Genomic DNA, 56596 nt, shown 5'->3' on the forward strand with positions numbered 1-56596 from the left:
GACCACGCCTGAGAACGCCCACCCGAGGATGGCCGGAAACGTCAGCACCGCGGCCCCTGAACCGAACCCTCGGCGCGTCGCGCAGTCCACGGCGTTCACATCCGCCGCCTGGACACGCACGAGCACCTCGTGCGGGGCGGGTTTGGGCCTGGAGCGCCGCTCCAGGTGAAGCACTTCCGGCCCCCCGAACTTACGAATCACCATGGCCTTCATCACTGCCGGTAACGGTCCGCCTCATGCTAAACCGCTCACCTCCTCTCCAATACGGTGCGCTTGAACACTCACTGCTGTCATCGGGCGAAAGGTTGAATGGTCGGTTCGTCGGGTCATACCAATGGGTGAACCAACTGCGGTACACGCGTTACTCGGTGGACGGTTTTCTATCAGGGCTCCGGGGGGATGTAACCAAGGCTGCGAGCCTTGGCCACCGTTTGCGTTCGGTTCTTGGAATGGAGCTTGGACGACAGGTTGTGCACATGACTTTTCACGGTGTGGAGGCTCAGGTCAAGGTGACGGGCGATGTCGTCGTTCGACAGTCCGCGCGCCAACAAGGCGAGGACGTCCATTTCACGGGCAGTCAGGGGGAGGGGATGATGCGCCCCGACGTGCATCTCCGGGCTTGCCGGGGCTGGAGTCGGTGTCGTCGGCTGGAAGGCTCCCAGCAGTGCCGTGAGGTACGCCGCTGGGACGTCCCGGGCGCGCTCCCGCTGCAGGAGCGCGAGCAGTTCGGCCATGCCCGATCCTTCGTTCAGGAATCGGCGGACGTATCCCTGAGGCTCGCCTTGTCGGACGGCCAGCGTCACTGCATCAAGTGCATCTGGGAGGGCGCCGCGCTGGTGGTGTGCCCCGGCTTGAAGCATGCGCGCCTCCAGCACATGCTCTCCTCGGCCCTGCTGAACGGCGTGAGTCACGACCGGTTCGAGCAGGTCCAGCACACGTTCAGGCTGGTGGAGAGCCAGCAGGACCCGCGCCCGAGTGAGATCAAGGCGTTCGCGGACCATCACGGATGTGGGATGCGGGGCCCGTTCCTGGCTGTCCGCCCATATTCGCGCGGTGGACAACTGGCCGGTCAGGAGCCACAGGCGAACTTGCAGGGGGGTCAGCCACAACGTGTGCTGAAACGTGCTAACCCGGTGGCCCGCGATCTGCGAGATGCGCTCGATAACGAGGCTCGCGGAGTCATACTCGCCGCGCGCGACCTGCACATGCGCAAGCACGACCAAGCCGAATTCCGCGACGCTGGTGTAGCAGCGGTGCTCGGCCAGGTGAATCCCCTGCTCCACTGCCTCGAGCGCAGCGTCCAGCTCGTTTCGTTCCAACAGCAGCAGGCCCCGGAGCACACTGGAGTACCCAACGGAAGCGACGTTGAGAGGTGGCATGCCCGGGCGCGCCAAATCCTCCAGGAAACGCCACGCATCTCGCGGTTGACCGCTCATGTACCGGTAGAGCGCCGCAGTCAGGTTGAACAGCAGCCCAACTCCGATCTGCCCGTTCTGCTCCGCCATGAGCGCTGCACGAGTGGACAGGCCGTGCGCGAGCAGCAACTGGCCGTTGATCAGGGCTGCCAGGCTGTGGGCGTACACGGCCAGGGTGCGGTTCGGAAAGCCCTCCTCGGGCAGCAGGCGTGAAGCTTCGTCCGCCAACGCCCGGGTCCGTGGTTCATCCCCGGCAAGGCCGGCCAGGATCGCTTGGTATGCGGCGATGAACCCCAGGGTCAGGCCCCGGTCCTCGGCAGTCATCATGGGGAGGCCGGAATGCTGTTGCAGAGACTTTACGCGGTCTTCCAGCGTGCGCAGCCAGGTCCGCACGGCATGATGCTGGCCGCTGTAAATCAGGGCGTTCACGTACGGACACCACAGTGCGTTGTGGCTGAAGATCAGGTCCGTTGGGATCTGCTCAAACCACCGGAGCAGCTTGGGCATCAACGAGGACTCCATAAGTTGTGGTGCAGGTACGGTCGCGAGCAAGGCCACGGCGCGCTCGAAACGCCCCGCCTGCAGGGCATGAGCCACGGCCGAGAACGTGTCGCCGTGTTCGGCAAACCAGAGGCTGGCCCGGTCGTGCAGCGCCTGGTGGAGCACTGCCGGTTGTTGGTTCAACCGGCTCAGCAACGCCTCCCGGAACAAGGTGTGGTAGCGAAACCAGGCGCGCTGCCCATCCAAGGCGAGCAGGAACAGCTGGTTGCGTTCCAGTTCGTTCAGCATGCGCTCGCTGTCGTGGCGTTCCAGCACGGCGTCGCACAGTGGAGCGCTGAGGCATTCGAGCAACGCGGAGTGCAGCAGGAAATGTTGTACCTCCCCGGGTTGTTGCCGGAGCACCTCATCCATCAGGTAAGTGAACACATTGTGGTGCGAACCGCGGAGGTCCTTGAGCACCTCGGCAACTTCACGCCGACCTTGCAATGAAATCGCCAGCAGTTGAAGACCCACCGGCCAGCCCTCAGTCCGCAAGTGAAGCTCATGAGCGGTGGCTGGGTCAATTGGCTGGCCAGAAACGCACTCGAGCAGCGCCTGCGTTTCCTGCGGCGTGCAGCGCAAGTCCTCGAGTCCGAGCTCGTTGACGTGTCGGTTCGCTCTGAGCCGTGCGAGCGAGAAGGACGGTTCCGCGCGAGTAAGCAGCGCGAGATGCAATGACAGGGGCAAATGCTCGAGCAAGAACGCCAGCGACCGGGTGGTGACCGGGTCCGTGACGTGGTGGTAATCGTCGAGCATCAGCACCACCCGTTGATTCTCATGGATGACTGCGTTGATCAGCAGCGTCAGGATGTCCTCAAGGGGTGGGTACGCGGACCGGGTGAGTACTTCCAGGGCTCGAGCGGCTCTTCCCGGCAGACAACGGTCGATGGCCGTCAGTGCGTACCGCCAGAACTGCACGGGATTGTTGTCGTACTCGTCGAGAGACACCCACACGACGCGGGTTGGGCGGGCGTCCAGACGGTCGTGCAATGCTTCCGCCCAGGCGGAAGCAGCGGTGGTTTTCCCAAAGCCAGGCGGTGCCTTGATCAACGTCAACTTCCGGTCTAGCCCCTCGCACAACTGCTCGATGAGTCGCAGGCGCGGCACGGTCGGTGACGCCACCCTCGGCGCGCGGAGCTTCACGTCCAGTAGAGGTTCTAACTTGAACATACTGGCCTTACGGGTTGCCCCACGTGCCCTCCCGGTGGTGTGCTGGCCGTACCCGAGGGCATGTGCATATCAACCTACGGTCGAATAGGCTCAGAGTCGTCGAACTGGGCGACGGCCCCGGCCATGCGGATGAAGACCTGGCGCATGCTCTGCCCGTACGGATAGAAGTCCGCCTTCTCCCCCCGCTCCCACTTCGCCCGCATCTCCGGCGTGTCGATCTGGTAGTCCGGCCGGATGCGCTGGGTGATGCTCCGCAAATCCTGGTGCAACTCCGCCGTCGAGGGCCGGCCCCAGTACCAGTACCCGTTGTAGATCTTGTAGATCCTCAGCCCCGGTTCCAGCACGAAAGTGTGCGGGATCATCGGGTTGTTGTGCGGGTCGGTGTACTCCTGGATGCCCAGGTCCTGCTGCAAGATGCGCTCCGGGTCGTGCAGGAAGGGCCAGTGGGCGCCCACCCCCAGCCGCAGGTCGTTGCTGAGGATCAGGCTCTCGGCCGTGATGGTCACGATGCGGGTGAAGCCCACATCACACTGGGCGGAGAAGCGGACGAGTTCCATGAGCTGCTGGCGGTCCTTGGGGCAGTACACGCCCCGGCCCAGCATCAGGATCATGGGGTCACGGCCCTGCAGGAAGGAGAGCTTGCGCTTCACCCCGGTCTGGTCGGGCAGCTCGTAGTCGGGAAAGATTGCTCCTGGCTGGATGTCCTCGCGCATATTCCCTCCTGGTCTTCCTGAACGCGGGTCCCTTCCGGAGCAACGACTCAGTGCTATGCCTTTTCAAGGGAGGGCCAGTAAAGCGAAGAGGAGCTGTCATGATGGGCTATCTGTAACAGCAGGCTAACGACAAGCGGTCGGGTCCGGATGAGTCATGCTGTTTCCGTCTATCTTCCACAAAATCATGTATTAGACGTGCGCCTCTCTTCATCTTTACGGTGACGTTGAGCCTCGTGTAGCGGGGCCGACCGCGCCACTGACGAGAGGAGCTGAGCATGACGTCCAGCATCCAGACTGAAGCCCGCTCTAACGCGCAACTCAGGCCCTTGGAGAGCACCACACAGCAGTTCATTGATGCACTCGCTTATGCACGCCAACTTGCAGCAGCGGGCGTACGCACCACGATGGTTCGGTACCTCGGCACCATTCACGACTTCATGAGGCTGAACGCCTTGAGGGAAACGCCTGCCCAGCGGGAAGCCGTCCGGCAGGCTGGCGCAGCCATGAAACGAGCGCTTCAGTGACCCCAGCCACTCCCCACATTCAGTCCTGGTCAAGAGGTCGGGTGGGCACGGCCATAATGTCCCTTGTCTTCCCAGGAAAACCTTGGTGCCGTTCCCCCCCGCTGTCGGCCTCGGCTGTGCGCTCAGTGAGGGCGGGGCGGTCAAAGGGACCTCTCCCTGGCTCCCAGGGGCTCTTCCACGCCGCACTCCGCAATCATGAGCTCCGGGTTCCGGTACAGGAGCCATCGCTTGGGTTGGCCCGGATAAGTCCAATACAGCTCAACACGGAAGGAGAGGTTCGACAAGCCCTTTCCTGTGGCTCTTCGACGATGCGCGCCCACCTTACCCCTGTGGAGCGGAGGGGACGCGTTGCGAGACCTTACCGGAGGGCACGAGCGCTTGCCGGTGCCCCTAGGCCTGGTTCGATTCTGGACCACCTTGCTTCACAGCAACAAAGACTGCGCCGGACAGTCCTTCGGCTCCATCAGCCATGGTCACTACACGGAGGGTATCGTCATGACACCACCTGACAAAGGGCTTTCACGCCGTCAGATGCTGCAAACCTCGGCCATGTCGCTCGCCGCGCTGTACCTGAGCAGAGCCTCAGGTCTCGTCAACGCACACTCCGCGAACACTACCGCACGGAGGAACGCCATGACCCAGAACACCGCAACCGACAAGCCCACCGTCGTCCTCGTCCACGGCGCGTTCGCCGAATCGGCCAGTTGGAATGACGTCGTGAGTACGCTGCTGGGCGCCGGTTACCCGGCCGTGGCCCTTGCCAACCCCCTGCGGGGTGTCAAGTACGACTCGGACTACCTCGCTGGCTTCCTGAAAACCGTCCAGGGTTCCGTCGTGCTGGTGGGCCACTCCTACGGCGGTGCGGTGATCACCGCCGCGGTCTCGGACGCGTCCAAGGTGAAGGCCCTCGTCTACGTCGATGCCTTCGCGCCCGAACAGGGTGAGACCCCAGGCGACTTGACCGCGCGCTTCCCGGGCAGCACCCTCGTGCCGACGCTCGCCCCGCCGATCCCCCTGGGCGACGGGACCAACGACCTGTACATCAAGCAGACCGATTACCGCGCGCAGTTCTGCGCGGACGTGCCGGAAGCCCAGGCGGCGCAGATGGCCGTCACCCAGCGGCCCATCGTGGACCGGGCGTTCACTGAGAAGGCGGGCCCCAATCCGGCGTGGAAGGCCATTCCGTCGTGGTTCATCTTCGGGGAACTCGACAAGAACATTCCGCCCGCAGCCCACCGCTTCATGGCCGGGCGGGCCAAGGCCAGGGAAACGGTCGAGGTCAAGGGCGCTTCCCACGTGGCCGGGGTTTCGCACCCCGGTACGGTGGCGGCCATGATCCTGCGGGCGGCGCAGACCGTGACAGCCCCAACCATGGCGGCCCAAACTACAGGCTAGACGTCACGCTCTTCATTCCAAGTTCGCATTCGTGTCCGTCCGGTCCACCGGCCTCCAGTTGCTCGCGACAGGTCAAACGCTGATCTGCCTCGCTACCCTCAACAAAGACCAGGGTGGTGTTGCCGAATCCGGGTGGAGCCGCCCCAATGAGGGTCAATTTTCGCTTCAGACCACTTTGCAGCACCTCATTAAGTCCTGGGTGCTCCACCAACGCCTGAGTAATGTGCAGAACGTGGAACTTCAGGGTCAGCAAATGTTCCCTCTCTTGCATAGTTCCCCTCACAAACTGTTGCGCCAGGGTACCTCGTGAGGCGCAAGGCTACGGCAGAACTTGAACACCCACTGTAGGTCCGGGATGTTGGGGAGGTCACCCTCTTTTCAATGATGTTCCGCGCCTTGATGAGGAGCGAACCGAATGACAGACCAAGAGGTACTGGGGCAGATTAGTGAGCTGATCAACGAGGAGCATCAACTGTGGACAGCGGGTGCTGGGCGTCAATTGAATGCCCGAGAGCAAACTCGGCTGGAGGCGCTTCATACCCGACTGGACATCTTATGGGACCTGCTCCGCCAACGTCGGGCCCGCAGGCGCGCTGGCCAGAACCCGGATGACGCCGAGGAACGTTCAGCAGAGGTGGTCGAGCACTACACGAAGACGTTCGGGCAGGAGTAGGGGGCCCTTCAAGCCATGTCCGAGAATATCCCGACCGGAACTTGAGATATCCACCTTCCCGGAGGGTGCACTCAAGCCGAACGTTCAATGACCCGGCGCAACGGTAAACGCAATCTGTAGCTTCGCCTGCCCTCGTACGCCTTCCCCGAACCGATTCTCCAGGTAAATTATCCGCACAACCAGATCACCTCTGGGCGAGGAGGCGCACATGAATGACCAGAGCGTTCCTCCAGCAGGCCAATCGCAGGAAGCTGAACATCCACAGGTCGACCGGATGCTGGAGGACCTTAGAAACTTCGGGCATAGCAATGCAGCCGAGGGTGACGGCCAAGGAGCCGTCCCAGACTCAGAGCCATCCGGCGAATTACCTAAGGCACCGGAGGACATCATGCAGCGTGGGGAGGACACTCTTGATGAGGCGGAGGAAGAATCGTTCCCCGCGAGTGATCCACCTGCGGTACATCCGCACTCACACCGAGACTAAGTCCTGCCCCTGCCCTCCCAGTGGTCTGATTCAGGGATACTTTGGTAGTCTTGCTGGGAGTATCTATTTTGGTCTTACGTGGCCAGCGTAGTATTCGTTCTCATGATCGAGATCTTTCTACCAAAGCTTCCTCTGTATCAGACCACTAAGTACAACTACGGAAGTTGTGCGGGATGGGAACCGATGATGGACCGAACGCCGCCGGGTAGCTGGTTGTAGCGCTCAAAGAAGGCCCGGAAGGCGGTCAGCAACGCCTCGATGTTCTCGAACAACTCGCAGTGGGTGACTTCCCGGCGGAAGTGCCGCCATAACATCTCGATGGGGCCCTGCCAGGGGCTGTAGGTGGGCAAGTACAGCAAGACCAAGCGACCAGCCGCGCCTCTGACGACAGCCTCGATTTCCTCGTCCTGACGGGTACTGGCGTTGTCCCAGGCAACATAAATCCGTTCGTGGGGATGCTTCTCCAGCAGTTGCTGGAGAAGCTCGGCAATCTCCTGGCGCCGTTTTCGTGTCCGGGTCAACACGACCGTCTCCCCCGTGTGATAGTCCACGGCCCCAATCCCATACCGGCGTACCGGCTGCGCCGGTGTCGGGACCATCACCTGCTGACCCATGCGGCTCCACACCGCCCATAAGGTCGGCAACCAACTGATGTTGAACTCGTCGGCGTAGTAGAAGACCTCCCCGGGCTTCAATTGGTCGCGGGTCTCCCCAACCGCTTTTTTTTGACGGTGTATTCGGGATCTGGGCTGGTGATGGTGTGTTGAGGTCGGTTGAAGTGGATTCCCCCTGATGCAGCAAGCGGTAGACGCTCACGGCACTCAGACGGATTCCGATCAGTTCCGCCAGAGAGTCGGCCAAGCGCCATCCCGTCCACAGCGAGAACGGCAGATCCAGCGCGCGTGGCCGCTGGCGAACCACGCTCAACGGCTTCTCACGGTATTCGGCTGTCACTGTGGGCGGAGCACCGGACCGGGGAGCATCCGCCAAGCCCTGAATTCCCTCGGCGACGTAACGGGGCAACCAGCGGCGAACCGTTTCCTCGTCGTACCGCACCAGTACGGCAATCTCGGCCACCTTCCGCTGCTGCTCTGCCGACAGCAGGACGATCAGGGCTCGAATGCGGAGATGGCCCTCCCCCGTACGGGACAGGTGATCAAGTTCCTCAAGCTGTTCGGCAGATGGGGGCGGCAACCGAAGGGGTGCATCTCAACCTCCTCGGTACGGCGAGAACCCCACCGTACACCCCGCACAACTTCCGGAGGTGTACTTGGAGACCACACTCTCCAGCTCAACCTTTGACTGGGGATGGTGATCCCAACGCCAACCCCACGGCTTGTCCCAACAAGCAGCCTTTTCGATTGCCCCTTGTCCCCCCGCAGCTGCATGACACTGGAGCTATGGTCAGGAAGAACCTTCGAAGAGGTTCCAGCCCTGTGTTGGCAAACCCCTCGGGCACCATCCCCTGCCGCTGTCAGCCCTCCAGCTTCCTGAAGACGGCACTCCGCGCCTCCACAGTCGTTGAGGTGGACGGGCGGGCGTTGGAGGCAGGCAACAATGCAGAGGGTCTCTCCCTCCCATGGGAGGCTTGGCTGACATCTCGCAGTTCGAGGCCAGGTGGCGAAAACACTCTCTGACAGGCACTGCAACCCCACTGGGGCAGGCGCCTGCGTGCCGTATCAGAACAGGTGTGGCACCTTCTCAACGGGAGGGCCGTCCTCCAGTCGATCCCCGGACAGCCCTTGACCTTCCTGTGGCTGGAACGCTTAGCGTGTCCTCACATGCGAGGCCGCCTGATCATCTCCCGGTTTGCCGTCCTCACCGGCCTATCCCCGAAGACGTTGCGGTACTACGACGAGATCGACCTGCTCCGTCCTGATCATATCGACGAGCCTACCGGATACCGGTACTACAGCGTCGGCCAGGTTCACCTGGCCGTCCAGGTACGGCGCCTACGTCAACTGGGTCTGCCGCTGGAGGAGATCCGGCAGATGATCGACCGTCCCGATCATGCGAAGGAGGTGTTGCTTCGTCACAAGCAACGGCTGAGAACTGAGATCGAGTCCCGCCAGCAGTCGCTCACACACCTGCACCGCTTGCTTCAGGAGGACCCCATGGAATACCGCATCGAACAGCTTCCCGCCCTTCAGACCCTGACCATCCGCACACGTCTTCAACCCCCTCATTACGAGGTAATTCCCGAAGCATTGCAAGAACTGATGCGCTACAAGAAGGCCCGAGGCTACACGATTGAGGCTCCGAGCTTCTTCGTGCATCACAACGACGACCATGAGGAAGGAAGCCTGCTGGAGGTCTGCCTGCCGGTTGCCGGTCACGTGGAGTCCGAGGGGCGAATCGAGGTGAGGACCTTCGAGGGTGGCAGGGCCTTCATCGGGCGGTTTGTGGGACCTTACGACAAGACGGGAGCAGCCTACTCGGTGGTGGTGGAAGAAGCACTGCGGCGCGGCCTGAGCATCACGGGGGTAACGGCTGAATTCTACGTGAAGAGCGTCCCGGACACGCCGAACCCTGAGGCGTACGAGACAGATATCGCCTTCTTCCTCAACTAACCTCTCGCCGCCCTGGTACGACGGGCAGGAGATGTACGCGGAAGGCGTCCAGCGTATCAAGCTCCAGTTAGAGTGCGCGACGACGGACCTCCGGGACGAACGAGAACCGTACGGTTCTCGCCAGCCCGCCCCAATCCAGCCACGTTCCCGGCACCCTCGGCATGAGGTCGAGGTTCTGGAAATGACAGAGGAGAAAAGCCGGGCTGGAGAGGCACCACCAGTGCATCACCCCAGGCGTGCCGTGCTGGGCGAAGCGTTCCGGGCCGCATCTCCCCTTAACCGTTTTCAAGAAGGTCTCGATTCGCCAACGGCGCTTCCCTACACGGGCGAGGTACTTGCCCCCAGGGCGAGATTGGACATTACGAATCACTGCTCCGGCTCTTTGTTGTGGGAGAGCCAGACCCAGGAGACGCACATGGCCTGGTCAAGTCCGGTGGGCTTGACCAGGCTCCCCCGCACCATTAGGTCACGTATCTGCTGCCCACCCTCCAGTTTCTGGGTGCAGCGTACGCCGACCACGATGTCCAGCCCCCGGCTCAGCATGCCCCAAACAAACTCGGCACTCTCGAAGCCCCCGTCCGCATGCAGACGGGGCCGACGGTTCCCCTTCAGCAGCGTGGCCGGGACGGTGCGGAGCAACGGCAAGGCGAGCTGGGCGGGGGAGGTCGTGCCCTTCCCCCGCGAGACCTGAAAAGCCCAGGGCAGTCGGAGTTCTCCACAGCACAGGTACAGCATGACCAGGTGGACCCCCGGACCCTGTGGTAAGTGGGACCCAGTCAACCAGTTCAGTGAACTTGCCGGTCTTTTCCAGGCTGGTCACGTCCACCAGCAGTTCCAGCCGACGGCGCTGGTGGGGCTGCTGTCGCCAGAAAGCCTGCAACGTCTCCCAAGCGTGCTGACGACACCCGACATATTCGCCAAGTGTTCCAGGCCGCGTGGTTGAGAAAGCGGCTGAGGGCCGAGGGGGACTTGACGGGAGCGCGTTCCGGGAGCGGTCTATCGGAACCATCCAACATCAGATCGAGGAAGACCTCGAAGGATTCCCGATGCTGCTTGCGGGCGAAGCAGGGCAGGAGGTCAGAATACAGCCGTCTAGAAAGCAGCTCTTTTGGGCGTACACCCCACTATGGGGCCAAAAGCGCGTTCTGGACTGCCTTTTCCAAAACTGCAAGATGTCAGTTTACCCAATCACTCCTGTACGTGCCCAGCACTTGGCGGAGCTCACTGTGGGGCGGGGCTACGCGTACGCCCGGGGACCCTGCCTCTGTGCCGCGCGGACAGCGCAGACGGTTTACGCCTGGCTCTCGCCTCATCTGGTCTTTCAAGATGTGAGGTGTGAGGCTTACAAAAAAAGACCGTGCAGAACGACTAATTCGGTCTCACTCCTCTGCCACCGCTCGACCTCACAGCTTATCCAGCTCCAACCACGGGCACATGGAGACGGATAAGCCACAATCTGCCGAAAAGCATTCCAGACCGCCTGTCCTTTCAGTGAGGGCGGTCAAAGAATCACCGTCGCGTCAACCCCGTGAGGTTCCCCGTCCCGCGATCATGTCTCATTTCATGGTTTCACAGCCCGAGTGGCGAGTTGGGTCGGTATGTAACTCGACAGCAGATCCCCATTCACGCCGTGGTCGTCCTCGTAAAGCCCAGCGATCAGGAAGCCCGCGTCGATCTGACCCGCGATCTGCTCCGTGAGGGTGTGGCTGAAATGCAGGGGCCTGGCTTCCCGCCGGTACGCCTCCAACTGCTCGGGGGACAGGTGCGCCTCTTCCACATACGGCAGGCTGTAGCGCACGCGCAGTTCCCCCGTCTCGTCAAGGTGGTCCAGATCGAAGATGAACATGGACGGGTTGAGAAAGCCCGCCAGCAGACTTCCCCCGGAGCGCAGCACGCGGTACGCCTCGCGCCACACCGGGCGCACGTCGGGCACGAACAGGTTGGACACCGGGTGGATGATCACGTCGAAGCTCGCGTCCCCGAAGGCGGAGAGGTCGGTCATGCCGCCCTGCACCAGCCGCAGGGTGAGCCCCTCGCGTTCGGCAACCTCCCGGTCGAGAGCCAGCTGTGCCTCGGACAGGTCGAAGACGGTGACGTTCGCCCCGGCGGCGGCGAGGACCGGACCCTGCTGCCCACCCCCCGAGGCGAGGCAGAGAAGATCAAGACCCCGCACGTCGGGCAGCCAGGCCCGGGGAAGCGGCCTGGTGTCCGTGAGCATCACCGTCCACTCGCCCCGCCGGGCGGCCGCGACCGTCTCCGGCGTGACCGGGCGGGCGTAAGGACTCTCCCCCCGCGCGGCAATGGCGTTCCAGGCGTCGCGGTTATGCTGTTCGGTCATGAGCGCTCCCGTCCCCGTGGCATTTTGAAAGGATGACACGCCCGTCCCAGATTCAGGGAGCGACCTGTCGATGAGGATGAGGGCTCGAGGAGCGAGCCCCTGGAGCCCCCTGAACGCATACGAAATAGGCTGGCAGGCGTGTGAGGCAAGACTCCCCCGGTGTGAGGTGTGAGATGGGCTCTCCCAACCGTCCTGGTCGGGCTTTCCACCTCACACCTCGCCGGACCTCACTCCTCACACCTCGCCCGGCGCCTCCTCGAACACCGCCCGGGGAATGACCAGCACCCGCCCGGTGGACCCCCTGACGGCGCAGTAGACCGCCTGAGTGCTGGAGCCCTGCTGGGAATCGGGAACTACCCACCCCCGTTCTACCCACCGCCGCCCGTGCAGTTGCACCGCCTGGCGGCCCAGCCGTTGCCGGAAGGCCCGGGACGCGGTGAGCAGGTACCAATCCGCCCCCGTGCGCCACCCAATGAACTCCGAGCCGAGGTACAGGTCCACCCGCTTCGCGGTCGGGCGCTGGTTCCCCTGCAGCATCAGCGTGCGGATCTCCTCGAACATCTCCTCGGCGGGGTTGGACTCGCGGCGGTGGGCGTGGAGCATCACCGCCAGGCGGCGGGGCAACTCGGCAGCGTCCTCCGGTTGCGGAAGCACGAGGACCTGCTCGAACAGCACCTCCAGCGTCGCCAGCACCGCAGCCAGGGCGTGTCCCCAGTCCCGCAACGCCAGTACCTCCGGCCGTTGCCGCTGCGTCTCGACTCGGGTTCTGAACCTCCCCCAGTCTGCGAGGATTACCTCGGCCACGCGTGGCCCCAGGTGCCCCGCGCCCTGCTCCCAGATGCTCTCCAGCAGCCAGGCCCGCTCCAGGCCAAGCGCCGTTTCCTTTCCCGCCCCGGCGCCCAGCGGGGGATGCAGGTCGGCGTTCACTAGCAGCAGGCGGTTGTGGCTCCCCGCATGCCGGAACTCCGGCCGCGCCTCCCCGATCAGAATGACCACCCCACCCAGCGCTGTCCCCCCGGTGACGCCGCCACCTGCCCTGCCTCGAGCGTAGGACTGCCCGTTGGCGAAGGTATACACGAGGTTTTCCAGGTCCCTGGGCTTCTCGCTGGTATGCACCTCGTCGATCAGGAACGGCAGGCCGCCCAGACCTTCGAGGATGCGGTTGAACGCCGCCTGAGTGGTGCGATTGGCCTGCGCCATAAACGGTTCCTCGCCCGGGGCCGCCCACGACCCATGGAGAAGTGACAGGCGGTCGTCTTGCCCGCGTTCGAGTCACCCGCAAGGTCCACGACCGGGTACCGCCGGAGCTTGAGTCGCGGCAGGAAGGGGGAGGCGAGCGCCAGCCCCAGCAGCAACCACAGGACGTAGGCCCCTTTCCAGGTGGTGATCTCCCGCAGCGAGCGGTCATAGGCTGAGGCGTCCCGCCCCGGCTTGAACCGGTCGTGGCCCTCCCCGATGTACGCGACGTGCCCACCGATGCTGGTCGTGGGCGTGACGAGCACGCCGCCCGGCATCATCCCGAGGCGGTCGCTGACCAGGCGCTCGGGGAGGGCCGCCGCATTCGTCGCCTCGAAGGCGCTCAGGAATTCCACCAGCTTCCCCGCATTGCTGGTGGTGACGTACGCGCCACTGGGGCGAGGTGATCGATCAACCCTCCAGGTGTGGCGAGGTCACGGCGGGGGGCCGTCACTGTATGCTGGCCGCCGCGTCGGTCAAATTGCACCTCCAGGTACTGTTCGCCACTCGCCAGATTCTGCCCGATAGACCGCAAGAAGATTCGTCCACGGTAGATGGTCTCCTGGCCCCCGCTGGCCCTCTGGAGAATCAGCCGCCCGTCTTCTTCCAGGTAGGTCTCGGGGAGGGAGAGAGGCTCGCCCGTCTCCGGGTGGAACAGATACGGTCGCGGCTTCAGACTCAGAGAGACCACGGAGGGCTCCACGACCGGATCTTTCTCTGCGGCTGGGGCTTTCCCTGCAGCCGACTTTGACCTGGGGCTGGAGGACGGCCCCTCAGGGACGACGTCCGGGGACAGCGGGACGAGGGCGTCCCGGGCAGACTGACTGGTCATACGACTCCTTACGTACTGAGGATGGTGTGAGGAATGAAGTTCCGCAGATCAACAAGCGCACGCTCGCTGAAGTGGAATTGAAGAGCCATAAAGGAGTCGGGATTTTTCGCCTTGCCCCCGTAACTTCGAACGACCGAATCGAAATAATTGGGGGAGAAAAACGGCAATGCTCTCCCCTGCCCCAGCATCGACTTTGCCCCGTCACCTGTTGGGGAAGGGCCAGGAAGCAGCGCTGGGGCACGTTCTGGACTTTCCGGGATGCTGTCTTCCCTGCTGTCAGCTTTGATGGTACGAATTCAGGGATCGAACAATGTGACGCACCCCGGCGGTACACCTCACACCACCTTTTTCTCGTCCATTACAGGGAAACCGACACACCCCCTCTCGGGGGTGGGGGACATTCTTGACAATTTTGCCGATCTGTATATAATCCGCAGCCGCCGTCTGAGAATTACCGTACGACAGCCTGTACTTTTAAGGATATAACCGAAAAAATGCATTTGAGAGAGGTGGAATTTGCATCTTGACTACATAGTCTTTGTTTCAGTCTTGGCAGTGACGTCCTCATTGATTTAAGAGTGCGCAGTCGTTGAGCTGTTCCATATAGCCAGCAGCAGGGCAATTAAGTGGCAGAAGGAGGCATGAAACAACACCTCCTTTTTAAATGAGGTCTACATCTCTATTCCTGGCCGCGCTCTTCTATGACGAGGTCGATGAAGGCACGAACATCCGGAGCAATCAGGTACAAGGCCAGCAAATCAATGTGCAGGTAGGCCAGGGTCCGCTCCCCCGCAGGAAGGCTCCGCCGCAGCACGTTGTTCGCCAAGGTCGTCGTCCGGTAACTCAACTGCACCACCTCGTTCCGCAGGGTCGGTGCCCCCCGCGCCGGGAGGCGACACCGGGTGAGCAGGGCCGCCACCCGCTGGGCTTCCTCGGAGATCACGCCCGTGCCCTGTCTGGCATAGCGCACGTCCTGCAGGCGGCGCACCCGCCGCTGGAACTCCGGCAGACTCAGGTAGGCCAGCGCGAGCGTTGCCTGCAGGGCGTTCCGGGAGCCGCCCCGCGGGACCTGCACCTTCCAGGCCTCCTCCAGCGCCTGCTCGAAGGGCTGCGTCACCCGGTAGCTCACCTGGGTCTTCGCGTGACTGATGGCCCGGCGGGTGAACCAGGGCAAACCCAGCCGCTGGGCCTGCTGCCGCATCTTCTCCAGCCGCGGGGCGTTGTCCGCTCCGGCCTCCTCCTGCGACTCCAGCCGGGATGGAACCACATTCGGGCCGCCTGCGGCCTGCTGCCGCAGATGTTGTGCTTCCAGGTGGTCCAATGGGCCTTCCTGTCCCCGTAGCAGCCGGGCGTGGGACTGGAGGTGGGCGGTGAGGTCCGCCTCCGGGGGCCGGGTGTGCTGGTACAACGACCACAACCCGGCCTTGAGGGTCAGGCTTTGCAGTTCCTGCCCGGTGAAGGGAGCGAGGTGGGGAAGCAGGCGCGTGAGGTAAGAGCGTGCGGCGTGCAGGTTCAGCTGGTCTTCGCGGTGCGTCATGTGGCCTCCTGCCCCACCTGCGTTCTGGCGGGGCAGCACACACTGCGGCACCCCCTCTCACACAGTCAACCCCGTTCAGCACAGCTTTTTCACGTACTGCCGTTCCTGTCTCGCACAGTTCGGCTGCCTCGCGTCCAGTGGCCAAAATCCAGGTCGGAGAGGGCAACTCGGGGCCCCGACATTCCACGGAGGACGCGACGCCAACGATGCCCGGTCCGGCTCGAACTTCGCGTTCCAGGAGACGAACCCGCGTCCAGCCCACCAGCCCCGCTTCCATCGTCGTTCACGCTCTGGCCCGCATCCGGGAAGGTACCCTCGCTCAACCCCACGTACGCGCGCTCCTTCACTCCTCGCGCGTCTACACTTCCGTGACTTGCGCCATACCTCCACGAGCCTGGTGTTGTCGCAGGGGCGCCGATGGACGCCATCAGCGAGAAGCTTGGGCCCAGCCGACCCAATACGGCGGCCGGTACTGATCGGCATGTCTTTACGCCGTTCAGGGCCGGGCGAGGTTGTGGCGAGCACGGCCACGACAGGGCGCAGACGGAGTGAGGCGAGCGTTTTGGTTTGAACCGACCGAATCTGTGCTTCGACGAGTTGGGAGAAGACGGTTTCAATGCGCTTGCGGGGTTTAGGGTGGCGGGACTCCCGCCACCCGCTGTCATACCGGGTGTTCTGCCTGGGTGGAAACATAAACCCCAGGCAGGCATACCCTTCGTCGCCGATGACCTTCGGACCAGGCCCTGGGCGAAGAGATTACTGAAGTTGATGCACCAACTGCGGATGGACTCGTGTGTGACGGCGCCCCGTTCCAACAGCAGTTCTTCGACATCCCGAAAGCTGCGCGTGAAGCGGTGACGGAGCAGGGGCGGCGTAGCCGATCACAGCGAGGGGAAACCGGGAGCCAGGAAGCTTGTCACTGCTGAGCACGTCGTCACCCGGTCGCCTCCGGGAAGAAATCCATCAGCATCTGTACACTGAATCATGTCCACCTCACCACCAAGAGGTGTCCAGCGAACGTCACTACCCGAGCTCATCACGCCGCTCGTCGGGCGCGACAAGCTCCTCCACGACGTGCTCCAACTGCTTTCGCGCCCGGACGTGCGGCTCCTCACCCTACGCGGCGAGGGCGGCATCGGCAAGACGGCCCTCGCCGTCGAACTCGCCCACCGTCGGGCAGCAACCTCGGATCTCGTTACGTGGGTGGACCTCACCCAGGTCTGTACGCCCGACGACGTTCTGCCTCACCTTGCGCGTGCCCTCGGCTGCCCCGCCAGCGACTCCGAGGACCCCTCGGCCTACCTCGGCGACTCGCACGCGTTGATCGTCCTCGACAACTTCGAGCACGTTCACACGGCCGCTGAGGAGCTTGCGCACGCCCTCGCCGTGCTTCCGAACACGAAACTGCTCGTCACGAGCCGCGTGCCTCTGAACCTGACCGTCGAGCACCTGATCACCGTCGGTCCGCTCGCCGTCACGCCTGCTGACCACGCAGGAGTCAGTGACGCGGCGAGGTTGTTCGAGCGCCTCGCCCGCCAGATCGAACCGCACTTCACCCTCGACGATGGGCATCTCGCGCTGGTCGAGGAGGTCTGCCGCCGACTTGACGGTGTGCCGCTTGCCGTGGAACTCGCGGCGGCGCGCCTCCGCGCCGTGAGCCTTGCCACGCTGGTGACGTGGCTCGACCGCCCGCTGGATCTGCTCCGCGACGGTCCGCGCGATCGTCCCGCCCGGTCACGCGCCTACCTCGACGCCGTCGAGTGGAGTTGCGCGCTGCTCACCGACGACGAACGGGAAGTGTTCCGGGCGTGCGGCGCCTTCGTGGGTGGCTTCACCCTCGACGCCCTCCAGGCGGCGCTGCCCCACGCGGACCTGCCGCATCTCCTGACGCGGCTCGCCGAGCACAGCCTCGTTCGACCCGATGAGCGGCGCGCCGGACGCTTCTTCATGCTCGAGCCTGTCCGGGCCGTCGCGCACACACGGCTGCTCGACTCACCCACCGTGGAAAGCGTGCTCGACCTGTGCGCCCGTCACTTCCTCCAACTCGCCCGTGACGCTGCCGAACGGCAGACGGACGACCCAGCAGGCGCGTGGTCCGCTCTCGACGCGGACGACGCGAACTTCCAGGCGTCCCTCGTGTGGTTCACCCTCCGAGGCCGCGCGGAGGAGGCGCTGAGGTTGTGCGAGGCGCTCTCCGGGTACTGGCAGAGCCGGGCGCAGTACACCCTTGCTCTTCGATTCTGCCGACAGGCTGCTGAGTTGCCAGGCGCTGAGCAGCACCCCGCGCTGCGAGTTCGCGCGGAACTCACCGCGGCAATGGCGGCGACGAGGCTGGGACAATTCCGCCTGGCCCGGGAGCTCGGCACCCACGGCCTCGACGCCTTCCGTACCCTTGGGGATGTTGACGGGCAAGTTGACGCGTTGATGACGCTCGGCGTGCTGCACCACGTGACCGGCGATCTCGACGCGAGCGTGCGGTGCGACGAGGAGGCCCTGGCGCTGTTGCCTGTGGACGCCGACCCTTCGATCCGGGCGGTGCTCTCGCACAACATCGGCACCCTGCACGCCCAGAACGGCCACCACGACGAGGCGCTCTCCTCATTGGGGCACGCGCAGACGCTGTTCGAACGCGACGCCAACTCGTACGGGCTGGCGCACTGCCACATGCACCGCGCCTGGGTGTTTCTCCGCACTGCCAGGCTGCGGGCGGCGCGCCCGGAGCTGACCCAGGGCCTGCAGCTCGCACGGCAGATCGGGGACGTGCCGCTCCTGATCGCGCTGCACGACCTCATCGCGACGTATGCCCTGCGCGCCGGGCAATCCCACCTCGCGGTGCGGGTGCTCGCCGCCGCTGACGCTTACCAGCGACGCACGGGGGAGCGGTGGAACGTGCAGTTCCAGGGTGATGTCGACGACGTGCGGCAGTCCCTGCGCACCGCCCTTCCCGACGCCGTGTTCGAAGCGGAGTGGTTGGAGGGTGAGGCGGCTTCCTTCGGGACGCTTGCGAAGGCCACAAATGCCCTGCTCGCAACGGAACCTCATGAGGAGGATATCCCCCACCTGACGTCTCGCGAGCGGGAGGTGCTGCGTCACATCGCCGTCGGCCAGAGCGACAAGCAGATCGCGCGGACGTTGGGCATCAGCGTCAAAACCGCCAATAGGCACGTCGCGAACCTGTTCGGAAAGACGGATGCGCGCAACCGGGTGGAGCTGACACGCTGGGCCATCGCGCACGATCTGCTCCGGGACTCCTGAGGCGCCACGACGAGATGCCCTCGACGTCCCATCACGTCTCGGTCATCCTCCCGATGCGGGTTGACGGCGAGTGTGCGTACCGTACGCCCGCTCTGAAAGGCGGGACACCTGCACACCACCATGGCCGTCCGGTTCGCCCTGACCTTCGCCCTCCTCCCAACAGGTCGCTGATGGGGGAGGGGCATGGTGGGACGGGCAGGGCTGTCCTCACGGCTCCCGTCACGCGCGACGGCCAACTGCAGCCTCCCTGGGAGCAAGACGGCGCCCAGCCCCATCTCCGGAGAGGCCCAGCGGGGCTCAACAGAAAACTTCAGGGCCAGAACAGTTGACTCCGCGGGGCTTCACCGCGCCAATGCCCTCCATGTCCTGCCGCTTCAGTCTGGTCGCGGTCCGGCGATCCGGGTTCGATCACCGGAGTTGCTCTCCTCACGGGGCAGCCTCATGCGTCCCCGGAAAGGATCGCGGGCGGGCCGTTGAACTCCAGGTCGGCGGCGCGTTCCCGCCACAATTCAATCTCGAACATTCGCTTCAGGTCGGCGGGATAGGGCACGCTGTCCGTCAACGCCCGCAGGATCGGGCGGAGCTCCCTGCTGCACCCGGGACAGAAGCTGATCCTGCCGGAAGGCACCTGCAGGTCGCTGCAGCACTGAGCGCACAGCTGGTGGATGCGGATACTAAGCTCTTCGACTGCCCACTCTTCCCCGGTCTGCTCTTTGACGTAATGGTAGTGACGGCGCCGGGCCCGTATTTCCTCCGCCTTCCGCCGACCTGCCGTCTGGTCCTGAACCGCCTGCTCGTGCAGCCGCTCGGGCCATCGGTACTGTTTCGAGTACCGTTCCAGCGTCGTCCTGCTCACCTTCTCGCCCTCCCGACGCAACTCGACCATCAGGTTGTGGAGGGTGCGTTCCCCGGGCCCCATCAGACAATACGTCTGGAAATAACGTTCGGCCTTGAGACGGCTATAGCGAGTCTTGTGATGTTCCTTTTCCATCGGTGGCCTCCCTCCGGCAGGTACCCTTCACGCTTCGAGGGTTCTCGGCCTATCCAGAACTATTTGAGGGTAAGTGAACATCAGGGATGGGGGCTCTTTCCTGTATAGGCTGTTATCTGGGATGTATAGGAAGGTGTATGGAAGAGCGCCTCTATCGAGAAACCTCGTCCTGAACGAGGAACTTCCGCCTCGCCCCCGTCACACCCCTGTATAAACCGCCGATATCCTATCAAGATGTAAAAACGTGGAAAAAGCTGGAAGTGGGTCTAACTGAACTCAATCCGTCACCGACCGGTCCCCACACGACCCGGCACAAGCTGGGCCCCTCCCCGTGCCCTTCAACGACCCCGGACACCTGAACTGGTGGAGGACTCCGGCCGTTCTTGAACCACCAGGACAGGGCCAGGATATTTTCAGGCGCCCTCGGCAAACTGACCGACACCAGGGCCCAGGTGCGCTCCCAGGTGATCCTCCGGAGGCAGGGTCAACGCGCAGCCGTGTCAGCAATGGCAGCAGGCGGCTGAGGAGTGGCGCACCTCCCTATCAATGCCTTCACTTGGAGCAGGTCACCGGCGCCTCAGCAGCCGGTACGCGGCCAGCGCTGCCGGGAGCATGAACAGCGGCCAGAGCGGCTGGGTGTCCGGAAGAGAGGCGCGGCCCTCCAGCAGGGCAGCCAGCGCCTCCTCGTGCCGGGTGCGGGCGGGAACAGGCACGCGGCTGGGGGGCAGGGTCAGGTCGGCGTGCAGCACGCCCGTCCGGTAGCCGTTCTCGTGGGGGTGACCGCTGCGGGCAGCCAGGTGACGGCCCACTTCCCGCAGGTGCTCCGGCCCGCCCTCCTCCACCCAGGGGAGCAGCGCGAGGAAGCCGGGGCGCGGGTCGGTCAGCACGTAGGAGTGGGGCTCGGGGGCCTCCTCGGCCCGCCCAGTGATCGCGCTCTGCCCGTCGAAGGTGAGGTCGAGGAGATTGCCGACCACCATGGGATTGACGGCGTAGCGGATGGCCTGCCCCCCCGTCGTGGCCTGCCAGCTCGACTCCAGCCAGGCGACGGGCTGGTCGCGGACGTTGGCCGGGTCGGGGGGCAGCCCTTCCAGGGAAGTCCAGGGCGCCCCGTTCGCGTCGGGTTGCAGGAGGACGGTGCAGCCCTGTTCTTCCAGACGCCCGATCACATCGGCCCGGAAGGCGTCGAGGCTGATGGCGACGCCAAGGTCCCCGACCGGGGTGGGAAAGACGCGCAATTCCTCCAGCGGGCCGGGAGTCAGATCCACGCCCTCTCCCTCCTCGTCCGGGGTGAGGTGGACCTTGTCGGCTACGCCGATCAGCTCCCCCCCCGGCCCCAGGATCACCGCCTCGTTATGCAGCACGCCGGGCTCGCGAACGAGGCGCCTCCCCTCCAGCCGGTAACGGGGCATGGGTGCGGACCCGCAGCACAGGTACACGCCGTACTCGCGGGCGAGGTCGCGGCAGGTCTCCAGGTACAGGCGGGTGTTCCCGGCGCTCAGGGCGAGCTGCAGCGCCCGGACGGGCGAGACGCGCTCACGCAGCAGCACCGGCAGGACCTGCGGCAGCCAGCGCAGGAACAGGAGGAGCGCGGCCCGCTCGAAGGTCCCGGCCCGGGCGGCGAGCGGCGTGCCCCGCAACACCAGCGGCAACCCGTTCAGCTCGGTCAGCACGACCAAATTGGGCCGGTCCGGCGCGAGGTGGGGACGGGCCATCTCCAGCTGACCGCGCATCCAGGCGCGAAAGGCGGCGGCGCTCGTGAAGTCGGCGGCGCTCCACTGCGGCTGCACGGCGACGGCGCGGAAGGAACGGTCGGGCGCGGCGGACATGCCGCCCAGCGTACCGAGTGGCGGGCGAGAGCACGTGGAATGATGCGGCCATGACTCGGGCCACCATCGAGCGGCTGGGTGACGCGGCACTGGTCGTGCGCTCACCCCTCGCGCGGGCGCTCCTGACGGACCTCACCACGCGGCCCTTGCCCGGCGTGCGGGAGGCCGTGCCCGCCCTGGAGGTGCTGACCGTGCTGTACGACCCCTTGGAGGTGGGCGCCGACACCCTGACGGCGAGCCTGCGGGAGCGGCTGGGCGGGCTCGTGCCCGGTGAGGAGGAGAAGACCCGCACCCACGTCCTGCCCGTCACCTTCGACGGGCCAGACCTCGGGTGGTGCGCCGATCACGCGGAACTGGGCTTGGAGGACTTCGTAGGAACCCTCTGCGCCACCCCCCTCACCGTCGCCTTCCTGGGCTTCACCCCCGGCTTCGCGTTCCTGACGGGACTCCCCGAGCGGCTGAGGATGCCCCGGCTGAGTGCTCCGCGGGAGAGGGTGCCCGCGGGCAGTGTCGCCCTGGGGGGACCGTGGGCGGGCGTGTACCCCCGGGAGACACCCGGGGGCTGGCGGCTGGTCGGCCGCACGGACGCCGTGCTGTTCGACCCGTGGCGCCCCGAGCCGGTCCTGTGGCGGGCCGGGGACCGGGTCAGGTTCGAGGTCCGGCCGTGATGGAGGTTCGGCGCCCCGGCCTGCAGACGACGGTGCAGGACGCGGGGCGGCGGGTGCGGGCGCTGGGCGTGCCGGGCGGAGGAGCGGCCGACCCCCTCGCCCTGCGGCTGGCGAACGCCCTGGTGAGCAACCCGCCCGGAGCGGCAGCCCTGGAGGTCACGCTGGCGGGACCCGCCCTGCACTTTCACGCGGACGCGCTCGTCGCGCTGTGCGGCGCTTCGTTCGCGGCCACCCTGGACGAGGCTCCCTTCCCCCTGTGGCGGGCCGTCCCCGTCCGCGCGGGGCAGACGCTGGAGATCGGGGGCACGGCGCGGGGGGCGCGGGCGATCCTCGCCGTGCGGGGCGGACTGGAGGGGCAGGAGGCGTTCGGCAGCCGATCCACCGACCTCAGAACGGGCTTCGGCGGGCTGGAGGGCCGGGCGCTGCGGGCAGGGGACCGGCTGACCTGGGCCTCCCTGCCGCCCGTCACGGCGCCGCGCGCCTTCCTCTCGCCGGAGTTGCGGACGCCGACCGGGCCGCACCACGTCCTGCGCGTCCTCCTGACCCCGGAGGCCACTCCCGACCTCCTCGCCACGCTGACGGGACGTTCCTTCACCGTGAGTGGGCAGACGGACCGGATGGGCGCGCGGCTGAGTGAGGTCGTCCCCGCGCCCCACGACCCGAACCGGGTCAGCTTGCCCAACGTGCCGGGGGCGGTGCAGCTTCCGCCGGACGGTCGGCCCATCCTGCTGCTCCCCGACGCGGGCACGCACGGAGGTTACGCCACCCCGCTCGTCGTGGCGAGTGTGGACCTGCCCCGGCTGGGGCAACTGCGCCCTGGAGACCGGGTGTGGCTGCGGGGGGTAAGCCTGGAGGAGGCCCGCGGGGCACTGCGCCAGCAGGAGCAGGAGGTCCGGGAGGCGGAGCTCGCCCTGCGCTGGTGGTACAAGGAGGCATGACGCACCCCACCATCGACCTCAACGCCGACCTCGGGGAGGGCAGCCCGCACGAGGCGCTTGTCATGCCCCACGTCACGAGCGCGAATATTGCCTGCGGGGGCCACGCGGGCGATAAGGAGACGATGCGGGACAGCCTGCGTCTCGCCGCGAATTATGGCGTGGTGGCTGGTGCCCACCCCGGTTTTCCCGACCGCGAGGGCTTCGGTCGGCGCGAGATGCACTTCCCCCCGGAGGAGGTCACGGCCTTTGTGCGCGAGCAGATCGAGGCGCTGAAGGCCGTGGCGGCGCGGGAGGGGGTCCGCCTCGCCCACGTCAAGCCCCACGGGATGCTCTACAACCAGGCGGTGAAGGACCGGACGTTGGCGCGCGCTATCGCCCAGGCCGCCCGGGATTCAGGTCTTCCCCTCTACTTCGGCCTGGCGGGCGAGGCGTCGGTGATGCTGCGGGAGGCAGAGGCGCTGGGACTCGGGGCGGTCGGCGAGGGCTTCGCCGACCGGGGCTATTCACCCGACGGGGCGTTATGGCCGCGTGGGCAGGCGGGCGCCCTGCTCCCCCACGATGAGGCCGTCGCCCAGGGCGTCCGCATCGCGCGGGAGGGAGTGACGGTCGCCGTCACGGGCGAGCGGGTGGCCGTCCCCGCCCGGACCCTCTGCCTGCATGGGGACGGGGCGGAGGCGGCCCAGCTCGCGCGGGACCTGCGGGCGGCGCTGGAGGGGGCGGGCGTGCGGGTGGCGGCGCCGGGGCCGTAGGCCCTCACAGCCGCCGGGCGAGATAATCGGCCAGCAGGCGGTAGCTGCGGGTCCTCCCGGCGATGTCGCCCGCCCCGTGGCCCTCGTCGCCGAATTCCACGTACTCGAAGTCGCGGCCCTCCTCCCGCCCGTGACTCAGCAGGGCGTCCCGGAAGCCCCGGGCCTGGTTCACCGGGCAGCGGGGGTCGTTGACGCCGTGCATCATGAACATGTGGGCCTTCAGGTTCGCCGCGTGGGTGACCGGGCTGCGGTCGCGCCACAGCTCGGCCTGCTCGACCGGGTCCCCCATCAGGGTGCGGAAGTAGTAACCGAGCTGCGGCATCACGCGGCTGTTGTCCTCGTGGAGCTGGTGCAGATCGGTGATCCCGACGATGGGCACGCTGACCTTAAACAGGTCGGGCTTTTTCACCGCCGCGAGATACGAGAGGTACCCGCCGTAGCTGCCGCCGAAGACGCCGACGCGCCCGGGGTCCACGAAGTCCAGCGTCCCCAGGTACTCGGCCCCGGCGGCCACGTCCTCCAGGTCGCGCCCGCCCCAGTCCATCAGGTTGGCGTCGCGCCACTCCACGCCGTACCCCGTCGAGCCGCGCACGTTGGGGCATAACACCACGTACCCCCGGTCGGCGAGAAACTGGATCTGCGCGTTGAAGGCGCGGAAGAACTGCGCGGCGGGGCCGCCGTGCACGCAGACCAGCGCCGGGAAGCGTTCTCCCGGCTGGGCCGACCCGGGCCGGTACAGGATGGCGGGAACGTGCAGGCCACCTTCGGTGGGGTAACGCACGTACTCGCCGGGCACGAAGTCGGCGGGGTCCACCTCGCCGTACTCGGCGGGGAGCAGGACCCCGAACGTGTCCGTCCGCAGGTCGTACAGCAGCACCTCCGGGCGGGTGGTGGTCGTCGTGTACTGGAAGAGCAGCCGCGTGCCGCCCAGCGCGAACTCCGTGCCGTAGGCGAGGCCGGGCGGCAGCCTCAGCTCGCGGGCCTGTCCCGTCTGCGTGTCGTACAGGACTGGGGTCAGGGTGCTCTCCTCATTGCGGATCACGCTCAGCCAGCGGCCGTCCGGGGAGAAGCGCCCGGGCTCCTCCTCGGTGACCCCATCCGCGGGCGTGAGCCAGGTGACCTCGCCGCTCTCCAACGTGAGGAGGCCGACCCGGCTGTGGCCGTCGGCGTCGCTGGCGACCGCCACCCGCCGCCCGTCGGGGTGCCAGCGGCCCACCTCGTCCCGGCTGCCCTCGCGCACCCGTAGCACCCGGCGCAGCCCGCTCCCGTCAGCATTGAGCACGTAGCCGTCCACATTGCGCAAGTCGGCGCTCTCGTTGGTGTTCAGCGTCAGTTGCGTGCCGTCGGGGCTCCAGGCGACCGCCTGGGTTGTATTGGGCAGCCGGGTGAGGGCCGTCCAGGCGTCCTCGCCCTCCCGGGTCAGGTCGTAAACATGCACGTTCATCTGCCCGCCCCGCGTGCTGTTCACGAGCACGCGCTGGCCGCCCGGATGAGCGTCTACCGCATAATCCATGCTCTCCGGGGAGTGGTGGAGGGCACGCACCTCGCCCGACGCCAGCGTCACCTCGAAGAGGGCCTGCCGCTCGTCGCCGTCGTGGTCCCGGCTGAAGAGGATGCGCCGATCGTCGTGGGACCAGACGAAGCCCGCTCGGATCCCTTTCGGCGCCTCCCCGTTCGTCACCTGGCGCCGCTCGCGGGTGCGGAGATTCAGGACATACAGCTCGAAGCGGCCGGTCCAGTCAGCGTAGAAGGCCACCTCCTCGCCGCTGTGCGAGACGCTCAGGGCCACGACGGTGGGGAGGGCGGTCAGGGCCTCCAGCGGAATGCGTTCGGGCATACGGCAGTTTAGGAGGCTGGGGGGATGGGGAGCTGGCCCCTCCCTACCTCGGCCACCCCGGCGGCCCTGGTGGCGGCACGAGCGCCGCGTGCGTCTCACTCGCGTAGCGGTCCGTCATTCCCGCGATAAAATCGCATGCCGCGCGGGGCAGGCCGTCCACCCCGGCGCGGGCGCGCACCCCCGGCGGCAGCAGGGAGGGCCGCGCCAGAAAGGCCGTGAAGAGGGTTGTCAGCAGGCGGGTCCCCTGCTCGACCTGCATCTCCACCCGCCAGTGCCGGTAGAGGTTGTCGCGCAGGAAGGCGCCCGTCTCCCGCAACAGCCCGCGCATGGAGTCGCTGTAGGTCATCAGGCGGCCCGGCTGAGCCCGCACCTCCGCCGCGGCGGTGATGCCGCTCGCCCGAATCGCCTCATGGCTGGCCCGCGTCAGGTCGCCGATCAGCCACCCCAGCAGTTCGCGGTGCAGGGTGCGGCGGTCGCGCTCGGTGAGGTGGGGGGAGGAGGTGGGCACGCGCGCCAGGAGTTCGCGCCACAGCGGCAATTCCTCAAGCTGACCCGGCGTGAGCAGCCCGCTCCGCAACCCGTCGTCGAGGTCGTGGGCGGTGTAGGCGAGGGCGTCGGCGGCGTCCACGAGTTGCGCCTCCAGGCTGGGCGGTCCTGACCCGGCGCGGGCGTGTTTGTTCAGGCCGTCGAGCGTGTCGAGCGTGAGGTTCAGCCCGGGGAAGTCGGGGTAGCGGTCCTCCAGCCGGGTCACGATGCGCCGCGCCTGGGTGTTGTGGTCAAAACCCCCGTGCTCCTCCATCAGCGCGTGGAGCACCCGCTCGCCCGCGTGCCCGAAGGGGGGATGGCCCAGGTCGTGTGCGAGGGCGATGGTCTCCGCGAGCGTCTCGTTCAGGCCAAGCGTCAGGGCGACGGAGCGGGCGACCTGCTGGACCTCCAGCGTGTGGGTCAGACGGGTGCGGTAGTGGTCGCCCTGGGTATTGAGGAAGACCTGCGTCTTGTACTCCAGGCGGCGAAAGGCGGTCGTGTGCAGCACCCGGTCGCGGTCCTTCTGGAAGGCGGTGCGCGTCTTGCTCTCGGCCTCGGGGTACTCCCGGCCACGTGACTCCCGGCTGAGGGTGGCATAAGGCGCGAGCGTGGCGGCCTCGCGCGCCTCCAGGTCGGCGCGGGTGAACATGGGGGCAGTTTGGCAGAGCGGCGGGCAGGAGGCCGAGAGCAAAGGCTTAACCTGCCCGCCGCCGGGCGCCCGCTGCTCTAGATTGCCCCCATGAGCGACGCCGCCACGGGCAACGAAACACAGGTGATCTACGACGGGCATATCGTGCGGCTGGAACTGCTGGAGGGCAAGTGGGAGATCGTGCGGCACGCCGACGCCGTGGCGATCCTGGCGCTGAACGATTCGGGCGAGATGCTGCTGGTGCGTCAGCGGCGCCGGGCCATCGGGACGAGCACGGTGGAGGCCCCGGCGGGCCTGATCGACGCGGGCGAGACCCCCGAGCAGGCCGCCCGGCGCGAGCTTCAGGAGGAGGTGGGCCTGGACGGCGACATGACGCTGCTCACCCGCTTCTACTCCAGCCCCGGCTTCTGCGACGAGGAGCTGTACATCTTCGAGGCCCGCAACCTGCGCGAGAGCAGATTGCCCCAGGACGAGGACGAGGAGATCGAGGTCGTGTGGATGCCGCCCCAGGCGGTCCTCGACGGGTTGCGCGACGGCTCACTGGTGGGCAGCGCGACCACGGTGGCGGCGGCCCTGTACGGCCTCGGGCGGGTCGCCACGCGGTGAAAACCTACGTCTCCCCCACACAGCGCCCGGACACCGAGACGGTGGTCGCCATCGGGTCCTTCGACGGGGTGCATCTGGGGCACCAGGCCCTGCTCGCGCAGCTCAAGGCGAGGGGGCGGGAACACCGGGTGCCGACGGTCGTCTACACCTTCGATCCGCCCACCCGGGTGCTGACGCAGGGGGTCGAGTTCCTGTCCACCCTGCCCGAGAAACTGGACCTGCTCGCCCGTTACGGGATCGACGAGACGGTCGCGGTGCCCTTCACCGCCGAGTTCGCCGCCCGGCCCAAGGAGGCGTTTCTGGACGACCTGCGGACCCTGCGTCCCCGCGCCCTCGTGGTCGGCGAGGACTTCCACTTCGGGCGGGGGCGGGCGGGGGGACTGGCGGACCTGCGCGGGGTGACGCGCGAGGTGGTGGCGCTCCCCATGCACCAGCTCGGCGGCGAGGACATCAAGAGCACCCGCATCCGCGAGTACCTCAAGGTGGGCGACGTGGACGGCGCCGCCCGGCTACTGGGCCGCCACTACGACGCGCAGGGGGTGGTCGTGCCCGGGGACCGCCTGGGCCGCACCATCGGCTGGCCGACCGCCAATATCCGCGTGCCCGAGGGCAAGGCGCTTCCGCTGGGCGTGTTCGCGGTCGTCGCCATCACGGAGCGGGGACCGGGCAACCCGCAGCGCCACCACGGCATGGCGAACGTGGGCTTTCGCCCCACGGTGGACGGCAAGGAGCGCCGCTTCGAGGTCCACCTCTTCGACTTTGAGGGTGACCTGTACGGCGAGGAGGTGCAGGTCAAGTTCTTCAAGCACCTGCGCGGGGAGCAGAGGTTTGCCGGGCTGGACGAGCTGAAGGCGCAGATCGCGCGGGACGCCCAGGCGGCGAGGGAGGCGCTGCGGGAGGTGCGGTGAGTCGGGTATGATCCCCCTGGGTATTCCCTGCAGAAATTTGGTTCGTACGTGCCCCGGTTGAAACCCGGGACCGAAGGGCCGCTCCTCTCCCTTTCCCGCAAAGGACGGACGTGGATGGAACCTTCCTTCTCGCCAGCCGCCTCAGGACCCCGCGCCGCGACTCCTCCCCGGCCCGCCCCCTGGTCCCTCCTGGGCATCGGGGCCGCGCCGCTCGTCATGGCCCTGCTCGGCCTGATGCACCCGGGCGGGTTAACCCCGGCCACGGCCCACCACTGGACTCTCCTGCACCTGGGCCTCATTCCGCTGTTCCCTCTGATCGGGGTGAATCTCTGGTGGCTGCTCTCCGGCGTGCCCGGACCATGGGCGTGGCTGGCGCGGGCAGGCGCCTTCCTGTACGCCGCCTACTACCCGGCGGTCGACCTGCTGGCGGGAGTCGCCGCCGGGCGTCTGGTGGACCTGGGCGTGGACCGCGACTCCACCGCCGTCCGGGAGCTGTTCCGGCAGGCCAACACCCTGGGGGATGTCGGGGACTATGCGCTGCTGGCCGCCTGCGTGCTGGCCCTCGTCGCCCTGTGGCCCGCCCTGGGTGCCCGGATACTGCCCGGGGGTGCCGCCCTGCTTGTAGGCGCGTGGCTGTTTACCGAACATCACATCTACCCGCCGCTGGGCGTGACGGGAATGCTCCTGCTCGCCGTGGCCTTCGTGTGGCTGCTGGCACTGTGGCAACGGGCGCGTCGCTCCTTCCCGGCGTGAGCTGACACCCGGGGGACGGTTGCCCACACGTGCCCGGCGTACCCTGCCCCCATGACCTCTGCCATCTCTCCCCTCGACCTGGGCTACTCCTTCTGCCCGAACGACACCTTCATCTTCTACGCGCTCCACGCCGGGCGGGTCGCCTCGCCGCTCCCCGTGCGCGAGGTGCTGGAGGACGTGCAGACGCTGAACGAGTGGGCGAGGGTGGGTAGGCTACCCGTGACCAAGATCAGCTACCGGGCCTACTTCGATGTGATGGAGCAGTATGTGGCGCTGCGGGCGGGCGGGGCGCTGGGACGCGGCGTGGGGCCGCTCGTCGTCGCGCGGGAGGAGCTGGGCGACTTGAACGGGCGGCTGGTGGCTTCTCCCGGGGCGCAGACCACTGCCGAACTGCTGCTGCGCCTCGCCTACCCGGACGTGCGCCTGACTCACCTGCGTTACGACGAGGTGATGCCCGCCGTCGCCCGCGGCGAGGTGGACGCCGGGCTGATCATCCACGAGTCGCGCTTCACGTACGCGGAGCATGGCCTCGTGAAATTGCTCGACCTGGGCGCGTGGTGGGAGGGCGAGACGGGCCTTCCGCTCCCCCTGGGCGCGATCCTCGTCCGGCGCGATCTCCCGCTCGACATTCAGCGCGGCCTGAATGCGGCGGTGCGGGCCAGCCTGGAATACGCCTACAAGCACCCCGCCGAACCGATGGACTACATCCGCCAGCACGCCCTGGAGATGAGCGACGACGTGATGCGCGCCCACATCGATCTGTACGTAAACGCCTTCAGCCTGGACGTGGGCGGGGAGGGCGAGCGGGCCGTGCGCGAATTGCACCGACGGGCGGTGGGGATGGGGGCGGTGCCGCCTTCGGACCTTCCGCTGTTCGTGGAGCGGGCTTGAGAGAAACCTGAGCTACGCTTTAGAACGTGAGCAAGGCTGAGTTCGGGGTTTTGAGGAGCGTGTGATGCTCCGGGGTGGAGGACAACCCCCATGCGCAAACTGCTGCTCGCCGCCCTGACAGTGGCCCTGGCCGGTGCCGGGCTCACCCTGGCGCAGACCTCGGTGCCGCTGACCGGGCCGTTCCCGGGGCCGAACACCCCGCCGACGCCCCGCCCGCTGCCCGCCCCCGAGCCGCCCGCCACGGTGACCGCGACGCGCAACGAACCGATGGCGCTGGGCTTCACGCCCGACAAGCTCGCCCGGGTGAAGGTCCCGGCAGGGTTCACGGTCACCGTCATGGCCTCCGAGCTCGGCAACGCCCGGATGCTGTACGTCATGCCCGACGGCGGCGTCTACCTCTCGCGGCGCCAGCAGAACGACATCTGGTACATGAAGGATGTCAACAAGGACGGCCGCTTCGACGCCGGGGAGCGGCGACAGGTCGCCTCCAACCTCCCCCTCGTCCACGGGATGGACGTGAAGGGCGGCAAGCTCTACGCAGTCGGCGAGAAGATGATCTGGGTGATGGACCTGGCGAGGGACGGCACGCTGGGCACGCCGCGCGTGTTCGCCGAGGGCTTCCCCGACGCCGGGCAGCATCCCGCCCGCAACCTGAAGTGGGGGCCGGACGGCTACCTGTACGCGAGTTTCGGCGCGACCAACAACGACACGCCCACCCAGAACCCCGAGGAGGCGACCATCCTGCGGATTCGCCCCGACGGCCAGTGGCGCGAGGTGTACGCGCGGGGCCTGCGCCACACGGTCGGCTTCGGCTGGCATCCGGTGACGGGAGTGATGTACGGGGCCGATCAGGGCGCCGACTGGCACGGCGACAACATCCCGCCCGAGGAGCTCAACGTGATCGTGCGTGGGCGGGCCTACGGCTGGCCCTTCTGCTACGGCGACAAGAATCCCGACCCGTACACGAACACCAGCCAGATTCCCAATCTGACCACCAAGCAGGACTACTGCGCCCGCACCCAGGGCAGCGTGCTGACGTACACGGCGCACGCGGCGGCCATCGGCATGGCCTTTTACACCGGGAACAGCTTTCCTGCCGAGTACCGCAACGACGCCTTCATCGCGTACCGCGGCTCCTGGAACCGCTCCGAGCCCAGCGGCTACGAGATCGCCCGCGTGAACTTCGACGCGAACAACAAGCCGACGGAGATCACCCCCTTCGTGACCGGCTTCGTCTTCGAGGAAAACGGGCAGTGGAAGCAGTTCGGGCGCGTGGCGGGCGTAGCCGTGTACACCGACGGCAGCCTGCTCTTCACCGACGACCAGAGCGGCGTGATCTACCGCGTGCGCTACACGGGGGGCCAGTGATGAAAAAGACGTTACTGCTCGGCACCCTCGCCCTGGCCGGGGCCGTGGGTGGAAGCGTGCTCGCCGGAGGGATGGAGGCCATGACCGCCCCCGCCAGCACACCCCTGACAGCCACCGCCGCCCTGCGCGACGAGGCAGGCCAGGTCCTCGGCACCGCGACCTTCCGGCAGATGGGGATGGGCGTACAGGTGACGGTGGAGACGCGCGGCCTGACGCCCGGCCAGCACGGGATGCACGTCCACGAGTACGGGCGGTGCGCCCTGGGTGTGGACCCGGCGACGAATACAGTCGTGCCCTTCGGCGCGGCGGGCGGGCACTTCGACCCCGGCATGAGCAAGAACCACGACGACCCGCAGGCGCCCAACAAGTACGGGCACGGCGGGGACGCGCTCATGCTGACCGTGGGGGCCGACGGGGTGGGCCGCGCGACCTTCATGTCTCAGAAGTTCAGCCTGACGGGCATGAACGGGGTGCTGAACCGCTCGCTCGTCATCCACGCCAACCCGGACGACTACAAGAGCGACCCGGCGGGCAAGTCGGGCACCCGCGTGCGCTGCGGCGTCATCACCCGCGCGAACTTCAGCGTGCGCGACTACACGCTGCCCGACCACCTGGCTTACCCCGAGGGCGTGGCGTATGACGCGCGGAGGGGCATCCTCTACACCGGCAGCGCCACGAACGGCACGGTCTACGCGATCAACGCGGCGACGGGCGCCGTCAGCAAGTTCAGCGAGGGCGGGGCGCTGGGCCGCCGGGTCGCGCTGGGGATGAAGGTGGACGGGCAGGGCCGCCTGTGGATCGCGGACGGGCAGCAGGGCACCGTCTCCATCCTGACCCCGAATGGCATGATCCTCAAGGTGCTGGAAACACCCATGAGCCCCATGCCGTACCTCAACGACCTCACGCCCGCCCCGGACGGCAACGTCTACGTGACCGACAGCCGCCGCCCAGTGATCTTCCGGGTCGACCGCAACCTGAACCTGACGGCGTGGCTGGATCTGGGCCAGACGCCGATCAAGTACGGCCCCGGCGTGAACCTCAACGGCATCGTGCCGACGCCCGACGGCCGGTATCTGCTGGTGATGCAGACGAACACGGGCGACCTGTGGCGCATCGACCTGCGGACGAAAGCGGTGAAGCGGGTCATGGGCGGCCTGATGAACGGCGACGGCCTGCTGCTCGATGGCCGCACCCTCTACGTCGCCCGCAACAAGGATCAGGTCGTGAGCAAGGTGAGCCTCTCCGCCGACTCCGGCACGGGCACCCTGACCGCCGAGGAGCCGCTGAACGGCCTGCGTTTCCCGGCGACCCTCGTCATGATCGGCGGCGACCTCGTGGTGACCCAGCCCCAGCTCGACCGCTTGCAGGGAGGGATGGCGCCCGAGGTGCCCTTCCGGCTGACGCGCTTCAGGAAGTTCTAGAGCCCTGGAGAAGAGTGGTCCCGCTCAGCGGGCACAGCGGTGGTCGTCAGAGGAGAGGAGGGCAGGCCGCCTTTCTCTCCCCTCTTCTGTAAGAACGCCGTGAAGGGGGCTCGTTCAGGCTGGGCGGGTGACCACGCCCGCTCCTCCCCCGGCGCCCGCCCTGACGGTGCGCGGCCTGTACAAGAAGTACGGGTCGCAGGCCGTGCTGCACGACGTGAACCTCAGCGTGGAGCCGGGGGAAATCTACGCCCTGACCGGCCCCAACGGCGCAGGCAAGACCACCCTGATCCGCACCGTCACCGGCCTCGCCTTTCCGACCGAGGGCGAGGTGCGGCTGCTGGATCACGATATCCACGAGGACGGCTCGCGGGCCCGGGCGCACCTCGGCGCGGTCGTGGAGGCCCCCGCCAAGTTCTACCCGCAGTTCACCGCTACGCAGAACCTCCAGATCCACGCGAACCTCGCCGCGATGGTGCCGGGGGGGCGCAGGGTGACGCGTGACCGCATCCGCGAGGTGCTCGCGCTGCTGGAACTCACTCGGATGGCGGATCGCCGGGTGGGCACCTTCTCGCTGGGACAGCGGCAACGGCTGGGGGTGGCGAGCGCGATCCTGGCCAATCCCCGGGTGCTCATCCTCGACGAGCCGACGAGCGGGCTGGACGCGCTGGGCATCGGCCTGATCCACCGCATCGTGACCGACCTGGCCGCCCAGGGGTGCGCCGCGCTGCTCAGCACCCACCACCTGCGCGAGATCGCCACCTATGCGCACCGGGTCGGCATCCTGACCGGTGGGCGGCTGGTGGACACGGTGGACCTGCGCGCCCGTCAGACCGCCTTCCGCTTCCGGGTGGACGACCCACACACGGCGGCCCGGACCCTGGAGGGGCGGCCCTTCGTGCGGCAGGTCAGCACCCGCGCCCCCCATGTCATCGTCCACCTCACGGGGGAGGACGACGTGCCCGCCGCCCTGACGGCCCTGACGACGCGCGGCGTGCGCGTGTTCGAGGCGGGACCCGACCACTTCGACCTGTACGAGTACTACCGCGAGCGCGTGGAGCAAGTCTGATGGATACGTTTCCTCTTCGTCTTTCCGCCGGGGTGGCCCCGTGCTGACCCTGGTGGGACTGGAATTTCGCAAGCTGCTGGGCATGCGCAGCGCCCGCCTCGCGCTGCTGGTGTGCCTGCTTCTGCCCTTCGTGTGGCCCTTCGCCCCCCGCCTGACCGCCCTCCTTCAGATCACGCTGACAAGCGGCTGGCAGCTTCCCGCCGTCAGCCTGGGCGTGCTCGTGCAGTTCCTGCTGCCGCTCTTCATCGCCGTGACCTGCGCCGAGATGATCGGCGCGGAGGTCAGCCAGGGCACGCTGGCCCCCCTGCTGCTGCGCCCGGTGGGCCGCACCCGGGTCATCACGGGCAAGCTGATCGTGGCCCTGCTGTACCCCGCCCTGTTGATCGCCGCGCTCGTGATCGGGTCGCTGCTCGCCGGGCTGGTGCTGGGGCTGGGCAGCTTTACAGGCGGCACCGGGCTGGGACCGGGCTACTTCGCGGGCGTGGGGCCGCTGAGTGGCGGCCAGGCCTTGCTTCAGGTGCTGCGCGGGAGCGTGCTGGCCGCCGTCATGCTGATGCCGGTCGCGGCCCTCGCGCTGCTGTTCGGCGTGCTGTACCTCAACACGGCCGCGGCCGCCCTCGCCACACTCGCGGTCCTGAACATCCTGCGGCTCCTCGTCGTGTTCCCGGAGGGCGTTCAGCGTCTGCTGCTGACCAGCCACCTCGACCTGTATGCCCGCCAGGGGGACGTGCTCCAGGGGCTGATCCTGCTGCTGATCTACACGGCGGGCTTCGGGCTGATGGCGGTGTATGCCTTTGACCGGCGGGATGTTTAAGGGGAAGGTGTAAGAAGTCAGCGGAGGCCGGAGCCTCCGCTTTTTGCTTCCGCCACACTGGTGTGAGTGGCCGCCGTTCTCAGCCGACGCTTTTCACCGTGTAGCGGGCGTGGCGGGACCCCAGGTCGACCTCAAAGGTGTCTCCTACCGCGCGTCCCAGGAGCGCCTGACCCACCGGACTGTCCTCGCTGACCTGGGTGGCGCCCTCCGCCAGCGCGTCCACCTCGACGGCGCTGACCAGGCGGACCTGAAGGTCGCGGTCATGCTCCTCGTCGTGCAGGGTCACCACGGACCCCAGGGCCACCTTTCCGGCCTCCTCGGGCGCCGCCTCCACGATCACCGCGCGGGCGAGCACGTCCTCCAGTTCCAGGATGCGGGCCTCCATGCTCGGCAGGTCGATCTGGGCGGTCTCCAGGTTGCGGTCCTCCAGGTCCAGCGCCTCGTCGCGGGTGGCGGCCATTTGGGCGATGGCGTCCTCGCGCCGCTGCCGTTCCTTGTCCAGCGTCTCCTGAAGGCGCTGGTAACCCTCCGCCGTCATCTGCACTTCTTCTGCCATGTGATCCTCCTGAGTGCGGGAGATTCTGCCCCCGTCAGGCCCCCCACTGTAGGCAGCCCAACCCTCTTCCCGGTGACAGGCACCTTAAGGGCAGATGCGCCAACGTCCATTTCCTAATTCCTCACCGTGGGGGATGGACCCTACGCTGTAATTCGGGGCAAACGGCCCATGCTCAGCAGCAAAGGGGCAGGCCCAGGAGGAGCACCATGACGGACCCCACAGGCAAAGACCGCACCACGGACATCGACCCCGAGCTGAACTCGCCCCTGGAGGAGGACGTGACCGTGACCGGGGAGGACGTGACCCGGGACGACCGGGAACTGAGCGACGCCGAACTCCACCCCGTCGGCGGAGAGGGCGTGACGGGTGCGGGAACGATGGACTACTCACTGCCCGGCGACGGCAACCCGGCGAACCAGGATGCCCAGTCGAACGCCGACCTGATCCGCGACGTGGCCGAGACGGAGGCTGACTTCCCGGTCTCCGGGGACGTGACGGGCGGGCGGCAGGCCAGCGGCGGGAGCGACGCTTTAGCGGGCGCGGGCGTGACCTTCGACGACGGCATCGACCCCTCCATTCGCAGCGAGATGCTCGACAACGCGATGGCCTACGGCGACGACTTCGTGCCGAACAACGTGAACGACGAGCCCAGCTTCGACGACGGCACGCCGGGCAGCTTCTCCGACTTCAGCGTGATTACTCCCGATAACCCGGAGGGCACCACCCGCCTGGCCGACCCCGGCATCGACGTGGGCGGCGACATCAAAGGTCCCCGCGTGGGCGGCCTGGGGAGCATCGACGGCGGCCCGCCCCGCACCCACCCGTTGCCCGGCACGGAGGAGGAGTCGGGCTCATAACGCTGGCAAAAACAGGAAGGCCCCGGTGCGAATCTCCGGGGCCTCTGCTTTTCCTGTTACTTGTTCTGCGCCAGGCGGTCCAGCACCAGGCGGCTCACGCTCTTGAGCGTCTCGAACACGCCGCCGCCGTTGTGGGCGGTCGCCTCGAACAGGGTGAGTTCCCGCCTGGGGTCGATCACGGCGCGGATCATCTCGGTGGGCAGGGCTCCGTCGACGTCGCGCTTGTTCACCTGAAGGACGATGGGCACGTCGCGCACGTCGATCCCGTGTTCGGCGAGGTTCTCGCGCAGGTTCCGCATGCTCTCGGCGTTGGCGCGCAGCCGGTTGGGGGCCGAGTCGGCCACGAAGACGATGCCGTCCACCCCGCGCAGGATCAGCTTGCGGGAGGCGTTGTAGAAGACCTGGCCGGGCACGGTGTACAGGTGAAAGCGGGTCTTGAAGCCCTGCACGGAGCCCAGGTCGAGCGGCAGGAAGTCGAAGAAGAGGGTGCGCTCGTCCTCGGTGGCGAGCGAGACCATCTCCCCGCGCAGGTGGGTGGGCACCTTGGAGAAGACGTGCTTGAGGTTGGTGGTCTTGCCGGACATGCCGGGGCCGTAGTACACGATCTTGCAGTTGATCTCGCGTGCGGCGAAGTTGATGGTGCTCATGTGCGTTCCTCCGTCGGTCGGCCTCAGCCGAGCAGGTCGTCGAGCAGGGCGGTCGCGCCCTTGGAGAAGTCCTCGCTGAACTGCACGGGCGGCGCGTCCTTGAGCCCTTCCAGGATGGCCGCGACCTGCGCGATGGACTTCTTGGTGTGGACCTTCACGCGGCCCAGCGGCACGCTGCCGTCGAAGATCAGCGTGAGGAGGGCCGAGTCGCCCACCGACTCCACGTACAGGGTGCCGTTCTCGCCCTGGTGGATCTGCTCGCTGAAGGTGCGCTCGCCCAGCATGTTCGCCAGGGCGGCAGTCGCGGCGGCGTTGGAGGCGACAAGGGTGGCGACGCTGTCGAGCGCCGGGGGGCGCGGGGCCCAGAGGGCTTCCTTGTGGGAGAGCACGAAGCCCTTGCGGTCCACCAGCAGGCAGTACCGGACCCCGGTGGCCGTCAGCAGCTCCTCCAGGTGCTGGTCCACCCGGTCGAAGGCGTCACCGTAGAGGGCGAGGGAGGGTTCAATCATGTCCCGGCGAGTATAGGAGTGAGTTTCATACGACAATCTGACAGGCGGGGAAGCCGGGCGGGCCCTCACCCGCCGCGTGCCGGGCACAGGGTAAACTCCCGCCCGTGACGTTCAGAAGGCTGATGTGGACGGCGGCGCTGGCGCTTTTGGCCGCAGCGGGCGCGCGTCCGGTGGCAATCGGCGGGGTCGTGCAGGCGGCGGCGGTGGAGTCGCGGATGCTGGGCGGCAGCGAGATGCTGGCGGTGTGGACGCTCCCCCGGGTGGGGATTACCGTCCGCAACGATCCACAGGACGTGCGCCTGCTGTACGGTCCGCGCGAACTGCGCTTCTCGCCCGAGCGCGGCTGGCGCGCGGTGGGCTTTACGCTCCCGACCGGGCTGAAGCTGACGGTGCCGCAACTCGTGGGCGGCAGCCTGTACGTTCCCCTGGCGGCGGTGCGAGCCCTGGGCGTGACGGTGATCGCGGACGCGCCCGATCTCCTCGATTTCGCCGCCCCCAGGGTCGTGCCCGCCGCCACGCTGCCCCCCTCACCCGACGCGGGGGCCACCGCGACGGTCCCGGCTCCCCCACCTCCCACGCCTGCCCCGGCCCGGCCGACGACACCTCCCCCTCCTCCCGCACCGATCACGCCTCCCGCCACACCCCCGGCGACCTCGGCCCACCTCGACACCGTACGCGTCAGCCGCACGCTGCACCGCACGGTGGAGGTGCAGCGCGTGGTGCTCGAACTCAGCGCGGCGGCCCCGCATCAGGTCGTGCGTGAGGCGGCGGGCCTGAGCATCGTGCTTCCCGGCGTGAGTGCGAGCGCTTCTGCCCAGACCCTGCCGAGCGGGGATAGCCTCAGCATTGAGCCGGGCACGGCCCAGCCCTCGCCCCAGACCACCGTGCGCCTGAAAACCGGGGGCGGCACGAGCGAAATTTTCACCCTGGACGACCCCTACCGGGTGGTGATCGATACCACCACGCACCTGGACACCCACATTCCGCCGCCCATCGACCCCGAGGGGCTGCCCGAGGGGGTGACCTACCGGGTACGCGGCACTCTACACCTGCTGAGCTTCGACCCGGCCCGCTTCCAGCCGCGGGTGGTGACCGCACCGCTGGGTGCCGCGCGGGACGTCGCCAGCCTGGTCAGGAGTGCGGGGGGCGTCGCGGGCGTGAACGGCGGGTACTTCGACACCGCGAGCAGTCTGCCGGTGGACCTCGTGGCGGTCGGTGGCCTGATGATGGCGCCCAGCCTGGAGAAACGCGCGACGGTGGGCTTCACCGCGCAGGGGGGTGCACTCTTCGGCTACCCCCGGCCCCGCTACGTGATCAGCGGCCCCTTCGGCAGCGTCACCGTGAACACGGTCGGCTCGAAGGTGCGGCCAGACCTGCTGACCGCCTTCGTGGGGGACGGGCGCACCGCCGTCGGCGCGGACGGGTTGACCACGCTGCTCCTCACGCCCGGAGCGGCGACGGTGAGCCGGGTGGGGGTGGGCCGCGCCGTGCCGTCCGCCGGGACGCTGGCCCTCACCTTCGACCCGGCCCGCTTTCCGCAGCTTCCGCGCACGGCGGGGCAACCGCTGCGCGTGGCGCTGAACTGGCAGGCGCAGGACGCCCCCTGGGACTCGGCGCAGGACGCCCTGAGCGCCGGGCCGCTGCTCGTGCAGGGCGGGCGGGTCGTGATCAACCCCACCCGTGAGGTGTTCGACACGGGCACCAACATCTGGCGGCCCACCCGGCAGGTCGCCTTTGGGGTACTGGAGGGCCAGCCCACGATTGCCTACCTGGAACAGGGCACGCCCGAAGCCTTCGCCGCCGCCCTGGCCGCTGCCGGGGTGCGCGACGCCGTGCGGATGGACAGCGGCAGCAGCGCCACAGCCTATGTGGTGGGCGGGTACGCGGGGCTGGGCGGGTACCTGAATACCGTCTGGAGCCGCCCGGTGCCCAACGCCATCGTCTTCGTGCCCAAGGGGGTGGGGGCGCAGAAGTAAGAGACTGTCTGGAAAGCGTGCAGGAGGAGCGTTGTCCGAAACGAGCACCATTTGGTGTGCCTTGACGCCGGACCAACACCAGGAATCAGTGAGCCATCCTCGGCCCACTGATTCCTGCACCTCGACCCGGTGAGTGACCTGCCCGGACTGAGCGCCTGGACATGGCGAACACTGTCTTCTCTGTGAAGCGAGGCGGGGTTCGCGGCGCCTCACCTCTTGCCTGCGGACTTCCCTCGTTGGAAGACGGTGTCCGACTATTTCCGGCAGAAGAGTGGCTGTGGAAGTGCATTAACGACGCGCTCCGAACACGAGGATTTGCGGGCGCAGGTCCGGGCGTCCCCCCAGAGCTGACGTTGGGCGAACATGTAACGCCGTGGCGCGAGGGTCATCAGATCGCCGAGCGATTGGGCATCAAGCCCGCGACGGTCTCCCGCTCGCCCAGCCCCGACTCTCACCAGCACGGCATGAAGACGCCGCGCCGCATCGGCGACGCCCTGGACATGGATGTGGAGGTGAAGCTCAAGCCCCGAGAAGCCTTCGTAACCTCCCGGGGAGCCCGCCCTCCACTCCTACCCTCTCACCACCTCCCGCCCCAACGCCGCGTGCGCTTCGAGCAGCAGCGCTTCCGTCTCGTCCCAACCCACGCAGGCATCGGTGACGCTCACGCCGGGAGCGAGTTGGGTCAGGTCAGCGGGAATGCCCTGCTTGCCCGGGCGAAGGTGACTCTCCACCATCAGGCCCCTGATGACCTTCTGGCCGCGCGTGCGCTGGTGCAGCACGTCGCGCCACACCAGGCCCTGGCGGTGGTGGTCCGAGCCGCTGTTCGCGTGCGAGCAGTCCACCATCACCGCCGGGTCCACGTTCGCCGCGCGCATCAGGGACTCGGCCTCGGCGACGAACTGGGGGGCGTAGTTGGGGCCATTTCGTCCGCCGCGCAGAATGACGTGCCCGTCGGGATTGCCGCGTGTGTGGACGATGCACGCCTGGCCGTCGTCGTCCACGGTGAAAAAGGCATGGGGATGACGGGCGGCCACTATGGCGTCCACCGCGAGTTTCAGGCCGCCGCCCGTGCCGTTCTTGAAGCCCATCGGGGCGCTGACGGCGCTCGCCATGACGCGGTGGGTCTGTGATTCGGTGGTACGGGCGCCCAGGCAGGCCCAGGCCACCGCGTCGAAGAGGAACTGGGGCGCGAAGGGGTCGAGGAGTTCGGTGGCGACGGGCAGGCCGAGTTCGGAGACGCGGATCATCAGCTCGCGGGTGAGCGAGAGCCCCTTATTGATATCGTTCTCCCCCGTCATGTCGGGGTCCATCAGGTAGCCGCGCCAGCCCACCGTCGTGCGGGGTTTGTCCACGTAGACGCGCATGTGGACTTCGAGGCGGTCTTTGACCCGCTCCCTCAGCTCAGCCAAGCGACCCGCATACTCGACGGCCTGGTCGAAGTCATGGATGGAACACGGCCCCACCACAACGAGCAGGCGGTCGTCGCGCCCATGCACGATGTCCTGGGCTGCTTTTCGCCCAGCCATCACCGTGCGCTCGGCTTCCGGGGTCAGCGGGAGGCTGGCCTTGAGGGCTCTGGGCGTAATCAGGGGCGTGAAGCCCGAGACGTTCAGGTTCTCGGTTCGTCCGGCCTGGATGATGGGGTCCGGGTGGGTCATGGCGTTCCTTTCGTACGAAAAACCGCCTGGAGGTGGGGTTCCTCCGGGCGGCTCGGCTGGGGGGCAGCGCTGGCGTCAGGCCCGGAGCGAACCGAACCAATAAAAAAACGCGGCGCTGAAGGACATGGGGGAAGTCTACGGCGGGCGGAATGAAAGCGGCCCAGCCCGTCTAGTCGGGCCTTCGGTCTGCCTTCACATCCCGAAAAACCGTGTCCCTGGCGGGAACTCGCGTGGCCCTGGGACCGTACTCTGAGGGGATGAAACGCTCCATCACCCTCCTCCTGACCACCCTCGCGCTCGCCGCAGGGGTTGCCGACGCCGGGCGGCGCAGCGGCGGGGGCTTCGGCGGCAGCCGCAGTTCCGGCGGGTTCAGCATCCCGCGCAGCAGCGGCAGCACCTACCGCGCCCCGCCCCCGGTCCCCCGCAACACGCCGTCTGGAAATACCTACACGGCCCCCCGCTCGACCCCTCCCGCCACGCGCACCCCGAGCACCACGCAGCGCAGCACGACAAGCGGCGCAACGAGCACGGCGAACCGGGCGGCAGCGGCCCGCGTCACGCCGACCCAGCTCAACGGGTGGAAGAACGTGCGGCTGCCCGCGGGCGTGCCCCGCAGCGCGATCACCTACAGTGCCACGCCCAGCAGCCAGTATCGCTATCAGCTCTCGCCGGGCCGCTACTTCCCCTACCCGCAGAGCTACTACAAGAGCCGCGGCATCGGGTACGACATCCTGAAGTACGCCCTGATCTTCACGGCGGTGAGCAGCGTGGCGAATGCCATCAACGGGCCGGACGTGATCGTGAACAACGGGGGCCTGCCCGGAAACGGTCCGGTCGTCGTGCAGCAGCAGGGGCCGAACCTCTGGACCTACGTGGGCGTGGGCTTTCTCGCCGCTGCCGCCGGGTGGTTCCTGCTGGGGCGGCGCCGCCGCTGATTCTTCCTGAGCGCCGCCCGGATCCTCGTGCCGGGCGGCGCCGCGCTCTTCCCACCGTCGCTTACACTGGATTTCGGTCGGGGCGTCCTGCGCTGCCCGAGGACGCTGGGGCCGGAGGGGGACGGCCGCCGCCCACCCTTTCGCATACGCGGCGCCCCGCTGCTGCCCGGCGCCGCGACCTGAGGTGACGATGGCGGGACAGACGAACTTTTTCCACCCGGGCGGGCCATGACGCTCGCCGTCTTTCTCCCCTTTCTGTTCGCCGCGCTCTGCGCCGGGCTGGGGCCGCGCCTGGGCCGCCGCACGGGGTACGTGGCCGCGCTCGCCTTCGTGCCCGCGCTGCTCCTCGCCCTGCCGCTCTCCGCCATGCCCGCTGCCGTGCCCGCGCTGGAGGTCACCCGCTGGGTTCCCACCCTGGACCTCGCCCTGGCCCTCCGGGGGGACGGCTTCTCGCTGCTGTTCGCGGTACTGATCGGCGTGATCGGCACGCTGGCGAGCCTTTACGCGGTCGCGTACCTCTCGGAGCGCGAACGCTTCGGGCGGTTTTACGCCTACCTGCTGCTTTTCGGCGGCTCGATGCTGGGGCTGGTCCTGAGTGACAACCTGATCGCCCTCTTCGGCTTCTGGGAGCTGACGAGCGTGACGAGCTTCCTGTTGATCGGGCTGTGGCACACCCGCTCGGCGGCGCGGGACGGGGCGGTCAAGGCCTTTCTGGTCAGCGCCCTGGGCGGCCTGGGCCTGCTCGCCGCCGTGGCGATGATCGGCATTGCGGGGGGCAGCACGTCGCTTTCCGGGCTGAATCTGGAGGCCCTGCGCGCCTCTCCCCTCTTCGTGCCCGCCCTGCTGCTCACCCTCCTCGCGGCGTTCACGAAGAGTGCCCAGCTCCCCTTCCACCTCTGGCTCCCGACGGCGATGGAGGCGCCCACGCCCGTCTCCGCCTTCCTGCACTCGGCGACGATGGTGAAGGCGGGCGTCTTGCTCGTCGCCAAGTTCGGACTGCTGTTCGGCTCCTCGGCACTGTGGAGCGGGATCATCGTGCCCGTGGGGCTCGCCACGCTGGTCTGGGGGGCGTGGATCGCGCTGCGGCAGACGGACCTCAAGGCGCTGCTCGCCTACTCCACCGTCTCGCAGCTCGGCCTGCTCATGAGCCTGTACGGGCTGGCGGACGCGGAGGGGAAGTTTGCGGCGACCGCGCACCTGCTCAACCACGCGGCCTTCAAGGCGGCCCTCTTCTTCGTGGTGGGCATCATCGACCACGAGACGGGGACGCGGGAAATTCCGCTGCTGGGCGGGCTGAGAAAGGCCTTGCCCCTCACCTTCGCCGCCGCGCTCCTCGCTTCTCTCAGCATGGCGGGGGTGCCGCCCCTGGGGGGCTTCATCTCGAAGGAGCTGTTCTACGAGGCGATGCTGCACCGGGGGCCGGTCTTTATCGCAGTCGCCATGCTGGGGAGTGCGCTCACCTTCGCGTACTCCTTCCGGCTGCTCCGGGTGTTCTGGGGACCGCCGCGCCACCCGGTAGGTGCCGAACCACACGAGGCCCCGCCCGGGCTGCTCGTGCCCGCCGGACTGCTGACCCTGACCGCCCTCACCTTCGGCCTGCTGCCGGGCAGTGCCGAGGCCCTAACACGGACGGCGCAGAACGCGCTGGACTTCGCCGCGTACAGGGGACACCTCCAGCTCTGGCACGGGGTCACGCCCGCGCTGCTCGCCACGCTCCTGACCTGGGGGCTGGGTGCGGGACTGATCGGGCAGGCCGGGCGGGTGGCGATCCTGCAGCGGCGCCTCACCCCGCGGGTGAACGCCAATACGGTGTATTACGCGCTGACCGAGGGAGTGAACGTCCTGTCCAGCCGCCTGATCGCCCGCACCCAGGGGCTCGCGCTGCCCGACCAGCTCCGAATCATGCTGGGGGCCGCCGCCCTGATCGCCGGGTACGCGGTGTGGCGGGCGCCGCAGGTCTTCCACCCGATTGGGACGCCGCCGCTCGCGCTGCTGCCCATCGCGGCGCTGCTCGTCGCTGGAGCGGTCGGGGTGCTGCTCGCCCACAGCCGCCTGACCGCCGTGGTCGTGACCGGGCTGACGGGCTTTGGGAGCGCCGCCGCTTTCCTGGGGCTGCGCGCACCCGACCTGGCGCTGACGCAACTGCTCGTGGAGGCGGTGACGGTGATCCTCTACCTGCTCGCCTTCCGCTACCTGCCGCGCGGCGGTGACCTGCCCCGCGCCCGCTGGCGGCTGCGCCTGGACCTCCTGCTGGCGGCCTCGATGGGCCTGGGGGCCACCCTGCTCGTGCTGGCGGGCGTGCGCTTCCTGGCCCCGCCGATCTCGCCGTACTACCTGGCGAACAGCTATGAACTCGCTGGAGGCCGGAACGTGGTGAACGTCCTGCTGGTGGACTTCCGGGGCTTCGACACCCTGGGCGAGATCGTGGTCGTCGGCACGGTCGCGCTCGCCGTGCTGGCCCTGGTGCGGCTGGGCAAGGGGGGCCGCCCGAGACTGGAGGCCAGTGCCCCCCCACCTTCCCCGGACACTCCCCCGGCTCCCCCCAGGATCAAGGAGGAGGCATGAGCCGCGAGAACCCGACTCCCGCTCCCGGTGCCCGCCGCGGGCCGACCCCCCCGCCCCTGACGGGCGACCCCATCCTGCGGACGGTGAGCCGCGCGGTCTTCGCGTTGGTGATCCTCTTCGCGCTGCTGCTGCTGTGGCGCGGGCACAACGCGCCGGGCGGGGGCTTTATCGCGGGGCTGATGACCGCCGCCGCCCTGATCCTGCACCGCATCGCCTACGGGCACTCCGCCCTGCGGCTCGACCCGGCCCGGCTGGTGCCCTGGGGGCTGGCGCTGTCCTTCCTGACCGGGCTGGTGCCCTACCTCCTGGGCAGGCCCTTTCTCAAGAGTGACTACGGGTACATCACCACCGCCCTGACCGGCAAGTTCGAGTGGGCGAGCGCGCTGCTCTTCGACCTGGGGGTGTACCTCGTGGTGGTGGGCGGGAGTCTTGCCATCGCCTACGGGCTCGCCGAGGTAAACCCGCAGGAACGGGTGGAGGACGACCAGTGAGGGGCATTTTTTGTCGGTCTGGGACGGGGGTGGCGCGCTGTTCGGGCGGGAAAAGAGCCTGTTTTAGGAACGGCCTCATTGACGCCGAGAGGCGCTGGCCGGGCGTTTGCGTTCCCCCCTCTGCTCCGCAGCTCTGCGAGTCCCAGCCTCCCCCGCAAGGGGGGAGGAGCAGAAACTCCACCTTCACTGGGGCGATGCGAACCACCGGTCAACTTCTGAGGCAGGCTCTGAAACCCCCCGGGCTGGTCGCTGGCCGCTGGTCGCCCTCCGCCCCCCCGGAGGCCCGCTGATGGAGACCCTCTTCGCCCTCCTGATCGGCCTCCTCATCGGCACGGGCGTCTTCCTGCTGCTGTCACGCTCGATTGTGCGGGTGGTGCTGGGGCTGAGCTTTATCACCTACGGGGGCAACCTGGCGATCCTGACGGTGGCCGGTCTGCGCGAGGACGCGCCGCCGCTGCTGACCCTGCGCGGGCCGTACGTGGACCCGCTGCCCCAGGCGCTGATCCTGACCGCCATCGTGATCGGGTTCGCCACGACGGCGCTGGTGCTCACCGTCGCCCTGCGCGCGTACCAAGTCGCGGGGCACGACGACGTGGAGGCGTTCGGCGACAGCCTGGCGCGCGACCCCGACGCGCAGCTCGATCTGGCCGCCGACCCCGAGCACCAGGGTCCCGACCGGCCCGACCCGGCGGAGACCCAGGTCTTCGTGCTGGCTGCCGTGCCCCGGGTCCGCCTCCCGGAGGACGGGCCGTGAGCCCCCTCGCCTGGCTGACCCTCGCCCCCATCCTCACGCCGCTGGGCTTCGGGCTGGGGCTGCTGTGGCCGTGGAGGCGTCCGGTGCGGGTGGGGCTCGCGCTGGCGGGCACCGGGCTCACGCTCGCCTTCGCGCTGGGGCTGCTCCTCGCTACGGCGGACGGCACGGTGCTGGTGGGGGAACTCGGCGGCTGGCCCGCCCCCTTCGGCATCGTGATGACCGCCGACCGCCTCACGGCCTGGGTCAGCGTGCTGGGCGCGGTGAGTGCCCTCCTCGCCGTGTGGCAGGCCGCCGCCGACCCCGACCCGGCGCGGGAGAAACACCACCTCTTCGCCCTGATGCAGTTCCTGTTCGCGGGGGTGCAGCTCTCGTTCCTGACCGGGGACCTCTTCAACCTGTTCGTGGCCTTCGAGGTGATGCTGGTGGCCTCCTACGCGCTGGCGGTGCTGGGCTCGACGCGGGAGCAACTGCGCGAGGGCTTCCGCTACATCGTTATGAACCTCGCCGCCTCGGCGCTGCTGGTGGTCGCGTGCGGGCTCGCGTACGGGGTGCTGGGGACGCTCAACCTCGCGCACCTCGCCCAGCGGTCGGCGGAACTGGGGCCGAATACAACCGTCACCGCCGTGGGGGTCCTGCTGCTGATCGTGTTCGCCACGAAGGGGGCGCTCTTCCCGTTGGGCTTCTGGCTGCCGGGCACGTATCCGGCGCTGCCGCCCGCCGTGGGCACCTTTTTCGCGGCGGTGCTCACCAAGGTCGGCGTGTACGCCCTGCTGCGGGTGTTCACGACCGTGTTCGCCCAGGAGGCGGGGGTGACGAACACGCTGCTGCTGCTGCTGGGCACGGTGACGATGCTGTACGGGGCGCTGGGGGCGGCCTCGCAGCGGGAGTGGCGGCGCATCCTGTCCTTCCTGGTGGTGAGCTCGGTGGGTTACCTCGCCTTCGGGCTGGGGGTGGGGACCGCTGAGGCCGTGCGGGCGAGCGTGGGGTACTTCGCGGTCAGCGTGCTTGTCACGACCGCCCTCTTCTCCATCGCCACCGTCGCCGAACGGGCGAGCGGCTCGCGGCTGGTGCGGGTGCGGGGGATGCTCGACGCGCTGCCGCTGCTCGCCGGGTGCTTCCTGCTGTGTGCGCTGACGGTGGCGGGGCTGCCCCCCAGCGGGGGCTTCGTGGCGAAGTACGCGCTCGTGCGGGCGGGGCTGGCCGAAGGGTCGCTCCTGGCGCTGCTGGCGGTGGCGAGCGCCCTGCTGAGCAGCCTGATCACCCTGTACGCGATGCTCAACGTCTGGCGCGGCTTCTTCTGGGGCCAGCACCCGACCTGGCTCCCGATCTACCGGGTGCCGCGTCCGCTGCGCGCCTCCGCCTACGCGGCCTCCGCGCTCGTGGCGGGGCTGACCGTCTTCGCCGGGCCGCTCTTCGCCCGGGCCGACGCCACCGCCGCCGAACTGCGGGACAACATGCGCTATATCCGGGGCGTGCTGGGCGACCGGCCCGTGGTGATTCCCGAGCCGCCGACCGGGGAGGAGGTCAAATGAGGGGCTTTACCCTCAACCTCCTGCTCGCCGTGGTGTGGGCGCTCTTCGCCGGGGAGGTCAGCCTGCGGGAACTGACCATCGGCTTCGCGCTGGGCTTTGCCATCCTGGCGCTGTTCCCCTGGGCGCTGGGCACGGGCGAGTACGTCCGCCGCGTGTTCGCCGGGCTGAGCTTCCTGGGCTTTTTCCTGCGCGAACTCACGGTGGCGAACGCCCACGTCGCCCTGCTCGCCCTGCGGTCCCGGCCCGAGCTCCACCCCATGATCGTGGCCGTGCCGCTGCGTGTGCGGGGTGAGGGGGCGCTGACCTTCCTCGCCGCCATCATCGGCCTGATGCCCGGCACCGTCGTCCTGGGCTTCAGCCCGGACCGGCGCATTCTCTATGCCCACGCTATCGGCACCCTCAGCGCCGAGAGTGCCCACGCCTCCATCCTGGAGGTGGAGGAGCGCCTGCTGCGGGTCGTCTCGCCCCACCCCGCCCCCCCGGAGGTCCGCCCGTGATCGTCAATCTCGCGCTCGGCATCGTCACCCTGTCCGTCCTGCTCGTCGCCTATCGGGTACTGCGGGGTCCCTCGTGGGGCGACCGCATCATGGCCTTCGACTTCCTGAGCGTGAACCTGGTCGTGCTGTTTGCCCTGATCGCCGTCAAGACCCGCCTCCTCGTGACCCTCGACGCCGCGTTGGTGCTGAGCCTGCTGGGCTTCCTGTCCACCGTGGCCCTGACACGCTACCTGCTGGTGGGGCGGGTGATGCGGTGAGGGGGGGCAGCTATGACTGACTTTTACGCGCTGCGGGACATTCCCATCCTGATCGGGGCGTTTTTCGTGCTGACCGCCGCCGTCGGATTGGTGCGGTTTCCCGACCTGTACTCGCGGCTGCACGCGAGCAGCAAGCTGGTCACGCTGGGCTCGGCGGGCATCTTTCTGGGCGTGGCGCTGGAACTGGCGGACGCGGCGGCCTTCACACGGCTGGCAGCGGTGCTGCTCTTCCAGTTCCTCACCACGCCGCTGAGTGCTTACCTGATCGCCCAGGCCGCCTACCTGCGGGGCCTCGCGCCCAGGCTGGACGGCACCGACGAGTGGGGCGCGCTGGGCCAGGCCGATCAGGTGGCCCAGGCGGACCGAGACACGCAACGGGCGATGGCGGCGGAGAGGCCGTGACCGGCTAGGCTATGTCCTCGACACCGAGACCAAGGAGACAAGACCGAAACTCTTCAAGGTAGCCTTCCTGGTCTGGGTAAGTTTCCCGAGGTAGTGAAATCCTGTCGCGCCGGGATGGCGTGCTCGTTCACCCCCTCTCCTGCGGAGCTGCACCAGTCCCAGCCTCCCTTCTCAAGGGGGAGGAGCAAAAATTACGTCTCGAAGCTACGTTCCAGAACGTGGAGTTGGGAAGTCACCAAAACGGACCGGACCATTGCCAGTGGCCCACTCGGTGAGCCTTCCCCTCACGCCGCAGGCCGCGCGCCCTTCCCCCGCGTCCGCCACAGGCTGACGACCACGCCGCCCAGGATGGCGAGGGTCACGCCCAGGCTGATCGCCGGGTCGAGCTTGCCGTAGAACTGGTTGTAGAAGATCTTGCCGCCGATGAACACCAGCACGAGCGCCAGCGCGGGCTTGAGGGCGGAGAAGCGGTGAATCAGGGCGTCGAGCGCGAAGTACAGGGCGCGCAGCCCCAGGATGGCGAAGATGTTGCTCGTGTACACGATGAAGGGGTCCTGGGTGATGGCAAAGATCGCCGGGATGGAGTCCACCGCGAACACGAGGTCGGCGGCCTCGACGAGCAGGAGGGCGAGCAGCAGCGGCGTGGCGTGCAGGCGCATCCGGCCCGCGGCATCGGGAAGGCAGGTGACAAAACGTGCGCCGTCGAGCTTCGGGCTGATCGGCATGACCCGGCGCAGGGCGCGGACGACGGGATGGCGCTCCAGGTCGGGCACCCCGTGGCCCCCTTTCACGAACAGCAGCCGCAGCCCCGTGAGCAGCAGAAACGCGCCGAAGACCCACATCACCCAGGCGAAGTTGCTCACCAGGGCGGCCCCGAGCCCGATCATGAGGCCGCGCAGCACGATCACGCCGAGAATGCCCCAGAAGAGGACCCGGTGCTGGAGGTGCCGGGGCACCGCGAGCGCCGCGAAGATCACGCTGATGACGAACACATTGTCGAGCGCGAGAGCCTTTTCCACTGCGAAGCCGGTCAGGTAAGCCATGCCGCTCCCTGGTCCCAGGACCACCCACACCCACGCGCCGAACAGCAGCGCGATAAGGATGTAGAAGGCGCTGAGCCCCAGGCTGGCCTTGACGCCAATCTCCTGCCCGGCGCCGTCCCAGCACCCCCAGGTCGAAGGCGAGAAGCCCTCCCACCAGCGTCAGGAACAGTGCCCACATCCACACCGGCTTGCCGAGCCAGAGGTCAAACAACCACGAAAAGCTTTGCTCCATAAGGGGTCGAGTCTTTCCGGCCCCCGCCGCGCGGTGCCCGCCTGGGCAGCCCACGAGAGGGCCAGACGGGATAGGCAGCCCGCACGGACGGCAGTCCTATCCAAGTCTGGCCCTTTGCTGGCGGGGGCCGGAGCAGGTGTCCTGCCCGAACTGACGGCCCCGCGCTCCCCACCTAAGTCTTCGGTGGGGCGGCTTACTCCCCCGGAGTGAATGCAGTCTGACAAGCGGGTGGCCCGATCCTCTGTGATCCAGGCAACAGCGCGCCCCGGAGACTAACCTTTGCTCAACCCCCCAGTGAGAACCTCAGCCCTCGCCGATCTGCCGCAGCCGCTCCACCCGCTCGGCGAGGTCATTCAGCCCCAGCCCCCGCAGGGCGCGGGCGCTGCGCTGGACTCCCGCCTCGTCCACCCGGTTCTCGTTCCATCCGGCGATCAGCATGGCGCAGCCCTGGAGCGCCTCGCCCACCTGCTCCTTGTGGAACATGGCAGCCAGGTTGCCGGGCTGCTCGGGCTGGGTCTGCTGGGCCTGCGCCTGCACGTCGAGCACGACCTGCATAAAGACCTGATCGAGCCGGGCGCGGTCGTCGGGGGAAAGGGCCTTGTCCTGGGTCATGCGGGCCAGTCTAGAGGGATGGGCGGCAAAGAAAGAGAGGTCCTGGGGGAACCTCTCTTCCACGTATTTCTCTGGGTCAGGGGAACAGCCGCACGATGGTATTGAAGCCCACGACGATCTTGCCGCCCGGTTGTAGGAGGACGTTGCGATTGTCGTCCACGGTTGCAAAGCCCGCGTTGCCGAATGAAGTGTCCAGCAGGCCAGCGGAACTGAGCCGCAGCACCGTCTTGTCATAGATTCCACTGCGGTCCTTATCTCTATTACAACCGCCCACCACCACCTTCTGATCGGCCTGCACCGCGATGGAGGGAACGCTGGCTTGAAAATCCGGCGGATTCAGCACATAGCCGTTGAAGGTGGAGTCTGACGAGCCGTCACCGCCCCGACGTTCGAATACGCAGTTGTCCAGGCTGCCCTTACCCGCAGCGAGCAACTTGCCATCGGCCTGCAATTCCAGGTCGGTCATCTGCAACACGGGGAAACGGTCATTGAGCCCCACGACCGAACCGTCGCCGTCAAACAAGGGGTCCGGGGCACCGTTTGGTTGGAACCGAACATAGACCCAATTGCGGTAGGGACCCGGATCGTACTGTTCGGCCACACCGCCCGCCACAATCTTGCCGTCTGGTTGCAGAATGAGTTGCTGGGCAACTGCGTTTGGGAAGCCAGGGAAGGTCGTGACGACGCGGCCACCACGGCCAAAGCCAGGGTCGAGCTGTCCACTGGGCAGCAACCGGACCACAGTGAAAGAGGCGACCGGACCTCCCGAGGGGTCGAAGCTGTAGCCAGGGAGGTCACGGGCACTACCCGCCACCACGATCCGCCCGTCCGGCTGCACTGCCAGCGTCCGGCTAACAGCGGGCAAATCATCCGTTTGCAGGATGCCGTCCTCGCTGAAGGTGGCGTCCGGCTCGCCGTTTGGCAGCAGGCGGATCAGGACCCCTGTAGGAGCGGGTTTGGGGTAGCTGCTCTTGCCCAGGCCCACGATCTTCCCGTCGGGCTGCACGGTGACGCGGATGGCCGTGTTTCCAGCTCCGACGTTTGAGGTGAAGCGTCCAGCGTTGCCGAAGCTGGTGTCCACACTTCCGTCCCGGTTGTACCGGGCGACAATGTAACCCGGCGCCATCGGCGTCCCCTCCACAGTTCCCGTTCCAAAGACGACGATCTTGCCGTCCGGCTGCACCACGGTGTCCGCTACCGTGAACCCCGGGGTGATCCGGCGGAAGCTCGGGTCGAGTGTTCCGGCCGGACTTTGAGTTGGTGGCGTTCCCGCCTGGCAGTAGATCAGGGGCGCGGCCCAGTCGGCATGATCGGAACTCGTCCCGTCACCCGCGTCCGTCACCACCATCCGCAGTTCGCGCTGCCCATTGATGGGCACATCCGCCCGGCGGGTCGCGCTCGCCCCCGTCATCACGCCGCTGTCATAGGCCTTCTGGCCGTCCAGGAACACCTGGAAGACCACGCTGCCCCGGGAGCCCACCTCGTCGTCCACACCCACGTCGGCGGTGAAGCGGGTGCAGGTGTTGCCCCGCGCGTCCTTGAGGGCAAAACGGAGTTCGCTGTAGGCGTGGGCGCCGAAGCCCCGCGCATAGGTCTTGCCGTTCAGCGTGAGCGTCTTGCCGTCCCCCGGATACTGCTCGCCGTTGCTGTGGTCGAGTTCGATGGGACCCCAGCCGTTCGTCGCCGCCAAGATGGGTTCGAAGTACAGGTTGTTCGCGCCGGGATCGAGGCTGAGTGCAACAACACCGTCGGGAAGCGTCCCGGCCTCCTGCCCTGGGGGTGTGGTCATCTGGGGGGCAGGACTCTGGCTGCACGCGAAGAGCAGCAGGGCCGAGGTCAGACCGAGGACGAGCCGGGGAACGGACGCACGCATACTTCCTCCTGAACGTGAGGGTTCAGACGACGAAAAGTGAGTGGACGACTCAAAGTGACATTTCTCGCACCGACCAACCTGATCTGGGCCTCATCACTGGACCATTCTTTTCTCATATCCAGTCAATGAGGGGAGCGCTCTCCTCCTGGGCGTTCGGGAATGCCGGAGAGGCAGGCTCCTGCCCAGACACCCGCACAGACCTTTTCCGGCCCCTATGAACTCGTCCGTTATCTTGGGGCATCTTCACCGGAGCAGTCCCAGACACGAGGAGGCGCGGGCATGAGGTACGAGCCGGGCAACAGGTTCTTCGACGAGATGTTCACGCCGGACGGGGCGGTGCGGCCCCACTACCAGGGCGTGCAGGGCTACATCGACCGCCAGGGCGTGGCCGAGTTCCAGCGGCGCCACCGCCTGCTCGACCTCGCGTTTCGCAACCAGGGCATCACCTTCACCGTGTACGGCGACGCGCAGGGCACCGAGCGGACCTTTCCCTTCGACCCGGTGCCGCGCATCATCCCGGCCGCCGAGTGGGCGCACCTGGAGGCGGGGCTGACCCAGCGGGTGCGGGCGCTGAATGCCTTTCTGAACGACATCTATTGCGACGCGCAGATTCTGGGGGATGGGGTGATCCCCGCCGAACTCGTCTACACCTCAGCCCACTTCCGCCGTGAGGTTCATGGGCTCAAGGTGCCGCAGGGCCTCTACACCCACATCGTCGGCACCGACCTGATCCGGGACGAGAAGGGCGAGTACCTCGTGCTGGAGGACAACCTCAGATCGCCCAGCGGCGTGTCGTACCTGCTCGCCAACCGCCAGGCGATGACACGCATCTACCCCGGCATGTTCGAGGGCCAGGGGGTGCGCCCGGTGGGGCACTACGCGACGGCGCTCCTCGCGCTGCTCCAGTCCATCAGCCCCCGCGAGAACGGCACGGTCGTGGTGCTGACCCCCGGGATGTACAACTCCGCGTACTTTGAACACGCCTACCTCGCCCAGCAGATGGGGGTGGAACTCGTTGAGGGCCGCGACCTCTTCGTGGACGGGGGCCGGGTGTGGATGCGGACGACGGGCGGACGGCAGCAGGTGGACGTGATCTACCGCCGCATCGACGACGACTTCCTCGACCCCCTCACCTTCCGGCCCGACTCGGCGCTGGGGGTGGCGGGGCTGGTCGAGGTGTATCGCCAGGGCCGGGTGGCGATTGCCAACGCCATCGGCACGGGCGTCGCGGACGATAAGGCGGTGTACGCCTACGTGCCCGACATGATCCGCTACTACCTGAACGAGGCGCCGCTTCTGAACAACGTGCCCACTTACCTGGGCTGGAACGCCGACCATCTGGAACACATGCTCGCCCACGCCGACGAACTCGTCTTCAAAGCGGTCGGCGAGGCGGGCGGGTACGGGATGCTGCTCGGCCCCTACGCCACCCGCGAGGAGGTGGAGACGTACCTCGTCAAGGTGCGGGCCAATCCGCGCGAGTTCATCGCGCAGCCCGTCGTGGGCCTCAGCCGCCACCCCACCTTCTACCCGGACACCGGGCTGTTCGAGCCCGCGCACGTGGACCTGCGGCCCTACATCCTGTGCGGGCAGGAGGTCACCATCGTGCCGGGCGGTCTGACTCGGGTGGCGCTGCGGCGGGGCTCGCTCGTCGTGAACTCCAGCCAGGGCGGCGGCTCCAAGGACACCTGGGTCCTCGACCACGACGGCCCGGCCACACCCCGGGGGATGAGCCAGCTCTGGCACGGCGACTCGCAGGGACAGTCGCAGAGCCAGTACCAGGGCGGGCTGGGGTCGGCGCCGGGGGGGCAGAGCCAGTCTCAGGCGCAGACAGGGGGCGGCGCCCAGAGCCAGTCGCAGCGCTACGGGCAGTCGCAGGCCGACGCGGAGGACTGGGGTACGCCCCCCGAAGACACGCCCACACCGGAGGACGCACCCGGTCAGCATTCCTTCCAGCAGGAGCTGGAGAAGGGCGAGCTGGGCCAGGGCGGGCACGACGGGGAGGACCGCTGATGCTGCTGCTCTCGCGCCTGGCCGAGAACCTCTTCTGGATCGGGCGGTACGTGGAACGCGCCGAGAACACCGCCCGCCTCCTGAACGTCAACTACTACACGTCGCTGGAAATTGGCGGACGCGCCCGTGAGTCCTGGCGCCCGCTGCTGGAGATGACGGGCGGCGAGGCGGAGCTGCGCGCGAAGTACGGGCGGGTGGACGCGCGCTCGATCAGCGCGTGGCTGGCCCTCGACCGCGACAACCCGTCGAGCATTGCGTCGAGCGTCCAGCGCGCCCGCGAGAACGCCCGCGGCCTGCGCGACCGCATCCCCTCCGAGATGTGGGAGGCGATCAACCGCACGTACCTCAACCTCTGCTTCCAGAATGAGGAGTTGCTCGACCGCGACGGCCTGTTCGAGTACTGCGCAGAGGCGCGCGACGCCTCGCAGTTCTTCTTCGGGATCGCCTTCGCCACCCTCCCGCGCGACGAGGGCTGGTCCTTCATGCGGGCAGGGCAGATGCTGGAGCGCGGCGACAACATGCTGCGGGTATTGCAAAGCCGCTACCGCAATCTGGAGAGCGCCGACCTGACCGACCCCAAGCAGCGGGCCATTCAGGACCAGCGCTGGGTCAGCATCCTCAAGGGGGCCAGCGCCTACGAGGCTTACCGCAAGCGGGTCCAGACCGGCATTGATCCCCTCCGCATCGGCCAATTCCTGCTGCTGGACGAATTCTTTCCCCGCAGCGTTCGCTACAGCGCCGAGAACCTGCACGACGCCCTGACCCAGATCGAGCGCCACCACCCCGGCGCCCACCCCGAGGTGCTGCGGCTCTCGCGCTGGCTGGTCGCGCGGCTGCAATACGCCGGGGTCACGGACATCCTTCACGAGGACAACCCGGCGCTGGCGGAACTGCTGGGCGACTTCAACCGGGTGGGCGCGGCGATCAACGCGGCGTACTTCCAGCAGGAATGAGGGGGAGGGGCCAGAGGCCGGGGCGCCCACACTCCCCGGCCCTATCTGCACCGGGTCACCTTCTCGCCCGCCCGGCATGGCAGACTGCCCGGCGGGGCCAGCCTGGCCGCGTCATCTGAGGGCCACATGCGCTGCGAGATCCGACACACCACCGAGTACCGCTACCCGAAACCCGCCTGGGACTCCTTCAACGAGGTGCGGCTGCACCCGTCGAACGAGGCGCGGCAGACCGTGCGGTCCTTTCACCTGCACGTCGAGCCGGAGGCCGAGATCACGTCCCACAAGGATTACTTCGGGGCGCTGGTGCATCACGTCCACGTGCATGAGGCCCACACGTTCCTGAAGATCACGGCGGAGGCCATCGTCGACACCCACCCGGTGCCCGACCCGGCGCCCGTACCCTTGTCCGAGCTGCGCGGGGTGCGGGGACGGTACACGGAGTTCCTGGTGTCCAGCCCCCGAGTTCCGGCGGGCGAATGGCCGGAGCTGTTCGGGGTGCGGCGCCCCCTGCCCCACGAGGACCTGCCGGGCTTCCTGCTGGAGCTCACGGGCCACCTCCACCGCCGCTTCACCTACGCTGCGGGCGCCACGTCAGTGAGCACCCCGCTCGCCGAGTTCGCGCGCCACGGCCGGGGCGTCTGCCAGGACTTCACGCACGCGATGCTCGCCGTGGCCCGGCAGCTCGGCATTCCCGCCCGCTATGTCAGCGGCTACCTGTACAGCAGCGGCGGGATGCTGGGCGCGGAGGCCACCCACGCCTGGGTCGAATGCTTCCTGCCGGGCACGGGCTGGCTGGGCTACGACCCCACCAACAACTGCCTCGCCCGAGAGCGGCACGTCAAGATCGGCCACGGGCGCGAGTACAGCGACGTGTCCCCCGTGCGCGGCACCTACTACGGCGGCGGGCGCGGCGAACTCGATGTGGATGTGCGAGTCTACGCCGAGCAGTGAGGCGGGTACTGATCACCGGCATGTCGGGCGTAGGTAAATCCTCCGTCCTAGAGGAGTTGGCGCGGCGCGGCTTTCCCGCCATCGACACAGATTCGGACGAGTGGTGCGAGTGGATGATTGACCCGCAGACGGGCGAGCCGGACTGGATCTGGCGGGAGGACCGGATGCGGGACCTCCTGACCGGCCATCATGAGCCTGTCCTGTTCGTCAGCGGGTGCAAAAGCAACCAGGGGAAGTTCTACGACAGCTTTGAGGACGTCGTCCTGCTGAGCGCCCCGCTGGAAGTGATGCTTGATCGGATTGCCAGACGCACGAACAATCCGTACGGCAAGAGCGAGGAGGAACGGCGGCAGATTGTGGAGTACGTCCGCTTTGTCGAACCCCTCCTGCGGCGCGGGGCCACCCTGGAACTGGATACCTCCACCCTGACAGTGCCCGAGGTCGCGGATCGCCTGGTTGCCCTGGCCCGGCCAGGGTAGGCAGGCTGCGCCAGCAAGAAGGCCGGGGAGGTGGTGATGCGCCTCCCCGGCCCCTGTGGAGTTCACTCAGCGCACGAACGGTGCGAGGATCAGCGCCAGCAGGAAGGCCTGG

At 67.6% G+C, this 56596-nt stretch carries 53 protein-coding genes and 2 pseudogenes (2 of these 55 only partly in view); 30 read left to right on the plus strand and 25 right to left on the minus strand.

Annotated features, from left to right (window positions below; all coding sequences use genetic code 11):
- The 3 genes from F784_RS24750 to F784_RS0116090 all read right to left on the minus strand — a co-directional run.
- Nucleotides 1-213, minus strand: partial view of an alcohol dehydrogenase catalytic domain-containing protein gene (locus F784_RS24750; RefSeq protein ID WP_019587748.1) — the start only. It extends 630 nt beyond the left edge of the window; the window shows 213 of its 843 coding nt (coding positions 1-213); its start codon is at nt 211-213; its stop codon lies off the left edge, out of view.
- A 170-nt stretch (nt 214-383) separates the two neighbouring features.
- Complete coding sequence (locus F784_RS0116085) at nt 384-3125, minus strand: winged helix-turn-helix domain-containing protein (RefSeq protein ID WP_019587749.1); 2742 nt, start codon at nt 3123-3125, stop codon at nt 384-386.
- A 74-nt stretch (nt 3126-3199) separates the two neighbouring features.
- Nucleotides 3200-3838 carry a redoxin domain-containing protein gene (locus F784_RS0116090; RefSeq protein WP_019587750.1) on the minus strand — a complete coding sequence of 213 codons (639 nt, stop codon included), beginning with the start codon at nt 3836-3838 and terminating at the stop codon, nt 3200-3202.
- Nucleotides 3839-4113: 275 nt separating this feature from the next.
- On the opposite strand from F784_RS0116090, the gene F784_RS0116095 reads away from it, so the two are divergent.
- Together F784_RS0116095 and F784_RS23515 are read left to right on the plus strand one after the other, a co-directional pair.
- On the plus strand, nt 4114-4362 hold the full coding sequence (locus F784_RS0116095) for an alpha/beta hydrolase (RefSeq protein WP_019587751.1): 249 nt from the start codon (nt 4114-4116) through the stop codon (nt 4360-4362).
- Nucleotides 4363-4995: 633 nt separating this feature from the next.
- On the plus strand, nt 4996-5757 hold the full coding sequence (locus tag F784_RS23515; protein WP_019587753.1) for an alpha/beta fold hydrolase: 762 nt from the start codon (nt 4996-4998) through the stop codon (nt 5755-5757).
- Here the strand turns inward: F784_RS23515 and F784_RS26325 are convergent.
- Nucleotides 5747-6010, minus strand: coding sequence for a hypothetical protein (locus tag F784_RS26325; protein WP_157465316.1), 264 nt, complete (start codon nt 6008-6010; stop codon nt 5747-5749). The two genes, F784_RS23515 and F784_RS26325, sit on opposite strands and share 11 nt — an antisense overlap.
- 162 nt (nt 6011-6172) lie before the next feature.
- Between F784_RS26325 and F784_RS0116105 the strand changes: the two genes are divergently transcribed.
- Nucleotides 6173-6430, plus strand: coding sequence for a DUF2630 family protein (locus F784_RS0116105; protein ID WP_019587754.1), 258 nt, complete (start codon nt 6173-6175; stop codon nt 6428-6430).
- Nucleotides 6431-7069: 639 nt separating this feature from the next.
- On the opposite strand, the gene F784_RS27260 is transcribed toward F784_RS0116105, so the two are convergent.
- Together F784_RS27260 and F784_RS27885 are read right to left on the minus strand one after the other, a co-directional pair.
- Complete coding sequence (locus tag F784_RS27260; RefSeq protein ID WP_157465320.1) at nt 7070-7708, minus strand: IS630 family transposase; 639 nt, start codon at nt 7706-7708, stop codon at nt 7070-7072.
- A gap of 13 nt (nt 7709-7721) precedes the next feature.
- Nucleotides 7722-8108, minus strand: a pseudogene (locus F784_RS27885) (helix-turn-helix domain-containing protein); the annotation flags it as partial.
- A 587-nt stretch (nt 8109-8695) separates the two neighbouring features.
- Between F784_RS27885 and F784_RS0116125 the strand changes: the two are divergent.
- The gene (locus F784_RS0116125; protein ID WP_019587758.1) at nt 8696-9484 is read left to right on the plus strand and encodes a MerR family transcriptional regulator; all 789 of its coding nucleotides are present in this window, start codon (nt 8696-8698) and stop codon (nt 9482-9484) included.
- Between the two features lie 366 nt (nt 9485-9850).
- On the opposite strand, the gene F784_RS26330 is transcribed toward F784_RS0116125, so the two are convergent.
- From F784_RS26330 to F784_RS25495, 7 genes and pseudogenes are all read right to left on the minus strand, one after another.
- On the minus strand, nt 9851-10219 hold the full coding sequence (locus F784_RS26330; protein ID WP_019587759.1) for a hypothetical protein: 369 nt from the start codon (nt 10217-10219) through the stop codon (nt 9851-9853).
- 826 nt (nt 10220-11045) lie between these two features.
- Nucleotides 11046-11822 carry a class I SAM-dependent methyltransferase gene (locus F784_RS0116135; protein WP_019587760.1) on the minus strand — a complete coding sequence of 259 codons (777 nt, stop codon included), beginning with the start codon at nt 11820-11822 and terminating at the stop codon, nt 11046-11048.
- Nucleotides 11823-12056: 234 nt separating this feature from the next.
- Nucleotides 12057-13022, minus strand: coding sequence for a DUF927 domain-containing protein (locus F784_RS0116140; RefSeq protein WP_019587761.1), 966 nt, complete (start codon nt 13020-13022; stop codon nt 12057-12059).
- Complete coding sequence (locus tag F784_RS27625; RefSeq protein ID WP_019587762.1) at nt 12947-13414, minus strand: DUF927 domain-containing protein; 468 nt, start codon at nt 13412-13414, stop codon at nt 12947-12949. Before F784_RS27625 ends, F784_RS0116140 begins: the two co-directional genes overlap by 76 nt.
- A complete protein-coding gene (locus F784_RS26335) occupies nt 13402-13749 on the minus strand; it encodes a hypothetical protein (protein ID WP_157465318.1) in 348 nt (115 codons plus the stop codon). Before F784_RS26335 ends, F784_RS27625 begins: the two co-directional genes overlap by 13 nt.
- Nucleotides 13750-14569: 820 nt before the next feature.
- The gene (locus tag F784_RS0116150; RefSeq protein WP_019587763.1) at nt 14570-15427 is read right to left on the minus strand and encodes a hypothetical protein; all 858 of its coding nucleotides are present in this window, start codon (nt 15425-15427) and stop codon (nt 14570-14572) included.
- Nucleotides 15428-15943: 516 nt separating this feature from the next.
- A pseudogene (locus F784_RS25495) lies at nt 15944-16165 on the minus strand (IS982 family transposase); the annotation flags it as partial.
- A 246-nt stretch (nt 16166-16411) separates the two neighbouring features.
- On the opposite strand from F784_RS25495, the gene F784_RS0116155 reads away from it, so the two are divergent.
- On the plus strand, nt 16412-18682 hold the full coding sequence (locus tag F784_RS0116155) for a LuxR C-terminal-related transcriptional regulator (RefSeq protein WP_019587764.1): 2271 nt from the start codon (nt 16412-16414) through the stop codon (nt 18680-18682).
- A 439-nt stretch (nt 18683-19121) separates the two neighbouring features.
- Here F784_RS0116155 and F784_RS0116160 read toward each other — a convergent pair whose 3' ends face one another.
- Nucleotides 19122-19673 (minus strand): hypothetical protein, encoded by a 552-nt coding sequence (locus F784_RS0116160; protein ID WP_019587765.1) that lies wholly within the window; start codon nt 19671-19673, stop codon nt 19122-19124.
- Between the two features lie 566 nt (nt 19674-20239).
- Nucleotides 20240-21499: a nitrilase-related carbon-nitrogen hydrolase gene (locus F784_RS0116165; protein WP_019587766.1), complete on the minus strand. Its 1260-nt coding sequence runs from the start codon at nt 21497-21499 to the stop codon at nt 20240-20242.
- A gap of 50 nt (nt 21500-21549) precedes the next feature.
- Between F784_RS0116165 and F784_RS0116170 the strand changes: the two genes are divergently transcribed.
- Genes F784_RS0116170 through F784_RS0116180 form a run of 3 tightly spaced genes read left to right on the plus strand, consistent with a single transcriptional unit; the run spans nt 21550 to nt 23854 of the window.
- Nucleotides 21550-22167, plus strand: a complete 618-nt coding sequence (locus F784_RS0116170; RefSeq protein ID WP_019587767.1) for a 5-oxoprolinase subunit B family protein — start codon at nt 21550-21552, stop codon at nt 22165-22167.
- Nucleotides 22167-23105, plus strand: a complete 939-nt coding sequence (locus F784_RS0116175; RefSeq protein ID WP_019587768.1) for a 5-oxoprolinase subunit C family protein — start codon at nt 22167-22169, stop codon at nt 23103-23105. Before F784_RS0116170 ends, F784_RS0116175 begins: the two co-directional genes overlap by 1 nt.
- Nucleotides 23102-23854: a 5-oxoprolinase subunit PxpA gene (locus tag F784_RS0116180; RefSeq protein WP_019587769.1), complete on the plus strand. Its 753-nt coding sequence runs from the start codon at nt 23102-23104 to the stop codon at nt 23852-23854. Before F784_RS0116175 ends, F784_RS0116180 begins: the two co-directional genes overlap by 4 nt.
- Before the next feature lie 4 nt (nt 23855-23858).
- On the opposite strand, the gene F784_RS0116185 is transcribed toward F784_RS0116180, so the two are convergent.
- Both F784_RS0116185 and F784_RS0116190 read right to left on the minus strand, forming a co-directional pair.
- Nucleotides 23859-25691: a S9 family peptidase gene (locus F784_RS0116185; RefSeq protein ID WP_019587770.1), complete on the minus strand. Its 1833-nt coding sequence runs from the start codon at nt 25689-25691 to the stop codon at nt 23859-23861.
- Nucleotides 25692-25734: 43 nt separating this feature from the next.
- Nucleotides 25735-26865 carry a deoxyguanosinetriphosphate triphosphohydrolase gene (locus F784_RS0116190; protein ID WP_019587771.1) on the minus strand — a complete coding sequence of 377 codons (1131 nt, stop codon included), beginning with the start codon at nt 26863-26865 and terminating at the stop codon, nt 25735-25737.
- A gap of 90 nt (nt 26866-26955) precedes the next feature.
- On the opposite strand from F784_RS0116190, the gene F784_RS0116195 reads away from it, so the two are divergent.
- The 8 genes from F784_RS0116195 (at nt 26956) to F784_RS0116230 (ending at nt 34692) form a co-directional block, all read left to right on the plus strand.
- Nucleotides 26956-27471: an NUDIX hydrolase gene (locus F784_RS0116195; protein WP_019587772.1), complete on the plus strand. Its 516-nt coding sequence runs from the start codon at nt 26956-26958 to the stop codon at nt 27469-27471.
- Nucleotides 27468-28379 (plus strand): riboflavin biosynthesis protein RibF, encoded by a 912-nt coding sequence (ribF, locus tag F784_RS0116200; protein ID WP_019587773.1) that lies wholly within the window; start codon nt 27468-27470, stop codon nt 28377-28379. Before F784_RS0116195 ends, ribF begins: the two co-directional genes overlap by 4 nt.
- A 114-nt stretch (nt 28380-28493) precedes the next feature.
- Entirely contained in the window at nt 28494-29132 is a 639-nt protein-coding gene (locus tag F784_RS23525) for a hypothetical protein (RefSeq protein WP_019587774.1), read from the plus strand.
- A gap of 51 nt (nt 29133-29183) precedes the next feature.
- The gene (locus tag F784_RS0116210; RefSeq protein WP_019587775.1) at nt 29184-30023 is read left to right on the plus strand and encodes a 1,4-dihydroxy-6-naphtoate synthase; all 840 of its coding nucleotides are present in this window, start codon (nt 29184-29186) and stop codon (nt 30021-30023) included.
- 90 nt (nt 30024-30113) lie between these two features.
- Nucleotides 30114-31391, plus strand: a complete 1278-nt coding sequence (locus F784_RS0116215; protein WP_019587776.1) for a PQQ-dependent sugar dehydrogenase — start codon at nt 30114-30116, stop codon at nt 31389-31391.
- Complete coding sequence (locus F784_RS0116220; protein ID WP_019587777.1) at nt 31391-32812, plus strand: superoxide dismutase family protein; 1422 nt, start codon at nt 31391-31393, stop codon at nt 32810-32812. Before F784_RS0116215 ends, F784_RS0116220 begins: the two co-directional genes overlap by 1 nt.
- A gap of 127 nt (nt 32813-32939) precedes the next feature.
- The gene (locus F784_RS0116225; RefSeq protein ID WP_019587778.1) at nt 32940-33878 is read left to right on the plus strand and encodes an ABC transporter ATP-binding protein; all 939 of its coding nucleotides are present in this window, start codon (nt 32940-32942) and stop codon (nt 33876-33878) included.
- Between the two features lie 40 nt (nt 33879-33918).
- Nucleotides 33919-34692 carry an ABC transporter permease gene (locus tag F784_RS0116230; protein WP_019587779.1) on the plus strand — a complete coding sequence of 258 codons (774 nt, stop codon included), beginning with the start codon at nt 33919-33921 and terminating at the stop codon, nt 34690-34692.
- A gap of 79 nt (nt 34693-34771) precedes the next feature.
- Here the strand turns inward: F784_RS0116230 and F784_RS0116235 are convergent, their stop codons facing one another.
- A complete protein-coding gene (locus F784_RS0116235) occupies nt 34772-35248 on the minus strand; it encodes a GreA/GreB family elongation factor (RefSeq protein WP_019587780.1) in 477 nt (158 codons plus the stop codon).
- A gap of 206 nt (nt 35249-35454) precedes the next feature.
- Here F784_RS0116235 and F784_RS0116240 point away from each other — a divergent pair, with 206 nt between their 5' ends.
- Nucleotides 35455-36105, plus strand: a complete 651-nt coding sequence (locus F784_RS0116240; RefSeq protein ID WP_019587781.1) for a hypothetical protein — start codon at nt 35455-35457, stop codon at nt 36103-36105.
- Between the two features lie 56 nt (nt 36106-36161).
- Here F784_RS0116240 and mglA read toward each other — a convergent pair whose 3' ends face one another.
- Both mglA and mglB read right to left on the minus strand, forming a co-directional pair.
- Nucleotides 36162-36752, minus strand: a complete 591-nt coding sequence (gene mglA, locus F784_RS0116245) for a GTPase MglA (RefSeq protein ID WP_019587782.1) — start codon at nt 36750-36752, stop codon at nt 36162-36164.
- Nucleotides 36753-36775: 23 nt separating this feature from the next.
- Nucleotides 36776-37261, minus strand: coding sequence for a GTPase-activating protein MglB (gene mglB, locus F784_RS0116250; protein WP_019587783.1), 486 nt, complete (start codon nt 37259-37261; stop codon nt 36776-36778).
- Between the two features lie 104 nt (nt 37262-37365).
- On the opposite strand from mglB, the gene F784_RS0116255 reads away from it, so the two are divergent.
- Complete coding sequence (locus tag F784_RS0116255) at nt 37366-39237, plus strand: phosphodiester glycosidase family protein (protein ID WP_342662490.1); 1872 nt, start codon at nt 37366-37368, stop codon at nt 39235-39237.
- A 569-nt stretch (nt 39238-39806) separates the two neighbouring features.
- Here F784_RS0116255 and F784_RS0116260 read toward each other — a convergent pair.
- Nucleotides 39807-40895, minus strand: a complete 1089-nt coding sequence (locus F784_RS0116260; RefSeq protein WP_019587785.1) for a 3-deoxy-7-phosphoheptulonate synthase — start codon at nt 40893-40895, stop codon at nt 39807-39809.
- A gap of 257 nt (nt 40896-41152) precedes the next feature.
- Here F784_RS0116260 and F784_RS0116265 point away from each other — a divergent pair, with 257 nt between their 5' ends.
- The 8 genes from F784_RS0116265 (at nt 41153) to mnhG (ending at nt 48328) form a co-directional block, all read left to right on the plus strand.
- The gene (locus F784_RS0116265; protein ID WP_019587786.1) at nt 41153-41830 is read left to right on the plus strand and encodes a hypothetical protein; all 678 of its coding nucleotides are present in this window, start codon (nt 41153-41155) and stop codon (nt 41828-41830) included.
- Nucleotides 41831-42058: 228 nt separating this feature from the next.
- On the plus strand, nt 42059-44395 hold the full coding sequence (gene mbhE, locus F784_RS0116270; protein ID WP_019587787.1) for a hydrogen gas-evolving membrane-bound hydrogenase subunit E: 2337 nt from the start codon (nt 42059-42061) through the stop codon (nt 44393-44395).
- The gene (locus F784_RS0116275; protein ID WP_019587788.1) at nt 44392-44886 is read left to right on the plus strand and encodes a Na(+)/H(+) antiporter subunit B; all 495 of its coding nucleotides are present in this window, start codon (nt 44392-44394) and stop codon (nt 44884-44886) included. Before mbhE ends, F784_RS0116275 begins: the two co-directional genes overlap by 4 nt.
- Nucleotides 44887-45175: 289 nt before the next feature.
- The gene (locus F784_RS0116280) at nt 45176-45640 is read left to right on the plus strand and encodes a sodium:proton antiporter (protein ID WP_019587789.1); all 465 of its coding nucleotides are present in this window, start codon (nt 45176-45178) and stop codon (nt 45638-45640) included.
- Nucleotides 45637-47172 carry a proton-conducting transporter transmembrane domain-containing protein gene (locus F784_RS0116285; protein ID WP_019587790.1) on the plus strand — a complete coding sequence of 512 codons (1536 nt, stop codon included), beginning with the start codon at nt 45637-45639 and terminating at the stop codon, nt 47170-47172. The genes F784_RS0116280 and F784_RS0116285 overlap by 4 nt, the downstream gene beginning before the upstream one ends.
- The gene (locus F784_RS0116290; protein WP_019587791.1) at nt 47169-47669 is read left to right on the plus strand and encodes a Na+/H+ antiporter subunit E; all 501 of its coding nucleotides are present in this window, start codon (nt 47169-47171) and stop codon (nt 47667-47669) included. The genes F784_RS0116285 and F784_RS0116290 overlap by 4 nt, the downstream gene beginning before the upstream one ends.
- Nucleotides 47666-47926 carry an MrpF/PhaF family protein gene (locus F784_RS0116295; protein ID WP_019587792.1) on the plus strand — a complete coding sequence of 87 codons (261 nt, stop codon included), beginning with the start codon at nt 47666-47668 and terminating at the stop codon, nt 47924-47926. Before F784_RS0116290 ends, F784_RS0116295 begins: the two co-directional genes overlap by 4 nt.
- Nucleotides 47927-47938: 12 nt before the next feature.
- The gene (mnhG, locus tag F784_RS0116300; RefSeq protein ID WP_019587793.1) at nt 47939-48328 is read left to right on the plus strand and encodes a monovalent cation/H(+) antiporter subunit G; all 390 of its coding nucleotides are present in this window, start codon (nt 47939-47941) and stop codon (nt 48326-48328) included.
- Between the two features lie 284 nt (nt 48329-48612).
- Here mnhG and F784_RS23530 read toward each other — a convergent pair whose 3' ends face one another.
- From F784_RS23530 to F784_RS25500, 3 genes are all read right to left on the minus strand, one after another.
- Nucleotides 48613-49470, minus strand: a complete 858-nt coding sequence (locus tag F784_RS23530) for a TerC/Alx family metal homeostasis membrane protein (RefSeq protein WP_342662491.1) — start codon at nt 49468-49470, stop codon at nt 48613-48615.
- Between the two features lie 436 nt (nt 49471-49906).
- Nucleotides 49907-50215 carry a hypothetical protein gene (locus F784_RS0116310; RefSeq protein ID WP_019587795.1) on the minus strand — a complete coding sequence of 103 codons (309 nt, stop codon included), beginning with the start codon at nt 50213-50215 and terminating at the stop codon, nt 49907-49909.
- A gap of 76 nt (nt 50216-50291) precedes the next feature.
- Complete coding sequence (locus tag F784_RS25500; protein WP_019587796.1) at nt 50292-52088, minus strand: NPCBM/NEW2 domain-containing protein; 1797 nt, start codon at nt 52086-52088, stop codon at nt 50292-50294.
- Between the two features lie 279 nt (nt 52089-52367).
- Between F784_RS25500 and F784_RS0116320 the strand changes: the two genes are divergently transcribed.
- From F784_RS0116320 to F784_RS0116335, 4 genes are all read left to right on the plus strand, one after another.
- A complete protein-coding gene (locus tag F784_RS0116320) occupies nt 52368-54101 on the plus strand; it encodes a circularly permuted type 2 ATP-grasp protein (protein WP_019587797.1) in 1734 nt (577 codons plus the stop codon).
- Nucleotides 54101-55054: an alpha-E domain-containing protein gene (locus F784_RS0116325; RefSeq protein ID WP_019587798.1), complete on the plus strand. Its 954-nt coding sequence runs from the start codon at nt 54101-54103 to the stop codon at nt 55052-55054. The genes F784_RS0116320 and F784_RS0116325 overlap by 1 nt, the downstream gene beginning before the upstream one ends.
- A 126-nt stretch (nt 55055-55180) precedes the next feature.
- Complete coding sequence (locus F784_RS0116330; RefSeq protein WP_019587799.1) at nt 55181-56005, plus strand: transglutaminase family protein; 825 nt, start codon at nt 55181-55183, stop codon at nt 56003-56005.
- Complete coding sequence (locus tag F784_RS0116335; protein ID WP_026332527.1) at nt 56002-56484, plus strand: AAA family ATPase; 483 nt, start codon at nt 56002-56004, stop codon at nt 56482-56484. The genes F784_RS0116330 and F784_RS0116335 overlap by 4 nt, the downstream gene beginning before the upstream one ends.
- Nucleotides 56485-56550: 66 nt before the next feature.
- On the opposite strand, the gene F784_RS0116340 is transcribed toward F784_RS0116335, so the two are convergent.
- Nucleotides 56551-56596, minus strand: partial view of a YIP1 family protein gene (locus F784_RS0116340; RefSeq protein WP_019587801.1) — the final stretch only. The gene runs 533 nt beyond the window's last position; 46 of the gene's 579 nt are visible here — the last part of the coding sequence; its start codon lies off the right edge, out of view — the gene reads right to left on this strand; its stop codon occupies nt 56551-56553.

This window comes from Deinococcus apachensis DSM 19763 (assembly GCF_000381345.1).
Lineage (GTDB): Bacteria > Deinococcota > Deinococci > Deinococcales > Deinococcaceae > Deinococcus > Deinococcus apachensis.

Excerpts from the sequence above, each read along its gene's own strand:
- F784_RS0116165 (WP_019587766.1), bottom strand. The coding sequence starts at position 21,499 with ATGTCCGCCGCGCCCGACCGTTCCTTCCGCGCCGTCGCCGTGCAGCCG.
- F784_RS0116220 (WP_019587777.1), top strand. The coding sequence starts at position 31,391 with ATGAAAAAGACGTTACTGCTCGGCACCCTCGCCCTGGCCGGGGCCGTG.
- F784_RS0116185 (WP_019587770.1), bottom strand. The coding sequence starts at position 25,691 with ATGCCCGAACGCATTCCGCTGGAGGCCCTGACCGCCCTCCCCACCGTC.
- F784_RS0116330 (WP_019587799.1), top strand. The coding sequence starts at position 55,181 with ATGCGCTGCGAGATCCGACACACCACCGAGTACCGCTACCCGAAACCC.
- F784_RS0116215 (WP_019587776.1), top strand. The coding sequence starts at position 30,114 with ATGCGCAAACTGCTGCTCGCCGCCCTGACAGTGGCCCTGGCCGGTGCC.
- F784_RS0116190 (WP_019587771.1), bottom strand. The coding sequence starts at position 26,865 with ATGTTCACCCGCGCCGACCTGGAGGCGCGCGAGGCCGCCACGCTCGCG.
- F784_RS0116090 (WP_019587750.1), bottom strand. The coding sequence starts at position 3,838 with ATGCGCGAGGACATCCAGCCAGGAGCAATCTTTCCCGACTACGAGCTG.
- F784_RS0116150 (WP_019587763.1), bottom strand. The coding sequence starts at position 15,427 with ATGACGCACCGCGAAGACCAGCTGAACCTGCACGCCGCACGCTCTTAC.
- F784_RS0116085 (WP_019587749.1), bottom strand. The coding sequence starts at position 3,125 with ATGTTCAAGTTAGAACCTCTACTGGACGTGAAGCTCCGCGCGCCGAGG.
- F784_RS0116325 (WP_019587798.1), top strand. The coding sequence starts at position 54,101 with ATGCTGCTGCTCTCGCGCCTGGCCGAGAACCTCTTCTGGATCGGGCGG.
- F784_RS0116210 (WP_019587775.1), top strand. The coding sequence starts at position 29,184 with ATGACCTCTGCCATCTCTCCCCTCGACCTGGGCTACTCCTTCTGCCCG.
- F784_RS0116160 (WP_019587765.1), bottom strand. The coding sequence starts at position 19,673 with ATGGAAAAGGAACATCACAAGACTCGCTATAGCCGTCTCAAGGCCGAA.
- F784_RS0116260 (WP_019587785.1), bottom strand. The coding sequence starts at position 40,895 with ATGACCCACCCGGACCCCATCATCCAGGCCGGACGAACCGAGAACCTG.
- mglA (WP_019587782.1), bottom strand. The coding sequence starts at position 36,752 with ATGAGCACCATCAACTTCGCCGCACGCGAGATCAACTGCAAGATCGTG.
- F784_RS0116180 (WP_019587769.1), top strand. The coding sequence starts at position 23,102 with ATGACGCACCCCACCATCGACCTCAACGCCGACCTCGGGGAGGGCAGC.
- F784_RS26330 (WP_019587759.1), bottom strand. The coding sequence starts at position 10,219 with ATGCTGTACCTGTGCTGTGGAGAACTCCGACTGCCCTGGGCTTTTCAG.
- F784_RS0116280 (WP_019587789.1), top strand. The coding sequence starts at position 45,176 with ATGGAGACCCTCTTCGCCCTCCTGATCGGCCTCCTCATCGGCACGGGC.
- F784_RS0116195 (WP_019587772.1), top strand. The coding sequence starts at position 26,956 with ATGAGCGACGCCGCCACGGGCAACGAAACACAGGTGATCTACGACGGG.
- F784_RS25500 (WP_019587796.1), bottom strand. The coding sequence starts at position 52,088 with ATGCGTGCGTCCGTTCCCCGGCTCGTCCTCGGTCTGACCTCGGCCCTG.
- F784_RS0116235 (WP_019587780.1), bottom strand. The coding sequence starts at position 35,248 with ATGGCAGAAGAAGTGCAGATGACGGCGGAGGGTTACCAGCGCCTTCAG.
- F784_RS0116135 (WP_019587760.1), bottom strand. The coding sequence starts at position 11,822 with ATGACCGAACAGCATAACCGCGACGCCTGGAACGCCATTGCCGCGCGG.
- F784_RS0116170 (WP_019587767.1), top strand. The coding sequence starts at position 21,550 with ATGACTCGGGCCACCATCGAGCGGCTGGGTGACGCGGCACTGGTCGTG.
- F784_RS0116125 (WP_019587758.1), top strand. The coding sequence starts at position 8,696 with ATGCGAGGCCGCCTGATCATCTCCCGGTTTGCCGTCCTCACCGGCCTA.
- mnhG (WP_019587793.1), top strand. The coding sequence starts at position 47,939 with ATGACTGACTTTTACGCGCTGCGGGACATTCCCATCCTGATCGGGGCG.
- F784_RS0116320 (WP_019587797.1), top strand. The coding sequence starts at position 52,368 with ATGAGGTACGAGCCGGGCAACAGGTTCTTCGACGAGATGTTCACGCCG.
- mbhE (WP_019587787.1), top strand. The coding sequence starts at position 42,059 with ATGACGCTCGCCGTCTTTCTCCCCTTTCTGTTCGCCGCGCTCTGCGCC.
- F784_RS0116095 (WP_019587751.1), top strand. The coding sequence starts at position 4,114 with ATGACGTCCAGCATCCAGACTGAAGCCCGCTCTAACGCGCAACTCAGG.
- F784_RS0116105 (WP_019587754.1), top strand. The coding sequence starts at position 6,173 with ATGACAGACCAAGAGGTACTGGGGCAGATTAGTGAGCTGATCAACGAG.
- F784_RS0116140 (WP_019587761.1), bottom strand. The coding sequence starts at position 13,022 with ATGGCGCAGGCCAATCGCACCACTCAGGCGGCGTTCAACCGCATCCTC.
- F784_RS0116240 (WP_019587781.1), top strand. The coding sequence starts at position 35,455 with ATGACGGACCCCACAGGCAAAGACCGCACCACGGACATCGACCCCGAG.
- F784_RS0116265 (WP_019587786.1), top strand. The coding sequence starts at position 41,153 with ATGAAACGCTCCATCACCCTCCTCCTGACCACCCTCGCGCTCGCCGCA.
- mglB (WP_019587783.1), bottom strand. The coding sequence starts at position 37,261 with ATGATTGAACCCTCCCTCGCCCTCTACGGTGACGCCTTCGACCGGGTG.
- F784_RS0116155 (WP_019587764.1), top strand. The coding sequence starts at position 16,412 with ATGTCCACCTCACCACCAAGAGGTGTCCAGCGAACGTCACTACCCGAG.
- F784_RS0116175 (WP_019587768.1), top strand. The coding sequence starts at position 22,167 with ATGGAGGTTCGGCGCCCCGGCCTGCAGACGACGGTGCAGGACGCGGGG.
- F784_RS0116275 (WP_019587788.1), top strand. The coding sequence starts at position 44,392 with ATGAGCCGCGAGAACCCGACTCCCGCTCCCGGTGCCCGCCGCGGGCCG.
- F784_RS23515 (WP_019587753.1), top strand. The coding sequence starts at position 4,996 with ATGACCCAGAACACCGCAACCGACAAGCCCACCGTCGTCCTCGTCCAC.
- F784_RS0116290 (WP_019587791.1), top strand. The coding sequence starts at position 47,169 with ATGAGGGGCTTTACCCTCAACCTCCTGCTCGCCGTGGTGTGGGCGCTC.
- F784_RS0116310 (WP_019587795.1), bottom strand. The coding sequence starts at position 50,215 with ATGACCCAGGACAAGGCCCTTTCCCCCGACGACCGCGCCCGGCTCGAT.
- F784_RS23525 (WP_019587774.1), top strand. The coding sequence starts at position 28,494 with ATGGAACCTTCCTTCTCGCCAGCCGCCTCAGGACCCCGCGCCGCGACT.